The organism is Stenotrophomonas sp. 1L-E-5-B-C3 (assembly GCF_057292075.1).
In genome coordinates this window covers 111331-168289 of sequence record NZ_JBXAWS010000005.1, presented here as the reverse complement: position 1 = coordinate 168289, position 56959 = coordinate 111331, and the positions used below count along the sequence as shown (strand labels likewise).

Genomic DNA, 56959 nt, shown 5'->3' with positions numbered 1-56959 from the left:
GCTCACCCCGCAGCTCCGGATCGCACCGAACCTGCACTACATCGTGCATCCGGACCAGTTCAACGAACCCGCCCGCCAGCGCGACCTGCCGAATGCGTTGATCGCCGGCATGCGGGTTGATTGGAGCCTGTAAGCAAAGCCAATGGCGGCCTTCCTGCCGAACTGCGTGGCGCGAAACGATTGGAGCAGAATCCGCTGCATCCAATCCGCGCCCCGGGCCGTAATGAGGATGCCCGCGCATTGCGGGCGCCAATCCGAGGGTCGCACCGTGAACGCTCTCCAGCGAATTTCCGCCGCAGTCAGCCTCGCCGTCCTTGTTTCAGCAGCTTCTTCCAGCTTCGCCGCCAACACCGTCATGGTTGGTGGCGCAGCGATGTATCCGACCAAGACCATCGTCGAGAACGCCATCAACTCCAAGGACCACACGACCTTGGTCGCCGCAGTCAAGGCGGCGGGCCTGGTCGACACCCTCAACGGGGCGGGTCCCTTCACCGTCTTCGCCCCTACCAATGCAGCCTTTGACAAGCTGCCTGCCGGGACTGTCGACACCTTGGTTAAACCGGAAAACAAGGCACAACTGACCAAGATTCTTACCTACCACGTGGTGCCAGGCACCTACACTTCCGCGCAGCTCGTTGCAGACGCCAGGAAGCATGGCGTGAAGGCGACGCTGAAGACCGTGCAGGGCGAACCACTTACGATCTCTCTCCACGAAGGCAAGCTGTGGGTTATCGATGCCAAGGGAGGCAAAGCGGGCATCAGCATTGCTGATGTAGGCCAGTCCAATGGCGTGATCCACGTGATCGACACTGTACTGATGCCGAAATGATGCGGCTTTGGGCAGCGGGCATCCGGAACGATGCCCGCTACCAGCACGCTGAGCTGGGGGCCCCGCCAGTGGCAGCGCACCTTCCTGCCCGTGCCACTGAAGCCAGCATTAGCGTGACGCGTCACGCGTAAATGAGGTTCAGGTTGCCGCTTTCCACCCTTTCGCCGCCGCGTCCAGTCGCAACGAGGCCAGATAGCGGCAGTACTTGCCAATGAAGAGGCCGGTGAAGTCCCCTGACAGCAGCAGGTAGGCCGCACTGGCGCCGGCATTGGCGATCAATGGCGGCGACACCGCGAATGCGACTTCGAAACCGTACTTCACCAGGAACGTGACCAGCAGCAGGGGCAACACGCTGTAGTCCGCGTTGCGCCAGAGCTTTCCGGTGGCGCCATCCAGGGTCAGCTTCACGTGGCCCAGCAGCAGCCACCCCAGTGCCGTGCCGGTGCCGATGCCGGCCAGCCACTCGCCCCAGGCGCTCCAGGACACTCCGTAGCGATGGCTGATCGACCAGGCGCCCCAGACGGTGAACAGCACAGGCACGACGGCCAGTTTCTGCAGTGACGTTTCGCCCGGCTTCATCGCGGCAATGCCGCGCGTGACCAGGAACGCCAGGAGAAGCCAGACCCAGGCGGGTGTCTGCGAGACGATCTGCTGGAGCATGTTCACGAGCGGTCCCCTTGTGATGAGTGGTAGCGAGGTGTCCTCGCCATGGCGCTCACTATTGGCAATCACGCGGCCCGCGGCCAGTGACAGCTGTCAGTCTTCGAGTGTTACGGAGCGGCGGTAGTCGGGCGCGCCCAGGACGCTCTCGATCCAGCCCACATAGCGCGATACCCGCACGTTGTGCACTACCTGGCCATAGAAGCCGGCTTCAAGGGCATGCTCGGGAACGGCGCTGATCCACGAGCCCAGCCCCACCAGCTGCCACGCGCCGTGTTCCCCGATGACCAGCGGGCCGCCACTGTCGCCGTTGCCCAATACGCCTTCCAGTGGGAGGCCCTGTGGCGGGGCATCGAATCGATACCAGAGGTAGCGATCATTACCACCGGTAATGGCGTTGTATGCGCGCCGCAGCGATGCGCGATGCGGCCCGCCCGGCACCAGTCCAATCGCCCCATTGCCAGTGGCGCCCTTTCCGATCAAGGCGGCGACCTGCGTGACCTCGGCACTGCCGCGATAGAGCGAAACGGGCTGCACATCGTTCACGGGGGCCGTGAGCCTGATCAGCGCAATGTCATCCGATCCGGCCAGGAACGCATGGATCTTCGCCGGGCTCCCCGTTGCCAGTGCTTCCTTGCCCAAGGCTTCCGGCATTCGCCTGTAGCCCGGATGCACGACCACACGTTCCACGCCGTAGTCCTTGCCGTTGATGGCGATGGTCTGCCCCATACCCTCCATCGGTGCGGCATGCGCTGCTGTCAGCACCCACTGCGGAGCGATCAGAACGCCCTGCCCTTCGCCCGGCATGTCAGCCAGGGCCGGAAACTCGGATCCATCGATCCGATAGCGGGCATCGTCCACATCGTGGCGGATGACCACGGCTCCAGCAGCGAGCGGCAGCGCGGCAAGCGCCAGAAACAGCCAGCGGATCATGGGTGCCTTCATCCTTGCGGTCAGTCGCTGCAGCCTAGCCGAACGCATCGAGCCAAGGGGAAACGTCCGATCAACCTCCCCTGTCCGACGACGAATGCCGCAGATCCGGCCCCGAAACCGGGGCGGCCACGGGCCGTTAACAGCCCGCCTCTATGCTGGGGCCTCATTGGACACCCATGAGGCATGACCATGACCAAGCTGCACACCCTGATGTTGACCGGCTGCCTGCTTGCACTGAGCCCACTGGCCTCGGCCGAAACCGTGAACCTGACCAACAGCGCCGACGGTGCCAATCGCGATGCGGGCATCGCTGCGGTCAAGAAGAAGCTGCAGGACGCGTGCACCGACCGCAAGGGCTCGCCCGATGCGGCTTCGTTCGAGGTGGTCTTCGAGAAGACCAGCGAGAACCCGAACGTACCCAAGCCGTACTACGTAGATGGCAAGATGAAGTGCGAACTGCCGGGCTGAAGGGCCCGGCCAAGCGATCATCGATAGAGCATCAAACGCTGGCGGCCGACGTGCGCCGCCGGTACCGCTCGATCCAGTCCAGTGATGGGGCAATGCCGCCGAACGGGAAGAAGTGCGGGCTGATCTGGCCGTGCCCGGCCGTCAGCCCACTCACCAACCGATCCACAAACACCTCCGGCCCCGCCGTGCCGAGCAGCCGACCGATCGAGATGCCATACCGCGCCAGCATCGATGCACTGGTACCCACGCCGCACATCGCGGCGTAGCGGGCCAACCGCGCAATGCTGGCCGGCCCCGGCACGCCCACCAGCACTGGCACCGTGATGCCACGGGCCCGCAGCGCATCCAGCCAAGCCAGCACGATGTCCGCATCGAAGCCGAACTGGGTGATGATCAGCGGTGCCATGCCCCGCGCCTCGATGGCCTGGCACTTACGCTCCAGCACGCGCCAACGGTCCTCGGCGTTCATCACCGGATGCCCTTCCGGATGCCCGCCCATGGCAACAACCTTGATGCCGCAACGTTCAAGAAGGCCAGTCTCGATGATCGAAGTACTGTCGGCATACGGACCTGCGGGCGTGGAAAGATCACCCGCGATAAGCAGGCACTTCGCTACCCCGGCTTCGCTGGCGGCACGTTCCAGGAACCGCTCAAGCGCTGCACGCGACCCGATACGGCGGGCAGAGAGATGCGGCATCGGCTCGAAGCCGAGCTCGCGCACCGTGCGAGCGGCCGCCAGCCGGGCATCGTCGTCCTCGTTCGCCAGGTAGGGAATAGAGATCGTCGTTCCGGGAGCGATGCGGCCCGCTTCCGCGCGCAGTGCCGGCATGGCCTTGGCGCTCACTTCCAGAGAGAACGCGTCGATGAAGGCGTCCGCCCGCTGCGATCCAGGTGCAGGCATCAACGGGCTCCGCCTGCATTGCCGGCAACCGGCGTGCTGTTACGCGCCAGTTCGACGAAGGCCTGCAGGTAGTCGATACTGGTATCGGCCTCGCGCGCGCCCAGGTAGATCTGCTTGGGAATGCCTTTCGCACCCAGGCGCACCGGCACCACGTCCATGCGTGCGGCATATTCCTCCACCAGCCAACGCGGCATGGCGGCCACGCCGCGACCGCTGGCCACCATCTGCATCATGATGTCGGTGGTTTCGATGGTCTTGTGGCGCCGCGGCGTAATGCCCGCCGGCAGCAGGAACTGGTTGTAGATATCCAGGCGCTCGAACGGTACCGGGTAGCTGATCAGCACTTCCTGGCCGAGCTGGCGCGGCTTTACGTGATCCACCTTGGCCAGGGCGTGATTCCTGGCCACCACCAGCACCTGCTCGTAGTCGAACACGGGAACGAACTTCAGGCCCGGCTTCAGCAGCGGGTCCGGCGTGACCAGCAGGTCGATCTCGTAGCCGAACAGTGCACCGATGCCGCCGAACTGGAACTTCTGCTTGACGTCCACATCCACGTCCGGCCACGCGGCCAGGTACGGCGAGACGATCTTCAGCAACCACTGGTAACAGGGATGGCATTCCATGCCGATGCGCAGCGCGCCTCGCTCGCCCTGGGCGAACTGGCCCAGGCGCTCCTCGGCCAGGTCCAGCTGCGGCAGCACACGGTTAGCCACCGCCAGCAGGTACTGCCCGGCCTGGGTCAGGCGCAGGCTGCGGCCTTCGCGCAGCCAGACATCGGTGCCGAGCTGCTGCTCCAGCTTCTTCATGCTGTGGCTGAGGGCTGACTGGGTCAGGTTGAGCACGCCGGCGGCAGCAGTCAGCGAGCCCTGCTGCTCGACCTGCTGCACGATGCTGAGGTGGATCCGTTCCAACATGACGATGAATACCGCTCATGGATTGGTGAAGTAATACCATTTTACGTCATGGAAGGGCATGGCTAGGATCGGGTCATACCTTCGGTTGCCTGCCAGCCCGGTCACCTCGCCGGCCTGCAGGACTGCGCCCCCGCAGATCGCCCGAAGGAGCTCCCTCCCCTGCTGAAAGCGAACAGATGACCCGCCCCCTCCGTATCGTCGCCGTTTCCGGCGGACTGCAGCGCCCCTCCAGGGCTGCAACCCTGGCCGAGCACCTGCTGGACCTCATCGGCGAGGACGTTGCCTGCGAGCCACACCTGATCGAGCTGGGCGAACTGGCGCCGCAGATGGCCGGCGCACTGTGGCGCTCGCAGTTACCCGACAGCGTGGAGCGGCAGCTGGCCGCTGTCGAGCAGGCCGACGTACTGGTGGTGGCCACGCCGGTCTACCGCGGCTCGTACACCGGCCTGTTCAAGCACTTCTTCGACTTCATCCACCAGGACGCACTGGTCGACACCCCCATCCTGCTGGCCGCCACCGGCGGCAGCGAGCGCCACGCACTGGTGATCGACCATCAGCTGCGGCCGCTCTTCAGCTTCTTCCAGGCGCGCACCCTGCCCTTGGGCGTGTACGCCACCGACCGTGATTTCGCCGATGGCCGCGTCCACGACGACGCCCTGATCCAGCGCGCACGGCTGGCAGTGCAGCGGGCGATGCCCCTGCTTGCCCTGTCCCATCGCGCAGCGCCTGCCACTGCCGAGGCCGCTGCAGTCCTTTGAATGCCGAATGCCAGCGACCTGCATTCGGATGTCATCCCCGCAACCCGGAACGCCGCCCATGACGACCGAGAACTTCACCTTCAGTATCACGCGCATCCCCTTCAACGAGGACTACCAGCCCGCTGACGGCACGCGCATCACCACCAACTTCGCCAACCTGGCTCGCGGCGAGTCCCGCCAGGAGAACCTGCGCAACACGCTGGGGATGATCAACAACCGCTTCAACGACCTGGCGCACTGGGACAACCCGAGCGCGGACCGCTACGCCGTCGAGCTGGACATCATCTCGGTGGAGATGCACATCGATGGCGGTGATGGCAGCGATCCATTCCCGCTGATCGAAGTGCTGCGCCCGACCATCGTCGACAGGCAGACCGGCGCGCGCACCGCAGGCATCGTCGGCAACAACTTCTCGTCCTACGTACGCGACTATGATTTCAGCGTGGTACTGCCGGCCAGCAACGAGGGCAAGGCCACCTTCGGCATTCCGGAAGGCTTCGGCGACCTGCACGGCAAGCTGTTCCAGCACTTCCTTGAATCGGAGGCCTACCGCGCCAATTTCAGCAAGGCGCCGGTGATCTGCATCAGTGTTTCCAGCAGCAAGACCTACCACCGCACCGAGAACCACCATCCCATCCTGGGCGTGGAGTACCGCCAGGGCGAGTTCTCCCCCACCGACCAGTACTTCGACAAGATGGGCCTGCAGGTGCGCTACTTCATGCCGCCGGGCAGCGTCGCGCCGCTGGCGTTCTACTTCCAGGGCGACCTGCTGGGCGATTACTCGAACCTGGAACTGATCGGCACCATCAGCACGATGGAGGCGTTCCAGAAGATCTATCGCCCGGAGATCTACAACGCCAACTCCGTGGCCGGCAAGGTCTACCAGCCCAGCCTGAAGCACCAGGACTACTCCTCCACCCGCATCGTCTACGACCGCGAAGAGCGCAGCCAGTTGGCGGTCAAGCAGGGCAAGTTCACCGAAGAGCACTTCATCAAGCCGTACCGCGCCGTGCTTGAGCAGTGGGCTGCCCGCTGATCCATCGATTCCCCATTCGCCCCAGGACACAGAACGCAATGTCGACGAAGAAACTGCTCCCCACCTCCACCGCCGGCAGCCTGCCCAAGCCCTCCTGGCTGGCGGAGCCCGAAAAGCTCTGGTCGCCCTGGAAGCTGCAGGATGAAGGACTGACCGAAGGCAAGCAGGATGCCCTGCGCCTGTCCCTGCAGGAACAGCAGCACGCCGGCATCGATATCGTCAGCGACGGTGAGCAGACCCGGCAACACTTCGTCACGACCTTCATCGAACACCTCAACGGCGTCGATTTCGAGAAGCGCGAAACCGTGCGCATCCGCAACCGCTACGACGCCAGCGTGCCGACCGTGGTCGGTGCCGTGAGCCGCCCGAAGCCGGTGTTCGTGGAGGATGCGAAGTTCCTGCGCCGGCAGACCACGCAGCCGATCAAATGGGCACTGCCCGGGCCGATGACCATGATCGACACCCTGTACGACGCACACTACAAGAGCCGTGAGAAGCTGGCCTGGGAATTCGCGAAGATCCTCAACGAGGAAGCGAAGGAGCTGGAAGCCGCCGGCGTGGACATCATCCAGTTCGATGAGCCCGCCTTCAACGTGTTCTTCGACGAAGTGAACGACTGGGGCGTGGCCGCGCTGGAACGTGCGATCGAAGGGCTGAAGTGCGAGACCGCTGTGCACATCTGTTATGGCTACGGCATCAAGGCCAACACCGACTGGAAGCAGACGCTGGGATCGGAATGGCGCCAGTACGAAGAGTCGTTCCCGAAGCTGCAGACCTCCAGCCTCGACATCATCTCGCTGGAATGCCACAACTCGCACGTGCCGATCGATCTGATCGAGCTGGTCCGCGGCAAGAAGGTGATGGTCGGCGCCATCGATGTGGCTTCCAGCACGGTGGAGACGGCTGAAGACGTGGCCAACACCCTGCGCAAGGCGCTGCAGTTCGTGGATGCCGACAAGCTCTACCCGAGCACCAACTGCGGCATGGCGCCACTGGCCCGTGAAGTGGCACGGGGCAAGCTGCGTGCGCTCAGCGAAGGGGCCAGGATCGTGCGTGAGGAGCTCTCGGCGTAGTCGCTGAAAGAGATCAGCGTCCGGACCTCTATGCGGGGTCCGGACGCATCGGCACTCAGCGCTTGCGCGCGCGTCGCTCGGGGCACTCCTTCGGATCGAACAGATCGTAGGTCTGCTTGATGGCCAGATTGCGGATCGCCCTGCGATTTCCCTGCGCTGCAGCCTCACAAGTCCAGTAGATGTCCTCATCCTGGTCCTTGGGCACCCCATGCCCGATGGAGTACAGGTATCCCAGCTCGGCCTGTGCAGGCGCGTAGCCCGCCATAGCCGCCTTGCGATAGAGGTCGGCGGATCGTGCCTCATCCTTCTGTACGCTGATACCCTTGGCATACATCAGGGCGAGCCTGGTCTGCGCCTCCACATCACCGCCATCGGCAGCCGCTGTGAGTGCTTCAACCGGGCCAAATGCGCCGGGCGTGTCCATCTCGGCACACCACACCTCGTTCTCCTTGCGATTCAGGCACAGCTCCAGACGGGCCTCCTTGACTCCCGCTAGGCCGAGCTCCTGCACGGCTGCCCTGGCATACCACTGCATGGCCTGGGCCTCGTCTTTCGTGAGGCCGGCGCGTCCCTTCTGATAGAGATTGGCAAGGCTGTACTGCCCGGCTGGCGAGCCGAGCTCAGCGGCTCGGCGGAGCCACAGGACAGCCTGGGCATCATCCTGCTGCGGGCCCAGGCCCTGCAGGTACATGATCCCGAGATCGGACTGTGCGTCCGCATTGCCCTGATCGGCAGCCTTGCGTACCCAGTGCAGGGCCTGAGCGGGATCCTTCGGCACGCCATTGCCTCGCAGATACAGCACACCCAGCATGGACTGTGCCGGCGCATAGCCCTGATCGGCCGCCTTGCGGTACCAGTCCGCTGCCTTCGCTGCGTCCCTGTCGACGCCTGCGCCGCGCAGATACCTGTCTCCAAGTTCATTCTGGGCTTCCGCGTTGCCGGCCTTCGCCGCAGCCATCACGCGATCCCGCTCGGCCGCGTTGTCATTGCCAAGTGCCGGAGTGCTGCAGGCCAGGGCAGCCAGCCCCGCACAGAGTGCAACGCGCCGCAGGGCGCCAATCCATTCTTCCGTGAACGTCTGCATTCTTGATCAACTCCAGATGGATGCCGCAGGTAGACCCGGCAGGTGCCTCGATCAGCAAGTGATCGAGGCTGGGGGCGGCATTATAGGTGCGCGCAGGACCACGTGGCCGAGGTTCTATCTGGGTAGCGGGCGTGCCTGCTCCTGCGCTCGCGACATCGCAGGGGTCCGTCTCAGCGCCAGCGCCTCCTTGATCCGGCCCATCTCACGCGACCCGGCCTCGGCTAGGCGGCGGGCCTGCTGCCGCTGCTCCCGCGTAGGCGCCGGAGGTGATAGAGCACCGGCATCTACCAGCCGCGCCACCGCATCGCGCAACCGCAACTGCGGGCAAAGCCGGGCGGCACACCAGCGCTCGGCGTAGCGCTTGGCCTGGCGAGCATTCACGGCGGCCACGACCTTGGGCTGGGGTGATTTCCGCGCGGCGAGGAACAGGCGGACGCCGAGCACGGCATGCGGCACGACGTTGGCCACACAGCGGCCGTTCCACCACAGGTCCCAGCGGTCACCGCTCTGCACCCAGCCGGAGGGCCGGGTAGCGGTCATGAAATCGGGAGGGCTGGAGGGTGAATGCATGGCCCGAAGAATACGGTCGGCCGTCGCATGGAATGAGATTGCGGAGTTGCGCTGGCGACCTCTCAACGCTTCTGCCGTAGCGAAGCCCTCTCACCACTCTGGGCCGAGCAGCTTCTCCACCTCGGTTTCGAGCTTCTTTGCGGCTTCGGCCTGCGAGGCTACCTTGATGCACAGCCCGGACTGCGCGGGCCCCGGAGTCAACTGGTAGCGGTTGATGGTGCCGCCGCCGTCGCCATCCAGCTCCACCCGGGCCACCAGGGTTCGGCCGTTGGAATTGAAGATCCAGTCCCGGTATTCGGACATCGTTGATTCCATGCGTGACACTTTGAGTGGCCTTCACTCTAAGCGGAGCGACGGTGAAGAGCGCCCGAAGAAAACGTTCGCGGAGCGTGGGTGCCGGGGGTACGCGGCAAGCAGACAAGCATGGGCTGGGCTCCACAGCTCGGGCGCGGCTCACGGAGTATGATGCCGCCTTCCCCGAACTGCCGTGATTGCAGCGGGCGCGCTCCTGCGAGGTACGCGTCGGCGCCGCTGAGACACCCCGCCCGATGCTCGTTTCCTACTCCTCTTTCCTCATCTGGGCGGCCGTGGCCGTTGCCACCGCAGGCCTGCTGTTCCGGCCATTCCGCATTCCGGAGTACGTGTGGGCACTGGGGGCTGCCCTTCTGCTTCCACTGCTGGGAGCGATGTCGTTCGGCGCGACCTTGCACGCGGTGGCCGAGGGCCGCGATGTCTATCTGTTCCTTGTCGGCATGATGGTACTGGCCGAGCTGGCCCGGCGCGAAGGCCTGTTCGACTGGCTGGCGTTGTACGCGGTCCGTCATGCGGGAGGCTCGGGACGACGCCTGTTCGACCTGGTGTTCCTGGTCGGCACGCTGGTGACCGTGTTCCTTTCCAACGATGCCACGGCGGTGGTGCTGACCCCGGCGGTCTACGCCGCCTGCAAGGCCGCCCGCGCCAACCCCCTGCCCTATCTGTTCGTCTGCGCCTTCATCGCCAATGCGGCCAGCTTCGTGCTGCCCATTTCCAACCCGGCCAACCTGGTGGTGTACGGCCAGCACATGCCGCCCTTGATGCAGTGGCTGGCACAGTTCGCGTTGCCGTCACTGGCCGCGATCGGCGCCACCTATCTGGTGCTGCGCTGGGTGCATCGGCGCGAGATCGCGCAGCCGCTGGTGGCGGCACCGGCGCATCGCCCGCTGACCGAAGGTGGTCGGCTCAGCGCGCTGGGCGTGTTGTTCACCGGCACCGTGCTGCTGGTGACGTCCGCACTGAATGGCCCGCTCGGCCTGGCTACGTTCTGCGCAGGCACGCTGAGCGTGGCAGTGGTGGCGATCCGTGAGCGCTGTAGCCCGTTGCCGCTGCTGCGCCATGTGTCCTGGGGCGTGCTGCCATTGGTGGCCGGTCTGTTCGTGCTGGTGGAAGCAGTGGCCCAGACCGGCACCATCCAGTCTGCAGCCAGCGCGCTGCAGGCCGTGGCGCAGGCTTCCCCGCTCCAGGCCAGCTGGCTGGCCGGTGCCGCGGCCGCGCTGCTGAGCAACGTGGCCAACAATCTGCCGGTCGGCCTCGCCGCAGGCTCGCTGGGCCAGATGGCCGACCTGCCGGCACAGACCCGCGCCGCATTGCTGGTCGGCGTGGACCTGGGCCCCAACCTGTCGGTGACCGGCTCGTTGGCCACGATGCTGTGGCTGGTGGCGCTGCGCCGCGAGGGCGAGCATGTCAGCGCGCTCGACTTCCTGCGCGTCGGCGCGCTGGTGATGCCGCCTGCGCTGATCGGGGCACTGTTGCTGCTCTAGTCGGGCGCTGCCGGGCGCCACCCGGACTATGGGGTCTCGCTTGCAGCAATCTTCCCGACCAGGGCATCGATCGCCGCTTCCATGGCATGCGCGGTCTGGTCGCCACTCTGGTTGGTGATCACGAAGATGCCCAGATCGTGCTCCGGCATGATGTAGATGTAGCACTGTGAGCGCGGTACGCCACCGTGGTGGGCATAGTAGACGCCCTTCTGGCGATCGCCGGCGACGATGTTCCAGAAGTAGCCGATGCTGAACTCGTCGTCGAATCTGGCCAGGGCGCGATGCGATTCCTTTACCACCGGCCCATTGGCCAGTTGGAACTGAAGGTACTTCACCATGTCCGGGACGGTTGCTTTGACGTTTCCGGAAGCGCCCCATGGCAACTGCGGCATCGGCGTGGTCGGTACGGGATTGTCGCTGTGATAGCCGGCCGCCAACCGCGGCGCTTCGGCATCATCCAGCCTGATCCGGAGGCCGGTCATCGCCGCGGAGTCGCTGAAGAAGCCACGCAGCAGTGACGCGTAGTCGGTCTTGTAGGCCACCTCCAGAACATGCGCCGCCAGCTCGGTCCCTGCGCTGGAGTAGGCGTACTCCTTCCCTGGCATCCGCGGGATCTGTACGGCGTGCAGGTCCCGGAGGAAATCCGTCTTGCCGTAGTGCGCGTAGAGCGCATTGAGTTCGCCCGGCGTGCGGTGATCGGTAAAGTCCTCCAGTACCGTGTTCGCGCGCTCCGGCAGCATGTTCGGCAGGCCACTGGTGTGCGACAGCAGGTGGCGGACGCGGATGGGTTGGCCCTGGTACTGCAGGTTGGGATAGTCGCCCTGCAGGTACGTGCGAACGTCATCCTCCAGGCCCACCCTGCCTTCCAGCACCGCATTGGCCATCAAGGTGCCGGCCAGCGTCTTGCTCAGTGAGCCGATCTCATAAAGCGTGGCATCGGTCGGCGCGCCGGCTGTACCGGCCACCATATCGCCGCGATGGCGGATGAAGGTCCTGCCCCGATACACCACGCCAATGGAGGCCGAGTGCAGCAAGGGCTGCTCGATCAGGGTCTGCGCAACCTCGTCGATCTCTGCCCCCGGTTCCTTCGATGGCGCCTTCCCGCCCGTGCATCCGGCACCAAGGAGTACGACGGACACGACGAAGGCATGAAACCAACGTCTGTTTCGAACGGTCATCGAAGTGGCTTCCATGCGTTGGCGCTTGAAGGGCGATCAGGAAAGAGCGCCCACGATAGCCGATTGTGGAGGCGAACACGCTGGCTGCGGAGCGCCTCCTGGCCCTAAGCATCGCCCCTGAGATCAATCACCCGATCAGTCGGGCTCACGATACCGCGCCGATGGGTGATGGCCACCACGGTTACATCGTTCGCCAGTGCGCGGATGTGGTCCATGATCTCGCGCTCGGTGGCTTCATCCAGCGCAGAGCTTGCCTCGTCCAGGAACAGGATCGCTGGCTCGCCATACAGTGCACGGGCTATCGCGATGCGCTGGCGCTCACCGCCGGACAACTTCAGGCCACGCTCGCCCACCGTCGTTTCAAGGCCCTCGGGCAGCGCCTCGATCAACGGCAGGATCGAGGCCTTGCGTGCGGCATGCCGTAACCGATCATCATCGCGCGCGCGCCCCAGCAGGATGTTGTCGGCCAGGCTTTCGTTGAGCAGGATGACATCCTGCGGAACCACTGCGACGGCGGCATGCCACGCCGCACGGTCGATCCGGGACAGGTCAACACCATCGACCAGGATCCGGCCACACTGGGGATCGATCGACTTCAGGGCAAGCTTGAACAGGGTCGACTTCCCTGCCCCGGTTGGCCCGATCAGGAAATTGATGCCGCCACGTTCGGCCTCGAAGGACACATCACTTACCCCGCGACCGTTGCCATAGCGGTGGCTGACGCGCTCGAACGCCAGCCGGCCGCTTTCACCCGCAAAGCGCTGGGCGTCGGTTGCCTGTCGCTCCTCGGGCGCCGCCCACAAGGTGGAAAGCGGAGCCAGCATGCTCCACGAGCGCGCGACGTCATCGATCGAACGGGCAATCATCTCGAACGGCATGTTGAGCTGGAGCAGCAGCAAGTTGAACAGGACGATGTCGCCGACGCTCAGGCCGCCGCTCTGGTAGCGCGGCAGCAACAGGTGGAAGGTAACGATGAACTCGACCGCCAGGCCGATGCCCAGCAGTGCAATGAAGCCGATCCGCTGCAGTACGTAGGCGCGCCAGCTGTCGCGCACCTCCTGGGCCTTCTGCTCGAAGCGCTGCACCATCCAGGCGCTGCCGCCGAACTGGCGCAGCGTCTCCATGGCATTCATGGCATTGCCGACGAAGCGCGCGTTCTGCTGCCCGGCCTCGACCGCCGCTTCGCGATGGATGCGTGCACGCCGGGTAGCGATGGCGGAAAGCGTGACGGCTACCGTGCCGTAGGCCAGCACGATGGCCACCACCTGCAGGTTGATCAACGCACCCAACGTTATCAGCGTCAACAGGATCTGCAGCGCACTGGGAATGAAGGCCACCAGCCCCAGCTGCACCACGATCTTCAGCGCGCCACGGCCTTTCTCCCCTGCCACCTGCAGCTCGGCGGCGTTGTAGTCCAGGAAGAAGCTGTTGGTCTTCTTCAGCAGACGGGCGAAGTAGCGGGTACTGGTGATGAAGCCGAGGTTCTCGCCGCTGAGGAACGACAGGTACTGCACCGTGTTCTGCAGGGCACTGCCCGCGCCCAGGATGAAGGCGTAGAGCAGGAATCCCCCCGCCAGGGCACTGGCCCCGTCGATGGGCAACCGGTCGATCAGGCGCGAGAAAAGGTACGGCGCAGCAACGCTGGCCAGGCTGGACAACAGGACACTGCCGGCGATGAGCAGCAGCAGCCTGCGGTCAGCCTTCCAGTACGCGCCCAGGATTTCAGCGACGGGCGGCGGAACAGCAGTCTTCTTCATCGGCCTTGTTCCGGCGTGGACTACACCCTTGAATGATATGCTATAACATATCCATTCAGGAGCGACGTCGCCACGTCGCAGGCCACTTTCGGATGGGATTGATGGACCGGGGAATGACGAACGTATCCGCTGCCATGCCACGCGCGCTCATGGCCCTCAGCATTGCCGCTGCACTGCTGCCCAGCCTGCCCGCACTGGCCCAGAACTCCGGCAATGACCGCGGTTCGAAAGCGGCTGGCGCAGCGCCCCAGGCACCGACTGCGACCCTGGATCAGGTACTGGTGGTCGGCAGCAACATCCGCGATGCCATTGGCGGCGGCGCATCCCCGATCATCGTGATCGACAAGGAGGCCATCGACCGCACCGGCGTGGCTACCGTGCAGCAGCTGTTCGAGAAACTGCCACAGAACTTCGGCGGAGGTGCCAATGGTGCGAACGTCGCCAACCTTGGCGTCGACCGCGATACCGGCAACAACTTCGGCCAGGGCACCGCGATCAACCTGCGTGGCCTGGGAACCGGCACCACGTTGACCCTGATCAACGGCCATCGCGTGACCTCGTCGAACCGCTACCAGTACGTAGACGTCTCGCTGATACCGCTGAGTGCGGTGGAACGCGTTGAGATCCTCACCGATGGTGCCTCGGCCATCTACGGCACCGACGCCGTCGGTGGTGTGGTCAACATCATCCTGCGCCGCGACTTCACCGGGTATGAGACCGCTGTGCGCTACGGCACCGTCACCGCCGGTGGCATGGAGGAGTACCAGGCATCGCAGTCGGCAGGCTGGTCGTGGGATGGCGGCCATGTGCTGGCCAGCTACGAGTTCCTGAAGCAGAGCAACCTGCCGGCGGTGGACAAGGACTTCTCGAAGAATGTGCGGGTCAAACCGTACGACCTTTACCCCGGTTCGAAGCGCCACAGCCTGTATGTGGACGGCGTCCAGCAGCTCAGCGATGTGCTGACCCTGAACGTGACCGGCTCGTTCGCCAAGCGCGAGATGGATACCACCATTTCCGGCACCGCCGACGAAACCCGGCTGTTCCCGCACACGCGGCAGTTCGACCTGTTCGCCGGACTCACGCTGGATCTTCCGCGCCAGTGGCAGGCGCGCCTGAATTCCGGGTTCGGCAGGAGTGACGTTTCCTATCAGCGCACCACCATCACCGGCAGTTCGGCCAGTACGGCGCCACCGACCGATACGAACTCCGAATCCCGCTACCTTGATGTGGTCGCCGACGGCGAGTTGTTCAGCCTGCCCGCCGGGCCGATACGCGCGGCGTTCGGCGCGGGCTACCGCCGCGATGGCTATGAGCTGATCGATCATCGCGGCCTGGAAAAGCCACTCGACCTGCATCGAACGATCAGGTCCGCCTTCGGCGAGCTCAACATCCCGCTGCTGAAGGACATGCCGGGCGTGCGCAGCCTGTCCTTCACTGCGGCAGCGCGCTATGACGATTACAGCGATTTCGGTTCCACGCTGAACCCCAAGCTCGGCCTGCTGTGGGAGGCGACCCAGGGGCTTTCGTTCCGTACCAGCTATGGTCGTTCCTACCGGGCGCCGGTGTACCAGGACATGCAGTTGAACAACACCGTGGTGGTGGCGAACGTGCCCAATCCGAGCGCAGCCAACGGCAACACCATCCTGATGATGCTCTCCAATGGCAATCCCGACCTGGGCCCCGAACGGGCCAAGACCTGGACCGGCGGTTTCTCATTCGCGCCGCCGTCGCTGCCGGGGCTCAAGATCGATGCGAACTACTACCACATCGAATACGCCGACCGGATCGGCAGTGGCTTCGGCGGCAGCTTCCCGTCGCTGTTCCTGCAGTCCACGGCACCCTACGCGGACATCCTGACCAGCAATCCGACCCAGCAGCAGATCCAGCAGGCGCGCCAGCTGGGCATCTCGGGGCTGGGCCTGTTCGTCTCGCGCGTGGGGCCGTATGCGCTGCCACCGGGAACGGACGAAACCAACAGCCGGGTGATCCTGGACAACCGCTTCCGCAACAACGCCTTCACCCAGCAGCGCGGTGTCGATTTCAGCGCCGGCTATGACGTTGATGCCGGCCAGACCCGCATCGCGATGAGCCTGGCCGGGCAGTACATCATCGAATCAAAGCGTCGTGTGACCAGTACGTCACCCGAGGTGGATGCGGTGAATTCGGTGTACTACCCGGTGGACCTCAAGATGCGCGGTGGCATTGCGCTGAGCCGGCAACAGGCCGCGGCGGGCATCTTCGTGAACTACGTGGACAGTTATCGCGACCCCGCCAATGTCGCCCGGCCCCACGTCAGCTCCTGGACGACGGTCGATCTGAACCTCGCCTACCACTTCGGTGCGTCAGCGGACCCGCAGCGTGGCACCTCGCTTGCGTTCAACGTGCAGAACCTGTTCGACCGGGATCCGCCGTTCATCGTCAACAGCATCAACACCGGCTACGACCCCACCAATGCGACAGCGCTGGGCCGCTTCCTGTCCATGTCGCTGACCCACCGCTGGTAGGCCTTCGCATGCGCGCCGGCTTCCCTGCCCTGTCCAGGCCCGCGATGGCGATCCAGCAGACGCTGGGTGTCGCCGCGACCCAGCTCACGCTGATGTGGCGCGAGCGACGCGTGCTGTGGCTCGCTCTTGCCCTGCTGCTGCTCGCGGGTGCATCGGTAGCCAGCGGCGCCGCGCGCCTGTCGATGCAGGCGCACGAGCGCCAGGCGGTGAGTGAAGAAGAAGCGCGGCTCTGGGACAGCCAGGGCACCATCGATCCGCATGCCGCCGCCCATGTGGGCCGAGCCATCCCCGCACCAGTGCGGCCACTGGCGGCGCTGGATCCGGGGCTCACGGATTTCCTGGGGACCTCGGTGTTCATCGAGGGCCACGCGCAGAACCCGGCCCGGCACCGCGCGACGGAGGCTGGCACTGCGCTCAGCCGCTTCGATGGCTTCTCCGCCGCCTGGGCGCTGCAGGTCGTGGCGCCACTGCTGATCATCCTGGCCGGGTTCGCGATGCTGTCCGGCGACGTCGCCCGCGAGACGCTGCGCCAGGAGCTCGGCACCGGTGCCTCGGCCGGCGTGCTGATCGGCGGGCGCTTGATCGCCCTGGCAACCACATCGCTGCTGCTGGTGCTGGCCATGCTGGTGTTCAGTCTTCCCGGCATGGCAGGCCTGCACGGCGGCATGGCGGACCTTGCAGCCCTGTTTGCCATGGCCGCTGCCTACGCTGTGTATCTGCTGGTGTTCTGCGCGCTCACGGTCGGGGTATCGGCACTTGCCAGTTCGGCACGGACGTCGCTGGTAATTCTGCTGGGGTTCTGGGTGGTGTCCACCCTGCTGGTGCCACGGGTGGCGCCGGCGGTGGCCGAGTCGTTGCACCCCACTCCGTCCGCACCCTCGTTCCGGGCCACCGTCACCGAAGAAGCGGAGAACGGCGTGGATGGCCATGATCCGGCAGACCAGCGCCTGGATGCCCTGCGCGCGGCGTTGATGGCCCGCTACCAGGTCGAGAAGGTGGACGACCTGCCGGTGAACTTCCGCGGCGTCGCCCTGGAGTTTGCCGAGGCGAATTCCACGCAGACCTACAACCGCCACTTTGATCGCCTGCATGCCAGCTACCAGCAGCAGGACGCAACGCAGCGCCTGTTCGCCGTCCTTTCCCCAACCCTGGCCCTGCAGTCGTGGTCGCGCGCATTCGCGCGCACGGATTTCTCCGCGCATCTGGCGTTCCTGCGCGGCGTGGAGGACTACCGCTACCGATTGATCCAGGCACTCAACCAGGACGTGAAGCGGCACAAGGCACCGCCGGGCGGGAAACATGTTGCCGATATCGCGACCATCACCCGTTCGGTGCCCTACCGCCCCCAGCAGCAGCGCCTGGCTGACATCTTCGCGGCGCAGGCGGTGAGCTTCGCCATTCTGCTTGCCTGGGTGCTGCTGGCATGCGGCGTGGTCGTGGTGTCGGCGCGGCGCCTGGGAACACGCCCATGAGCGCCTTGTCGATTGCCGGCCATGAGATCCGCCGCCTGCTGCGAGATCGAGCGCTGCCGATCCTGCTGGTGCTGTTGCTGGCGCTGGGTGCCTATGCGGCATGGAATGGCCGGGTGTGGGTCGACCAGCGCGAAACCGCCATCGGCCTGATCAAGGTGGAGGAGCAGCAGACCAGGGACCGCAGCCGGGTCTTCGTCGGCAAGGCGCCCTCGGTGCTGCCTCGTGCGCAGCCGGTGCTGCCGCCCACGGCCATGGCGCCGCTGTCGATCGGCCAGGCGGATGCCTATCCCTATACCGCCGATGTGGTCGCACTGGGCGATCCGACCCAGCTGCTCAAGCATGTGTGGGCCGACATCGGCAATCCCGCGGCACGCGCTGCGGGCCGGTTCGATCTGGCCTTCGTCATCGTCTTCCTGTTGCCGCTGGTCGTCCTGGTGGCCACCTATGACCTGTGGTCCCGCGAGCGCGAGCGCGGCATCGCGGCGCTGGTGCTGTCGCAGCCGGTTGCGGTGGCGCAGCTGCTTGTGGTCAAGGTGCTGGCCCGTGGTGTCGTCGTACTGCTGCCGGCGCTGGCCATCATCCTCGTGGTGGCGGCCTGGTCCGGTGCCCGGAGCGCTGCAGGCCTGGCCATGCTGGCCCTGACCGTGCTCGCCTATGGTGGCTTCTGGCTGGCGCTGGCGCTGCTGATCGGGTGCTTCGCCCGCCGCACCACCGAGGCCGCCATCTCTGCCGGTGCGCTGTGGCTGCTGATCGTGGTCATGGCGCCGTCGATGACCCTGGCCGCGGTGAACCTGATCGCACCACCACCGTCACAGATGCGGTTCGCCACCGAAGTGAAGGCGACGCTTGCCGATATCAGCAAGCGTCAGCAGCGCGAGCACCTCGCTCATCCCGCGCCGCTGCGTTCGCCACCTCCGGTCATCCCCGACGCAGCGCGGCAGGCCTACGCCGACCGGGTCGCCGCCGACCGTGAGCTGGCGCCCCTGATCGCGTCGCATGCACAGGCCGAAGCGGCACGCCGTCGCCTGCTCGACAGGGTGCGGCTGCTGCTGCCGTCTGTGGCGGCACAGGACGCGCTTGATCGCATCGCCGGATCCGACGCCGACCGCGCACTCGCCTTCCAGCAGCAGGTCGACGCGTTCTGGCAGGCACGCCGGCTGTTGCATCAAGGCTATCTGGACCGCGACGCGCCACAGACCCTCGATGAGTACGAGGCACTGCCCCACTTCCAGTTCCACGAAGCAGCCGGCGTCGCCCAGCGCGGTGTCCCCGCCGATCTCGCCGCACTGATCATCGCCACCCTGATTGTCCTGGTTGCGGCCGGTGCGCTGTGTGGCCGGCTGGCAACGCCCTGAGGAGCCTCCCCCATGCTGTCTGCAAAAAACCTGGTCAAGCAACACGGTGCGCATCGGGCGCTGGATGACGTCAGCTTCGAGGTGCGGCCCGGCGAGATCTTCTGCCTGCTGGGCGCCAACGGTGCCGGCAAGTCGACCACCATCAAGCTGTTCCTTGGCTTCCTGAAACCCACCTCCGGCGCAGCCGAGGTGGACGGACTCAGCGTGCACCAGCAACCACAGGAGGTACGCCGCCGGCTGTTGTACATCCCCGAGACCGTGGCGCTGTACGACGAGCTGACTGGCTACGAGAATCTGGACTACTTCGCGCGCCTGGCCGGTGTCGAGGAACGCTCGCCTGCGCGGTTGAAGGACGCACTCAGGTCCGCCGGGCTGGCAACCGACGCATTCGGGCGACGCGTGGGTCTCTATTCCAAGGGCATGCGGCAGAAGGTCGGTATCGCACTGGCCATCGTCAAGGAAGCCAGGGCACTGCTGCTCGATGAACCCACCTCGGGCCTGGATCCTACGGCGTCAGCCGAGTTCCACGAGCTGATCGTGCGGCAGCGTGATCGCGGCACGGCGATCCTGATGGCCACCCACGATCTGTTCCGCGCCCGGGAAGTGGCTACCACGATCGGTCTGATGCGGGCCGGCCGCCTGCGCAGGACGCTGGATGCCAGCACGATCACCGCGAACGATCTTGAGAGCCTGTACCTGGAAGAGATGAGCCGCAGCACCTAGGCCACCGCGGCCGCCTGCGGGCCATGCCCGCCTGACCAGCGCCGCAGCCACGCCTCGATGTTGATCTGCGGGCCGAAGATGCCCAGCACCTGCGACGAGTGGTCCGGGCTGACCTGCTGGATGCCCGCATCGGCCAGCGCGCTGTCGAGATAGCCGCGCTTGGCCAGCATGCCGTCAACCAGCAGATTCCTTATGAACTGCTGGTGCCCCTGGGTGACCGCCACGGAGTGATCATCCAGATAGGATTTCACCTTCCGCGACAGCAGCGCATCCGGTAACAGTCCCTTCATGGCACGCCGCGCGATGGTGCGGTCTTCTGCGTCTGCGATGAGCAGGTTCAGCGGAATGCGCGCGAACAGTTCAACAAGCGGCTGCGCACTGATCGGCGATACACCATGCCAGTGGCCGGCGCCTTCGAACGGATCAAGGACGCTGGTCGGGAACACCATCCGGCCGATATGGGCCAGCTTGTAGGGTGATACGCGATGGCCCTGCGCCTGCGCATGCCGCAACCAGGCCGGCTGCAGACCGTCCTGTTCGGACAGGTCCACCCGCACCCATGGGCAGGGCTTGCCCCAACGGCCATTGATGCTGCCCGGTCGCTTCAGCAGGCCATGCACGGCCGCGTCCTTCAGTACACCGTACAGAGAATCGCCAGACTGCGCGGTTTCGAACGCCACGCGAAAGAACGTCCGGTCGATGCCACGTCGCCAGGCGTAGTCGATCGCAGCGGCATTGCCCTTGAAACGCAGGAACACCGCATCACCACCGACGCCGGTGAACTGCACGGTGTTGCCGTCGAAGTCCACGTCATGGCGATGGAGCAGATAGCCGGAGCAATGCGCCGGCCGAGCCGTGCGCGGGAAGGCCATGATCTCTTCCAGCGCGCAGTGTGGCTGCCGCCGGTACTCGATGAATTCGCAGCGCCTGCCCGAGGATTCAGCAGCCCCCTGCACCGCCATCCGCGCGAACATCCGTTCGTCGGCGCCAATGCCGTCATCGTAGTGATGGATGCATGTCACCTCCGGTGCTGACGGTGCATGCAGCAAGCCGGCCAGGATGATCGACGAATCCAGTCCACCCGACAGCTGCAGCTGGATGCGTCGGTGCTGGCTGGCCAGTGCGGCGATGCACCCCAGCAGCGTGGTACGGGCCAGCGACACGGCCTCTTCCAGATCCTCGATCGGTTGGTCGCGGGCAAGCCGCACCACGTCCCACGGGCAGTACCGGCCCACCGGCTCACCATCACGGATTGAAACCGCCTCGCCCGCTTCGACCGCCGTGACCTCCTGGAAGCCGGTCTGCAGGCCATCACGAAACGGGTACAGCAGCGAGTACGACAGGAAGGACCAGTCGACGCTGAAATCGCGCAGGCCCAGCATCAGGCAGTCTTCCATGTTGGAGAAGACCAACGTCAGCTGACCCACTGTGGTCATGTAGCACGGGATCTCCGCAGCGGGATCGCGCAGGACGAACCAGCTCGAAGTTTCCTGCTGGAAGCCCAGCGCCACGTAGCGGCCCCAGCACCGTTCGACGATGCTGCGCCCCTGGCTGCTGCAGGCGTCGTCCGCTGTTTCGGCATCCAGGTTAACGCACCCAGGCACGGCGCCTGCGCCGAAATCCTTGTGGAACAGCTTGCCGAGTACTACCAGGGAGTTCGCACGGCGGCATTCGAAGTAGCCGTGGTTGTCACTCTGCGCATGGATCGCTGCGCCATTGCCATTCATCACGCAGGCGATGCCGGGCAGCCTGGCGCCGATCCTTTCCACGATCCGTTCCGCCTGCGCCGTCGCGGATTCCGAGTGGGTGTTCCAAAGCACGGCGATGTATCGGTACATGGCAGGTTTCGTTACAGCACCAGAATGGGAACCATCCGGCGCAGGTTGAAGGGAATGTCGGTCAGCACCTGATCGCCATGCTGCAGCCAGCAATGCGCGGCGAACGGCTGGGTTCTGACCGCGAACACCCAGCGCGGCACGATGCCGTACTTCGACAGGAACTCGCGCATCGCCAGGCAGTAGAGAAAGCACTCATCAGTTTTCCTGAAGGCCAGGGGTCGTAGCCAGTCGAACACCCGGACCCGCGACGCCAGTTCTTCGATGCTCACATGCGTGCCGTGGTGGTGATCCGCTCGACGGCGCTCGGCAGACACCGTGGCACTGAAAGGAAGGAATGTTCTGCTGCAGGCGGCATGGGCACACGAGACAATGAAACGACGCAGGTCCCGCGCCATGATCGGTGGACGGCCGCGAGGTGCGCCCTCGCGCACCCAGTGCCGTGGCAGCGTAATGGCAGGGCTGGCGGCGGATTTGCCCTGCAGCGGGTCCGCCGTGATCAAGCGGCGGTCGATCAGGGCCTGCAGAAGCGTGGGTATGCTTGCGCCATCGGGCCGCAGCGGCCAATCGAGAATGAGGTGGCCAAGGCCCGCGGCGCCGCGTCTTTCAAGGGAAAGATACTTACCCGTGGCCTGGTCCAGGATCACCATGGCATCGCCGGTGACACAGACGTGCGCGTGCTTTGACAGGAAGTACGGGGCGGCTGCCTGCTCCATCATGCGCTCCTGCGCCGGAACCGGAGAAGCGGTGCATGCAGAGCATGCACCGCAGATGCGACGTTGTGCGGAAGATCAGGGCGACGTGGTCGGGAACACGCCATCCCACAACGTGCCATGGTTGTGCGCCTTCGTTTCCGAAACCACCGAGCCCAGCTCGACCAGTTCGCCACCCGCACCCTGATCCTCAGGGTTCTGCTGTCCTGCCACTACACCCAGCTCAATCAGCTCGTTCATGAACATCTCCTCTAGTCAGTGGATGTATCCATGCGTTGCGTTGGATCGCGTTGCATTGGATACGGAGCAGCCAAGCCACCATCGCCGCCACATTGCGGGGCGATTGCCGCCAAGGCATCGGAATGTTACGATATAACATATTATTTTGGCGTGACGAACGACGCCAACGGCCCGCTGTCGATGCGACCCATGAAAGGCAAGAGGGATGAACACCGAAATCAGTGCTGACGGGCTGGATCCCACGCTTCTGCTGAAGGGGATGTTTCCCCTGCCGAAGTTCATCCGCTTTGTACGGGAGCGTTGCCCACCGGGACGCTTCGACGAGGCTGCGCTGGTGGAGGACTGGCGGACGGCTCGTGCCGAGGTGCTGCGGCTGCAGCGGGAGGAAGCCGGTGAGGCCGACGCCATCAATGTCCATGCGTTGGCGGATGAGATGCTGCCGCTGGCTGAGCAGACGCTGCGACAACCCTCGATGCACCGGATGACGAGTGTTCTGCCACGCAGTTGGCAGATGGTCGAGATCGATCGACTGGTGATCTTCCAGGAGTGCATCAACCTGCGTCACATCGATCAGTTGGCGGCATCCCTGACCGCCTCGCCCACCGCGCAGGAGGTCATGCAGCTTGTCGCCCGCAGCGGCAGCCATGCACATCCGGAAGTGCGGTTCACCCAGTCCGATGGCAGCTACACGTTCGCGTCCACCTCGAACGACCTGCGCTTCCTCGACGTGGCGACCCTCGATCCGGCTGCCATCGCCAACTATGAACCATTCGGCGCAGCCAGCCACGCCGTCGTCATCTATCTGGGTTTCAGTGACAACCTGATCAGTGCCACCCGGTTCGGCAACCGCACGGTCCTGACCAACGGCTCCCACCGCCTGTACCTGCTGCGCAAGCTCGGCTTCCGCCATGCACCCTGCATCGTGACCGATGCCACCGACAGCGATCTCAGCGAGGTTCTGCTGCCGGCGGCGGTCAAGCAGGATCGCGGGTTCTACCTGTCTTCCCCGCGTCCGCCGCTGTTCAAGGACTATGTCGATCCTCGCCTGACCTGCGTCGTGCCGGTCACCCGCAAGCACTACGCTCTGAGGGCCAAGCTCGACCTGCAGAGGATCACGGTTCCGGCGCTGTAATCCTGGGCCGAACCCTCCCTTCCCTGGGGCCACGTCGACAGAGATGGCCGGATTGGTGAATCACCTGGCGGAACTGTCGAATGACGCCTGCGGGCTTGCCGCATACGCTTCCCATCCTCAACAAGAGAGGATGTCAGCGTGATTGAACAGCCACGGACCACCGAAACCACAGGAAAGGACGCGCCGATCGTCCATGTCCTGATGGGACTGATCTGTATCTGGCACAGGCGCGAAGCGGTGTCGGCACGCGATGACGAGTAAGCGCCGCCGTACTGCCCGGCGTAGCTCTGAGTCGTAGGTCCGGCGTGGAGATTTCGATTGCGGGGCTGAGCGAGGTTGGGCCCGACTATCCGGACCGTGTCGATCTTCCGGTGATGGTGCTTGGGCTGGACCCCATTCCAGATGCCTGGCAGATGCCCTTCCATGCGCACCGGAAGGCACAGCTGCTGGTTGCCACGCGCGGCTTGATCATGCTGGAGACTGCAGCCGGCCTGTGGGTGGTTCCCCCACAGGGTGCGATCTGGATTCCCGGTGGCCTGTCCCATCGGGCCAGCAGCAGTGGGCGGCCGCACGGGTTCGTGGTGTTCGTGGAACCCGGTGTCGTGCCGGGGCTGCCGACGCACTGCGCTGCAATGGCGATCACCCCGTTCATGCAGGCCCTGCTGGAGCGGGCGTCCGCCCTTCCCGGGCACTACGAGCCCGGCAGCGCGCAGGACCGCCTGATGGCCGTGTTCCTGGATGAGCTGATCGCCGCGCCACCGGAGTGGCTCCATCTGCCCATGCCATCCGATGCAAGGTTGCGCCGGCTTGCCAACGCAATGCTGGACACGCCAGCCGAACGGGCAACGCTTGAAGTCTGGGCGAGCCGGATTGGAATGAGCGAGCGCAACATGTCGCGCCTGTTCTCTGGAGAAACCGGTTTAAGCGTAAGGCGCTGGCGCAGGCAGCTGCATGTTGTGGTCGCGCTGCCGCTGCTGGCCAAAGGCAGGACAGTACAGGCCGTTGCGGACCACCTGGGCTATGACAGTGCCGGAGCGTTCGTGACCATGTTCCGCAAGACCGTGGGTGCGCCGCCCAAGCGTTTCCTGGCGGAGCGAGGCACTCGGCAGCGGGCATCGGACGCCGACGATCAGCGGCCGCAGGAGCCACGTTGACGGATGCGGGAGCGCGTGGCTCCCGCAACGGCAAGGATTGTCCTTCCCCTCAGCGCTGGTAGTCCTTCAGGAACAACCAGGTGATCAGCGTGGCATCCGGTCCCTTCGGGTCGGTGAACGGCAGGCCGGACTGGCTGCCGCTCCAGGCATGCCCCATGCCCTGCACCACGTAGTGCTGCACCAGCGTCCTGCCACCATAGGCATAGGTGTCCACGGTGTACGCGCGCCCACCCGGTACCTGCCCCTGGTAGGTGCTGGTCGGCAGGTACTTCACCGAATCGTTGTCCAGGCCATCGTCGGCCAGGTCATTGGTCTGCAGGAACTGGCGCACGGCCTGCTGCCCGTTCACCGGATTGACGGTGAGATCGGCGCTGCCATGGAACACCAGCACCGGGATCGGACGCGGCGATGGCGAGCCCGAACACTGCCAGGCCAGCCGGCCATTGCTGTCAGGCGAATAGATGCTGCCGGCCAGCAACGCATAGGCGCTACCGGAAATCGTGGTTGCGCCCTTGAACATGCCGCCGGAATGGATGGCACCAGCGGCGAACACATCCGAATAGCAGGCCAGCATGATCGAGGTCATCGCGCCGCCCGCGGAAATGCCGGTGACATAGACACGGTGCGGATCCACGCTGTAGCCCGCTTTCACCTTGTCCACGATGCCGGCCAGGATCGAGGCTTCGCCGCTGTCGCGGGCCTGGTTGATCGGCAGCTGCCAGTTCCAGCAGCGGGCCGGATTGGAGGTGACGTTCTGCCGGGGGTAGACCACGATGAACCCCTCCGTGTCGGCCACATCATTGAAGCCTGACGCCTCGCCCATCAGGTTCGGCCCGGTCACACAGCCATGCAGCACCAGCAGCAGCGGCAGCGGCTGGCTGTCGTCATAGCCGGCCGGCACCCATACCTGGTACTCGCGGGCGCCGAACAGATTGCCGTAAAGGCCGATATCCCAATGACCGGCCGGGCCAGCGGCAACCGCGCTGCCCGCCATCGCCAGCCAGCTGCACAACACCAGCAGTACCGCCTTGATCGAATCGATTCCGGATTTCATGGCCAGATCCTCGTGCGTGAGTCGTGGATGAAGGAGTACCGGGGACCGCTTCCGGTTGGGGGCGCGCCCAGTATCCGCATCCACGGGCCGCTGCCGACTGGACCTAGGTCCACTCGCTGCTTGCCCATGACACCGCTAGCCTTGGCTGCAGGGGTGGCAATGGGCCATCCGCACGCTCATGCCTGGGGGAGGACCGAATGAAACGGAATTGTTTGAGTCTCATGATCGGCGCGCTGCTGGCCACGGGGCCGGTACTGGCACAGGAGGCGCCACAGCCGGCGCCAGCGGCAGGCAGGACGGCTTCACCCACCAATCTGGACAGCATCAAGGTCACCGCACGCAAGCGCGAGGAAACCCTGCAGGAAGTACCGGTGGCGGTCACCGCGTTTACCTCCGAAGCGCTGGACAGGATGAACGTCCAGGATCTCAGCGACCTCGATGCGCAGGTGCCCAACCTGACCATCTACGCCGCACGCGGCGCCAGCAGCACCGTTACCGCCTACATCCGTGGCGTCGGCCAGTCCGATCCCACCTGGGGCGCGGACCCGGGCGTCGGCATCTATCTGGACGATGTCTACATCGCACGTCCGCAGGGCGCGCTGCTCGATGTGTTCGACGTCTCGCGCATCGAGGTCCTGCGCGGCCCGCAGGGCACGCTCTACGGCAAGAACACCATCGGCGGCGCGATCAAGTACATCTCGCGCGGCCTGCCCACCCAGACCGAGGGCTTCGCCCAGATCACCGTGGGCAACTACAGCCAGCTGGATGCGAAGGCGGCCATCGGCGGCCCGATTGGCGGCGCCGACAGTGGCCTGCGCGCCCGTGTGGCGGTGGCCAGCATGAACCACGACGGGTTTGGCGAGAACACCTTCAACGGCCAGCCGGTCAGCGACAAGCAGATCAATGCCGCACGACTGAACGTCGGCGCGTACGCGGGCGATGACTTCGACGTGCAGTTCGCACTGGACTGGATCGATGACCAGTCCGGCATGCGCGGTTCGAAGATGCTGGCGCCCAATCCGTTCCTGCGCGCATACCCGCCGATGGACAGCCGCTATGACATCCGCTCGGGCATGCGCAACCTCAACAACGTGGAGAGCAAGGGTGCCTCGGCCACGGTGAACTGGCGGCCGAACGACGACATTGCACTGAAGTACGTGGTCGCCAAGCGTGAATCGGACAGCGAGGCCAACATCGACTTCGATACCGCGCCGGTCAAGCTGGCCGACGTGGGTGGCACCTATCACGACGACCAGGTCAGCAACGAAGTGCAATTGAACTACGATGCCGGCGGCCGGGTGCGCGGTGTGGTCGGCCTGTACCAGTTCAGTGGCGAGGCGGGCGGCCAGATCCAGAACAACTACTTCAGTGCGCAGTTCGCCGACAACCAGGGCAAGGTGTTGACCGACAGCATCGCGCTGTACGCGGACTGGACCTTCGACCTGACCAGCAAACTCAAGCTGGATGTGGGCGCCCGTTACACCGACGAGAACAAGCGCGCGATCGTGCTGAACCGCCTGTACGCCGACCCGGGTTTCAGCCGGCCGGTGGCGGTGACCGCGGACTTCGACAAGAAGACCAACTTCAAGAACGTCTCGCCCAAGGTCTCGCTGGACTACCAGATCACTCCGGACATCATGGTCTACGGCCTGGCCACGCGTGGCTTCAAGTCCGGTGGCTACAACATCCGCGCCAACGCTGTGGCCGTGCCACGCTCGGCCGAGCCGTTCGACGACGAGACCGTGGACAGCTACGAGGTCGGCAGCAAGATGGCCTTCCTCGACCAGCGCCTGTTCCTCAATCTGTCGGCCTTCTACAACAAGTACAAGGACATCCAGTTGTCGGTGTTCACCGGCCTGGATACCAATGGCGATGGCGTCGATGACTCCTTCTTCGGTGATTTCACCAATGCCGGCGCAGGTACGGTCAAAGGCCTGGAAGTCGAGTACCAGTACCTGCCCAGCCAGCACTGGCTGATTTCCGGCAACCTGGCGTGGCTGGATACCAAGTACGACGAGTACATGGATCGTGGCGTCAATGTGGCCAAGCAGATGAAGTTCACCAATGCACCGGAATTCTCCGGTGCGTTCAACGTGGAGTACCGCACCGAGCTGGCCAATGGCAGCAACCTGTCGGCACGGGTGAGCTACAGCTACCAGAGCGAAGTGTGGCCGACCACTGATCTCAGCCCGGTGATCCGCCAGCAGGGTTACGGGCTGGTCAATGCCGGCGTCATCTGGCGCCTGGATGATGCGTGGACCTTCTCGCTGCAGGGCACCAACCTGGCCGACAAGGAATACCGCACCACCGGCTACAACATCCCGGCGGTCGGCACGCTGATTGGCTTCTATGGTCCGCCACGCCAATATAGCCTCAGCGTCCGTTACGATTTCTAGCGCATCCGTTACGATCTCCAGGAAGCTTCTGCATGACGCAGTCTTACGACGACCTGTACTGGAACAGCAATGATGGGTTGCGCCTGCACGCGCGCGACCATGCACCCGATGCGGGGCAGGCAGCGCGTGGCACGGTGGTCTGCATTCCCGGGCTGACCCGCAATGGCGCCGATTTCGATGCGCTTGCCGATGTGCTCACCGCCGAGGGCTGGCGCGTGATCGCGGTCGACCTGCGCGGTCGCGCAGGGTCGGAACGCGCATATGACCCGTCCAGCTACAACCCGCGTGCCTATGCGGATGACATGGTTGCGCTGCTGCGCTCGCAGAACATCGCCAAGGCGGTATTCGTCGGCACCTCGCTGGGCGTGCTGGTGACCATCACCCTTGCCTCGCGCGCGCCCGAGCGGATCGCGGCCGCGGTGCTCAACGATGCCGGCCCCAAGGTGCCGCGTGAGGCGCTGGCACGGATCGGCAAGTACGCCGGCAAGCCGGTGCCGCCGATGGACCTGGTGCAGGCCACCGCTTACGTGGAATCCATCGGCAAGGCCGCGTTCCCTCGCTTCAGTACCGACGACTGGCGGCAGATGGCGGTGCGCACCTTCCGCCCGCGCAGCGATGGGCTGCTGGAGCTGGATTACGATCCGGCCGTGATCCGAACGACACGTCCCTGGCTGCTGTGGTTGCTGCGGCCGGTGCTGTGGCGTGCGGTTCGTGGGCTGACCGCACGGGTGCCGGTACTGGTGGTGCGCGGTGCGCTGTCCGACATCCTGCCGGCCGATGTCGCGCGGCAGATGGCGGCCACCTCGGAAAGTGCCCGCCTGGTGGAAGTGCCGGATGTGGGACACGCTCCGATGCTGTCCGAGCCAGAGGCACGTGACGCGATCCTGACCTTGCTGGAGCGTGTGGCGTGAGTGCGGAGAGCAACCTGCCTCCCGCGCTGCAGGCGTTGCAGCAGTGGGCGGCCAGCGAGCGGGTGAGTGGCGTGACCCACGTGGACCAGGCGCGCATCGATGCCTTTGCCGACGCCACCGGCGACCACAACTGGATCCACGTCGATCCAGGCCGCGCGCAGACGCAGCTGCCGGGCGGGCAGACCATCGCGCACGGCTTCCTGCTGCTCTCGCTCACCGTGCAGGACGATGTGGCCGCCCTCACCGGCTTCCCCGGCATCGCCCATGTGCTCAACTACGGCCTCAACAAGGTCCGCTTCCTGGCGCCGGTACCCAGCGGGTCCGGGGTGCGGGTACGCTCGCAGCTGCTGTCACTGGACGCGCGCCAGCCGGGCCAGTGGCTGCTGACCCAGCGCAAGGCCGTCGAGCGGGTTGCCGATGGCGAGCTGGCACTGGTCGCTGAGCAGCTGTCACTGATCGTGGTCGCTCCCTAGCACCACCCTGCCCGGTTCTCTCCCTACACTGGAGCGATGTTGACGCCCTCCATCGTCCTCTTCGCCTGCATTGCATGGACCGCACTGCTGTTTGGCGTGGCGCTGTGGGGTGAGCGTCGGGGGCACCGGCTTTCGAAGGCATGGCCGCTCATCTATGCGCTGTCGCTGGCCGTGCACTGCACCGCCTGGACCTACTACGGCGCGGCCTCGCAGGGACTGCAATGGGGCTTCCCGATTCCACCCACCCTGGCCGGCATGGCGTTGATCTTTGCGTTCGGCCTGCCCTTCCTGCTCCGCCTGGGGCGGCTGGCCAAGCAGCACAACAGTGCCACCATCGCTGATCTGGTCGTCGCACGACTGCGTGCCGATCGCGGCCTCGGTTTCACCATCACCCTGGTGGCACTGTTCGGCATCATTCCCTACATCGCCCTGCAGTTGAAGGCTGTCAGTCAGGGCCTGGGCGCGCTGCTGGGCGATCGTTTCGCGCCTGCTGCCGCGCAGCTGGACATGTCGTTCTGGTTCGCCCTGACAATGGCGGCGTTCACCCTGCTGTTCGGTGCACGCAAGGCATCGGCCACCGAGCCCAATCGTGGCATCGTGGTCGCCCTGGGGCTGGAGTCGGTATTGAAGCTGGTGGCGCTGCTCGCCATTGGCCTCTATGCGGCGCTGTCGGTGCGCCAGGCGGACACGCCGCTGCTGGAAAAGATGGCGCAGCTGCCGCCACCGGCCATCATGCCGGACTATCTGACCATGGTCGCGCTGGGGGCGATCTCCGCGTTTACCCTGCCGCACCAGTTCCATGTCGGCGTGGTCGAGCTGCGCCAGACCTCGGACCTGAAGACGGCGCGCTGGCTGTTCCCGGTCTACCTGCTGCTGATCGGGCTGCCGTCGGTGCCGATGGCGCTGGCCGGTACCGCGCAGCTGCCCGCATCGGTGTCGCCCGACCTGTACGTGCTGGCGCTGCCGCAGGCCGGTGGCCACCACCTGCTGGCCTTGCTGGCTTACCTGGGCAGCCTGAGCGCCGCCACCGGCATGATGATCCTGTCCGGGCTGACCCTGTCGATCATGCTCGGCAACCATGGTTTGGGTTCGAGGCTGCTGGAAGGCATTGCCGGTGGCGCGGCGGCAGCTGACCTGCGTCCACGCGTGCTCGCCTTCCGCCGTGCCGGGATCCTGGCCGTGTTCCTGATGTCGTGGCTGTACAGCCGCGCGATGAGCGACACCGAGGCGCTCAGCGATTTCGGCCTGATGTCATTCACTGCCCTCTCGCAACTGGCACCGGCGGTGCTGCTTGCGGTATATCGCCCACGCACGCCCTCCCCGGCCATCATTGCCGGCATCGTGCTGGGTTCGCTGGCCTGGTTGTGGCTGGTGCTGTTGCCGATGGTGATCCCCGCCGCGCCGGCGTCGACCGCCCCCGACGGACTGCATTGGTTGGCCGTGGTCTCGCTGCGCCCGCAGCCGGGCCATATCGCCATCAGCATGGGCGCCAGCCTGGCGGTGAACCTGCTGACGGTTGCGCTGGTGTCGCGCGCGGTGCGCCCTTCGTTGCCGCGACGACGGGATGCGGTGGCGGCCGCCTCGCTGCGCAAGACGGCCGGGCGCTTCCTCGGCCAGGAACGTGCCCGGCAACTGATGGACGGGCATGCCGGGCAATTGCTGGATGACGACCGGGTCATCACCATCGAACGCGAACTGACCGCTGTGGTCGGCGCGGGCATGGCGAGGCTGCTGGTGGAGGCCGCTCGCGACGGCGGTACTGCACCACTGGATGCGGTGACCCGTGCCGTGGGCGAAGCCACCCAGGTGCTGCGCTTCAACCAGCGCCTGCTGGAAGCTGCGTTGGAGAACATGAGCCAGGGCATCAGCGTGGTCGATGCACAGCTGCAGTTGGTGGCTTGGAACAGTCAGTACGCTGCGTTGTTCAAGTTTCCACCCGAGCTGCTACAGGTAGGTCAGCCGGTGGTCAACCTGACGGCATGGGCGCTGGACGAGCTGAAGATCGGCGACGGCCCCGGCGACTCCCGCGACAAGGCCTTGCAGCGCCGCGTGGCACACATGCGGCGCGGCACGCCGCATCTATCCGAACGGATCTTTCCCGACAACACCATCGTCGAGATCCGTGGCAATCCGATGCCCGGCGGCGGCTACGTGGCCACCTTCACCGACGTTACCGCCTTCCGGCGTGCCGAGGAAGCGCTCAAGCGCAGCAACGAAACCCTGGAGCGCCGCGTGCAGGACCGCACCGCACGGCTGGAACAGGCGGTGCACGCCGCCGAACGCGCGAATGTTGCGAAAACCCGCTTCCTGACTGCGGTCGGTCACGACCTGATCCAACCGCTGCATGCGGCACAGCTGTTGACCGATGCGATGTCACAGCACATCGAATCGGAGTTCCTCGACAGCTTCCTGCGCCAGATCCGTGGTGCGCTGGACTCCACCGATGACCTGCTGTCCGGGCTGCTGGATATTTCCCGGCTGGAAGCCGGTGGTCTGGTCGCCGATCCACGCCCGTTCGCGCTGTCGACCGTGCTCGATCCGCTCGCGCAGGAGTTTGCGGTGCTGGCGGCGGCGCGCGGGCTGCAGTTCCGCTACCTGCGGACCCGTGCCTGGGTCCACAGCGATCCGCTGCTGCTGCGCAGGGTGCTGCAGAACTTCCTGGCCAACGCCATCCGCTACACCCGCCATGGCGGCGTTCTGCTGGGCGTGCGCCGCCATGGCCAGGCACTGCTGGTTGGCGTGCATGACAGCGGCCCCGGCATCGCGCCTGAGCAGCAGGCGATCGTGTTCGAGGAATTCCATCGCGGCGACCGCAGCAACGGCCAGGGGCTGGGGCTGGGCCTGACCATCGCGCAGCGCATCGCCGAGCTGCTGCATGCGCCGCTGCAGTTGCGCAGCGTGCTCGATCACGGCTCGGCGTTCTCGATCAGCGTGGTGCGGGCAGCACCGCCGGCAGCCCCGCGCACGGAGCCCACCGCAGCGGGCACCAGCACCATCAAGGGCATCCGCGTGCTGGTGGTCGACAATGACGCGGACGCGCTGGAGGCGATGCGGCAGATGCTGCTGGCCTGGGGCTGCGAAGTGATCGCGGTGCGTGCGGCAAGCGAGATCGGCGCGTCGGCTCATGCGGCCGCGTTATGGTTGTTCGACTATCACCTGGATGATGGCGATACCGGCGTGGCGCTCTGGCAGCGGCTGCAAGCCGAGCATGGGCAGCGGCCGACAGTGATTCTCAGCGCCGATACCGGCAGCGATACGCGCGAGGCGGTGCGTGCGGCAGGGCTTTCACTGTTGAACAAGCCCTTCAAGCCACTGGCGCTGCGCTGGGCGATCAACCATCTGCTGGCAGCACCTGGCACAGCAACATCCTGAGAGATCAGGTGTCCTGGGTACCTTCAATCTGCCGGGACGGATCGGCCAAACCCATTTCGTGCAGCACGCGGATCGCCTGTGCACGGTTGCGCACTCCCAGCCGCTCCATGATGCGGGTCATGTGCGCCTTGACGGTGCGCAGCTGTACACCCAACCGGTCGGCGATCTGCTTGTTGAGCAGCCCTTCGGCTACCAGGCTCAGCACCTTGTACTGATGTGCGGACAGGCTGGACAGGCGCGCAGCGAGGTCGGCATCCTTGCTGAACGACGCAACCCGCGCCACTGGCTCACGCAGCAGTGCAGGAATCCAGCGTTCGCCCTCCAGTACCGACTGCAGCGCGGACTGCAGCTCGTTCAGTCCAGAGCTCTTGGGCAGGTAGCCGGCCGCGCCCAGGTCGACCGCACGACGGATCACCTGCGGCTCTTCATTGGCCGAGACGATGATGATCGCCAGCCCCGGCTGCAATGCACGGATGGTCGCAAGGCCGGCAAGCCCATGATTGCCGGGCATGTGCAGGTCCAGCAGCATCAGGTCGATCTGCTGGTGTTCCAGGACTTCGAGCACGCTGTCCAGCGAGTCGGCCTCGCTGATCTGCAGATCGGCCACTGCCTCTTCGGCCGCACGATGCAGTGCCGCGCGGAACAAGGGATGGTCATCGGCGATGAGCAGGGTCGGCATGTCCAGGCGAGAGTAGCAAATCGTCCGCGGTTGGACAGGGGTACCTAGGTACGCTGGCGCGCTCAGGCGGGATTGCTAGTGTGGACGAATGAAGACCGGCCACTGACAGGCCACCCACGAGGTCACCCCATGTCATTCGCTCCCGATGCCTCTGCCTATCCGCTGCTGATCAAGCAACTGCTGCACACGCCGCTTGCGGTGAATCCTGACCAGGAGATCGTCTACGGCGATTCGGTCCGCTTCGACTACCGCACCCTGCAGGCGCGCATCTGCCAGTTGGCCGGACTGCTGACTTCGTTGGGGGTGAAGCACGGCGATACGGTTGCGGTGATGGACTGGGACAGCAACCGCTATCTGGAAGCGTACTTCGCCGTGCCGATGATCGGCGCGGTGCTGATGATGGTGAACGTGCGCCTGGCGCCCGAGCAGATCGCCTATACGCTGAACCACAGCGGTGCACGGGTGATCCTCGCCAACCGTGAGTTCCTGCCGATACTGGAAGGCATCGACGGACAGTTGCCAGACCTGCGCACGCGCATCCTGCTGGACGATGCCGGCGGCCCGTTGCCAGACGGTTTCGTGACCGAGTACGAAGCCGGTCTGCGGGCTGCCACTGCGACCACCGATTTCCCGGACTTCGACGAGAACACCCGCGCAACGGTGTTCTACACCACCGGCACCACCGGCCTGCCCAAAGGCGTCTACTTCAGCCATCGGCAACTGGTCCTGCATTCGCTGGCAGGGATGGCGGCGCTGGGCAGCGCGGCCAGCCAGGGGCGCCTGCACCGCGGTGATGTCTACATGCCGATCACCCCCATGTTCCATGTGCACGCCTGGGGCCTGCCGTATGTGGCGACACTGCTGGGCATCAAGCAGGTCTACCCCGGCCGCTATCTGCCAGCCAGCCTGCTGGCATTGATCGCCCGCGAGAAAGTGACCTTCTCGCACTGCGTGCCGACCATCCTGCATATGCTGCTGGAGCACCCGCTCGCGGCGGAGACGGACCTGGGCAACTGGAAGGTGATCATCGGCGGCGCGGCCCTACCGCGGGCATTGGCGCAGCGGGCACTGGCACGCGGCATCGACATCTTCGGTGGCTACGGCATGTCCGAGACCTGCCCGCTGCTGACCCTGGCGCAGATCGATGCGGATGCCGTGACCGATACGGATGAGGTTCTTTCGCTGCGCACCAAAGCCGGCATTCCGGTACCGCTGGTTGACCTGCGCATTGTCGATCCAGACATGAAGGATGTGGCACACGATGGCATGGCTACCGGCGAGGTCGTGGTGCGGGCGCCCTGGCTCACCCGGGGTTACCTGCACAATCCGGAAGCATCGGCGGCATTGTGGGCAGGCGGCTACCTGCACACCGGGGACATCGGCAACATCGACAGCGGCGGCTACCTGCGCGTGACCGACCGCATCAAGGATGTGATCAAGACCGGTGGCGAGTGGATCTCATCGCTTGCGCTGGAGGACATCATCGCGCTGCATCCGGCGGTCAGCGAGGTCGCGGTGATCGGTATCAGCGACACGAAATGGGGCGAGCGCCCATTGCCGCTGGTGGTCAGGCAGCCGGGCAGTGAAGTAAGCGAGGCAGAGATCATCGAACTGATCGCAGCCCGTAGCCGCGCCGGGGATATCTCACGTTATGCGATTCCGGAGCGGGTCAGTTTCGTGGATTCGATCGAGCGCACCAGCGTGGGCAAGATCAACAAGAAGAAGCTGCGGGGGTTACATGATGCGGGGTCAGGCCTGGGCCGCGACTGAGGGGCTTGAGCCTACCTGGCAGCTTGCCTCGGCTCGCAAACGGCGGGAACATTGGTTGTATTGAATGAAGCAAGGAAGCAGCATGGCAAGTCTACTGAAGCTCTACCTGCAGCCACTCAATCTCCCGAAGTGGCCCTTGAGTTACGCCCATGAAGACGTGGCGTTCGCGTTCGCCCAGCCGGTCGTTTCGCCGCTGCCACATCCGCACTCTGTCGACACTCTGCTCGCAGCACTCGACTGTGGCTATGGGAGAATACTCACATTCCTTGGGCTGCCGCCCGGTGCCGTTCCCGCGCCCGGATTTACCAATATGAATCTGACGACCAAAGCTGAGTGGGAACAGCTGGGAACATACATCTACGGCAAGGTCGAATTGTTGGGCGATATCTTTGGCACCCCCGTCCCGCCTGGGCCAGCTTGCGTCAACACGCATTCATTTGTTCGGCAGCTCGAGAAGAACGAGAAGGGCAGCTTCAGCTACTTCCTCGGCATGGTCTATGCCCGGCATGCATTGGAGCAGGCGGTCGTTGCAGCGCCGGTAGTCCCGGGATTCGTGAGTCGCATCCTTCACTTCCACACCGCTCAGGGCGGCCCCATCCAGATCCAGGGCTTGCCATTCCCCCTGGTTGGGGCAGCTACAGATGCCCCCGATTTTCTGGTGCAGTTGGGTAATGGTACATGGGGTTTGATCGAGGCCAAGGGGTCGCTGGGTAAACGGGAAAACAGCACGCTTGCAAAGGCACAGCAACAGGTCGTGCAATACCCGATGGTGAATTTCTCCGTAGGAGGCGGCGCACCTGCGCTTCTTGCCATCAGTTTCTGCGCCATCAGCTACGCCTACGTTGAGAACGGGAATCTGCAGGTCGAGTACATCGATCCCGAGCCGGATCATGACCCTCTGGAAAGGGTGAGACGGGGTGAAGCGTTGGCAAATCCAATTTTCATGCCCGCTGCAGACTGCCTCAGGTTCCTGCAGGCCTGCGGACACTTTGCCAGCCAAGCAGAAGATGGCGGCAAAGCCGAGCGGTACATGCACTGGACGCGCTTCAAGGATGCTCTCTGGTTGGGGTTGCCCAAGGAGATGTGGAGCAGATTCGACAAACTTGTCGCCCTGATGACGCTGTTCGAGGCAGTCTTTGGCAAGAGGTGCGTGAACAACTGCACCCCCTTGATCGCGGGGAGCTCCGTCGACTTCGAAGTTACGTTCACCAAGAGGGCGATCGACCGCCTACACCGCTTGGCCGGTGACGAAGCCTTCCCCTTCCATCAGCACGCATCCGGGGTGCTTGCCAGAGTCGGCGCCTCACGGCGCTCCAATGAGGCGATCAGGCTGGGAGCATTCGCACAGGATGTTGCTGATCCGAAGAACGCCAGCGGGATGATTGCGAATCTCAACGAGCTGCTGCACTCCCTCCGTAGATACTCCTACCTGAAGTTTGGGGATGAGTCTGATCGTCATACCAGATTCCTGTCGAACGGACTGTGCATCGCTGACGACGCAGGGCGACTGTTCCTGGACTCCAATCCACTTCCCGACATCAGAAGGTTCTAGGGCCAACGCGCCCCTAGATCTCGTGCAATTGCCGGCCAGTGACCTGCACTACCGGCTCGCAAGCGCAGTGAAACGCGCGCTCAGGACAGTCGTTCAGATCCGCGTCGTCGCCATGAACCGCTCGCGGTCCTGCTGCGTGCGCCGGCGGATCTCTTCCAGCGCCTGGCTCTCGGTCGCTTCCAGCATCGCTTCGAACAGGCGCTGGAAGTGATGGCGCATCGCATTGCGTGCCGCCACCGGATCACGGGCGCGCAGCGCTTCGAAGATGGCCATGTGCTCGTCGGCTCGGCTGGCGCCATCGTCATGGCAGACCCGCGAATAGACCTCGGTGACGCGCGGCAGTTCGCTGCGCATGCGCCAGATCTGCTGCACGAAGTACTCCACCACCGGATTGCCTGACAGGCGGGCAATGGTCAGATGGAAACGGCGATCGTACTCGCCGGCTTCCTCGTCACTCAGGTCGCGACGGCACAGCGCTTCGGCCAGCACCTGCAGTTCGGCGATGCCGGCATCATCCAGGTTGCTGGCGGCCAGCGCGGCAGCCTCGGCCTCGAACACCGCGCGGGCAGCGGTGAGGTCGAAGGCACTGACATCCGGCAACCCACCCGGAACCTGCGTCGGCCGTGGCTTCACATGCACGCCCGAGCCGATGCGGATGGCGATCCAACCCTGTGCTTCCAGTGCGATCTCGGCCTCGCGGATGGTCACCCGGCTGACGCCGAACCGTTCGGCCAGCTCACGTTCGCCCGGCAGGCGCGAGCCCGGCGGAAATTCGCCGTCCTCGATCAGCTTGCGAAGCTTGGCGGCGATGGTCTGGTAAAGGCGGTTGGCGGACATGCGGCTGACCCTTGGCGATTCCCTCCGGGTCCCTGCCCTGCCACCGCGGCCGGCAAGGGTCCGGTTGGAGCGACGGCGCGACCACTGGCCGCGCCGCCCTGTTCAGAACTTGTATCGTACACCGAAATACGCACGCCGCCCGTAGGTCACCACTTCGCGGAAGTTCCCATAAAGCGGCTGGTAGGCCACGCGCGGCTCGTTGGTCAGGTTCATCAGTTCCAGCGACAGCGACAACTGCTTGCTTACCCGGTAGCGCAGGCGCAGGTCGACGCTGGTGTTGTCGTCGTAGTAGCGGTTCTGCTGAGCGGTATTGCCAGTGAAGTCCTGGTAATAGTGCGAGCGGAATTTGCCGATGGCCTGGATATTGAAGCGCCCAACGTCCCAGTAGATCGAACCGGACAGCACGTGCCGCGAGAAGCCGCTCAGACCCGCCGGTGGCACGATGGCCGGAATGATCGTGCCATCACTGGCCAGCTGCTCGCCCAGCCGCGAATCCTGGGTCTGGTAGTCGGCATCGGCGTAGTTGTAGCTGACCTTGAAGCCCAGCCCGTCGAACGGCTTGGGCAGGTACGACAGTCGATGGGTAGCGCTCAGTTCGAAGCCGGTCAGCGTGCTGTCCTCGTCGGTGGTCACCTGCTGCCGCACCGGCACGGTCACGCTCTGGCCATCGATGGTGTAGGTCTCCGGTACCAGCGCCGTGGCGGTGCCGCCGTTGAACTGTTTCCAGTACACCGCACCGGCCAGCAGAGTGTCCGGGTTCGGGTACCACTCCAGCGACAGGTCACCGTTCCAGGACATCAGCGGCTGTGCCGCGGGGTTACCGCTGGCGCTGATGTCGTCCAGCGCATCGGCCAGATTGCCATAGGTGGCATCGCTGCTGACGTTGATGGTGCGCCCTGCGCCCAGCGCGGCGATATCCGGCCGCGACATCGCGCGGTAGGCGCCGACCCGCAGCAACAGGTCCGGCCGCAGTTCGAAAGCCGCGTTCAGGCTGGGCAGCAGCTTGTCGTTGCCAGCCTTGAACACCTGGGTGCTGTAGTCGCCGGTGGGCTGCAGACGGATCGTACCGTCTCCGTTGTCTTCAATGCGCAGGCCGGTACGCACCCCTTCGGAACGCACATCGGTCTTCACCCAGCGCAGGCCAAGGTTGCCGGTCACCGGCAGCCCAAACAGCGTGCTGCTGAACTCGCCCATCAGGTAGAGCGCGCGGGTCTTCTCGGTGATATCGACATTGTTCGGATCCCGGAAACCCGGATCCAGCCCGCTGTCGAGGCTGCCGCGGAACGACTGGTACAGGCAGTTCGGATCGAAGTACGCCCACGAGGAGATCGTGTTGCCGCTGGCGGCATCCATGAAGTCATCCTGCGGGAAGGGTGCACGGCAGGCCTGGTTGGCGGCGATGATCTTCGCTTTGTCGGCCGCCACGCGCTGGTCGTAGTCGGTTACCAGGGTGTTGTCGCGCAGGCGGTAGTCGGCCTGGCTGGCGCGCACGCCGCCCTTGATGCGGGTGAAGAAACCGGACTCCGGCATGAAGCTGGCATCGAAGCGGCCGGCCTTGATCTTGTGGTCATTCTCGGTGGCGCTGGAGGTCACCCGGGCCGCCCCCGTGTAGGCGTCCCAGTTGTTGGGGTCGAAGTTCGGCGCCAGGCCAACACTGGGCACTTCGCCGTGCCAGTCCCAGTCATAGTCCACGTAGCCGGTGGCACCACTGCTGATACCGGGCACGACGGCATTGTTGACGTCGCGCTGGTTGGCGCGCAGGCGGGTCATGCGCTCGCTGTCGAGACGATTGGTGTGCGAGTAGGAAAGATCGGTAGACAGCTCCCAGGCCGGGGTCGGGCGCAGGATCAGGTTCAGGCCACCCCCGGTGTATTCCTCGCCACGCCAGTAGCGGTTGGAGGTGGAATCAATCGAGGTGCTGCCGTGCAGGTGGCGCACGATACCGTCTTCGTCAACCTCGCGCTGGGTGATGCCGCGTCGTGCGTTGGACAGGCTCAGATCGCTGCGGTTCTCATACCAGTTGCGCTCGGTGTGCTCGAAATCGAGGTTCACTTCAACCACATCATTTGGCCGCCACTGCAGTGCGGCGAACTCGCTCTGTCGGTCGTTGCGCTCCTGCTTGAGCCGGTAGATGCGGCTGCTCGGCACCAGGTAGTACGGCGCGCCGTTGGCGATGGCCTGGGCGGACACTTCGTTGCAGTTGGCATTGCCCACGTTCTGCGTGCCATCGCAGGCATACCAGGTGGAACCGCTGGTAATGCTCTCTTCCGGATCGGTGCCGTCCAGGCGCTGGAAGCCCAGCGAGATGCCCAGCTTCTGCCCGTTGCCGAACTCGAACTGATCGATGTAGCTGGCGGTGCCGCGATAGCCGATGCCGTCCTTGTCACGGTACTTGCTGTCGTACTCCGCCCAGCTGCCGCGAAGGTCCAGCTGCGCTGCACGCTTGCCGTACTCCAGTGGGCGCACTGTTTCCAGGCCGATGGTGCCGGCCACGCCGCCTTCGATGATGTCGGCGCGCTGGGTCTTGTAGATGGCCACCGTGTTGATCAGCTCGGCCGGGAACATGTTGAAGTTCACCGAGCGGTCGCCGCTGCCGTTGGTGATCTCGCGGCCATTGAAGTTGGTGCTGCTGAGGAAGGCGCCCAGGCCCCGGATGGAGATCTCCGAGGCGCCGGTCTTGTCGCGGGTCGAGGCGGCGCCGGTCAAGGTCTCGATCGCATCGGCCAGCGACGGTGCCGGCAGGTCGCCGATGTCATCGGCCGAGAGCACGTCGGCGATGACCGTGTCGTCGCGCTTCTTGTTGATCGAACTCTGCATTGATTCGCGGATGCCGGTGACCTGCACCTGGTCCAGCGTGGTCGGATCCTGCCCTGACGCGTCCTTGCTGGACTGCGCCTGGGCCGCGGGCATGCCCGCCAGCACGGCAAGCAGCGCCACGATCAGGGGTGTGGGGGACAACGAGATGCTGTGCACTGCTCCGGCGGGTCGCCGCATGGTTTCCTCCTCCCAAAGGATCGCCTGCATGCCAGGCGTGGGATGCAGCTTCGGCACGACGACATGAAAATGTCAACCAATTGGTATGCAATTTCTCAAATGCCTTTTATCTATACCACTTGGCCGCCATTTAATGTGCTTTTGCAGCATGACTTTGCGCCAACTCTGGCTTACAAAGGACCCCGAAGTGGTATGCAAGTCCACCCTGAAACGACGGCACGGCCGCCTCTGGAAGGAATTCATGCGCATTCGCTCGACTCACCAACCAGGATCCAGTTATTTCATCGCGACGTGCCTGACCACTGGTCTGGCACTCTGCCTGACCACTCAGCCAGCGTCTGCGGCAAGCTGGCTGGTTCACGACATGGCCGAATTTGCGACGGCTTCGGCATCCCTGCAGCCAGGGGATGAAATCGTGCTGGCGGATGGCACCTGGACCGACGCCCGCCTCCTGCTGAAAGGCCAAGGAACGGACGCAGCACCGATCGTGCTGCGTGCGCAGACTCCGGGCAACGTGATCCTCAGCGGGCGCTCCGACCTGCGCTTGGCCGGCCGCTACCTGCAGGTGTTCAATCTGGTGTTCCGCAACGGCTACGCACCCGGCGATGCGGTGGTAGCGTTCCGCGAGTCGAGCAAGGCCGTCGCCAGCAACAGTCGCGTCACCGGCCTGGTGATCGACGACTACACCAACCCCGATGCCAGCGACCAGGACTACTGGGTTTCCTTCTATGGCAGCCACAACCGCCTCGACCACAGCCAGCTGCGCGGCAAGACCAATGCCGGGCCGACCGTGGTGGTGGTGCGCGATGCCACCCAGGGCCTGGACAACCAGCACCGTATCGACCACAACTGGTTCGGGCCGCGCCCGGCGCTGGGCGTCAACGGTGGCGAAACGATCCGCGTTGGCACCAGCGATACCTCACTGAGCGACTCCAACAGCACCGTAGAGAACAACTGGTTCGAAGGCTGCGACGGCGAGACCGAGATCATCAGCAACAAGTCCGGCGGCAATACCTACCGCGGCAACGTGTTCTACCGCTCGGCTGGCGCGCTCACGCTGCGCCATGGCAACGGCAACCGCGTGATCGACAATGTCTTCCTCGGCGATGACAAGGCCGGCACCGGTGGCGTGCGCATCATCAATGCCGACCAGACCGTCAGCAACAACTACTTCGAACGACTGGCCGGCTCCAGCAACCGTTCCGCGCTGGCGGTGATGGACGCGCAGGCCGATCCGCCGCTGTCCGGCTACGCGCCGGTGGTGAATGCCACGATCAGCCGCAATACCTTCGTGGATGTGGCGAAGATCAGTTTCGGCGTGGGCCATGACGAGGCCAAGGGCATCGTGGTGGCCGCGAGCAACAGTCGCTTCACCGGCAACCTGATCGTCAACCGCACCAGCAGGAACCCGCCCAACGCCGCCAGTTCGCTGGCCGGCATCAGCTTCAGCGGCAACGTGCAGTCACCGCAGGCCAGCCCGGTGTTTCCCGGCGGTGTCGAAGGCCGCACGATCACCCTGCAGCAGTCCGCCAACGACTTATGGGTACCCGCGCCCGCCCTGCCCACTGCCGGCGCCGATCCCGGCCTCGCGATGACCGCGCGCGAGGCGACCGGCGTGGACTGGTATCCCAAGGTGGGCGAGGTTGCCCTGTCACGCACCAGCACCGGAGTTGATCGATGAGGTTGCAACCGTTGTCCGTTTCCCTGGTCCTGGCCCTGGCCGTTCCGTTCGTCCTGCTGCCTGCTGCACCGCTGCTGGCCGCTCCGGCCACTGCCGCGCGCCAGGCGGACGCGGCACCAGTGCTGGTGACCGCAGCGCAGTGGCAGCGGATGGCCAGCGAAGGCGGCCGCTACCCGTGGTTCGCCAAGGAACAGGCGCGCACGGAAAAATCGCTGAAGAAGATGATGAAGGCCGGCATCGACGTGCCGGTACCGAAGGACAAGGGCGGCGGCCGCACCCATGAACAGCACAAGCGCAACTACCAGGCCCTGATGGCGGCCGGCACCCTGTACCGGCTGACCGGCGACAAGGTCTATGTCGACTACGCGCGCGACATGCTGCTGCAGTACGCCAGGCTCTACCCCACCCTGGGCCCGCACCCCGAAGGCCGCGGACAGATTCCAGGCCGCGTGTTCTGGCAGGTGCTCAACGATTCGGTGTGGCTGGTCAACGCCATCCAGGGCTACGACGCGATCCGCGACGCGCTGTCCGCCGAGGACCGCGACACCATCGAATCGAAGGTGTTCCGGCCGATGGCTGAGTTCCTCGTCAGCGAGCCGAAGAACTACGACCAGATCCACAACCACGCCACCTGGGCGGTGGCCGCCACTGGCATGACCGGCTACGTGCTGCGCGACCCTGAGCTGGTGGAGAAATCGTTGCGCGGCAGCCAGAAGAACGATCAGTTCGGCTTCCTTCGCCAGATCGACCTGCTGTTCTCGCCCGATGGCTATTACGAGGAAGGCCCGTACTACCAGCGCTACGCACTGGCACCGTTCCTGCTGTTCGCCAACGCCATCGAACGCAACGAGCCGCAGCGCAGGATCTTCGCGCGCCGCGACGGCGTGCTGCTGAAGGCCGTGGATGTGCTGGTGCAGTCCAGCTATGACGGCCTGTTCTTCCCGATCAACGATGCCATCCTGGACAAGGGCATCGATACCGAGGAACTGGTGGCCGGTATCGGCATTGCCTATGCGCGCACCGGTGACGACCGCCTGTTGTCGGTGGCCCAGCAGCAGAAACGCCTGCTGTTGTCCCCCGAGGGACTACAGGTGGCGCAAGCACTGGCCGCCAACAAGGCCAAGCCCTTCGATTACCGTCCGATGCTGCTGCGCGATGGCCCGGACGGCGACCGCGGTGGCCTGGCGATCCTGCGCATGAACGGCGAACGTGGCCAGGCGCTGGTGCAGAAGGACACGATGCAGGGCATGGGCCATGGCCACTTCGACAAACTCAACTGGCTGTTCTACGACAACGGCAATCCGGTGGTGACTGACTACGGCGCTGCCCGCTTCCTCAACGTGGAAGCCAAGCGGGGTGGCATCTACCTGGCCGAGAACCGCAGCTGGGCCAAGCAGACCGTGGCCCACAACACCCTGGTAGTGGACGAGCAGAGCCATTTCAAGGGCGACTGGAAGCGCGGCGAGGAACATGCCCCGCAGGTGCGTTTCTTCCAGGCCGACACCGATACCCAGATCGCCTCGGCAACGATGCGCGACGCCTACCCTGGCGTAGTGTTCACCCGCACCCAGGCACTGCTGCGCCACCCCGGGCTGGGCCTGCCGGTGGTACTGGATCTGCTGCAGGTACACGGCGACAAGACTGCGCGCTACGACCTGCCGCTGCATTTCAACGGCCACATCGTCACCACCGGTTTCGAAGCCGAGCACTTCAGCAGCCAGCGCCCGGTGCTGGGCAAGGACAACGGCTACCAGCACCTGTGGCTGGATGCACGCAGCTCGCCCGGCAGCGAACCGCGTTCCCTGGCGTGGCTGCTGGATGGGCGCTTCTACACCTACCGCTTCGGCAGCAGTGCGCCTGCGCAGGCGCTGCTGGTGGAAAGCGGTGCCAACGATCCGGAATTCAACCTGCGCCGTGAACCGGCCCTGCTGCAACGCGTGGACGGCCAGAAGGACGTCACGTTCTTCAGCGTGCTGGAGCCGCATGGCGAGTACAACGGCACCGCCGAGTACGTGCACGGTGCGGACAGCCGCATCAAGGACATCGTGCGCAGCCGGGGCAGCGATGCAGAGGTGATCGAACTGCGCCTGGCCAGCGGTGCACGCATCGCCCTCGGCGTGGCCGACGACAGCAGCGCCAAGGGCGAACACAGCGTGACCGTGGACGGCCATGCCTACCGCTGGAGCGGCAGCCATGCACGCATGGACCGCAGCAAGGGTGACGGAAAATGAACGGCCCTGCCGTGGTGGCCAACCTGCGCAAGGTGCCGGTGCGTTCAGCAGTGCGCTGGTTGATCGTGGGCCTGATCGCCGTCGCTACGGTCATCAACTACATCGACCGCAATGCACTGGCGGTGATGTGGCCGGAAATCGCCAGGGAAGTAGGCGCGACCAAGGACGACTATGCCCTGCTGGTAACGGTGTTCATGCTGTTCTACGCCGCCGGCCAGTTCCTGTTCGGCCGCCTGTTCGACATGATCGGCACGCGCCTGGGGTTCGCCCTGTCGATCAGCGTGTGGTCGATCTCGATCGCGCTGCACTCGATCACCCATTCGATGCTCTCCTTCAGCCTGGTAAGGGCGATGCTCGGCATCAGCGAAGCGGGTGCGTGGCCCGGCGCGGTCAAGGCCAATGCCGAGTGGTTCCCTGCGCGCGAACGCGCGTTGGCGCAGGGCGTGTTCAACGCGGGTGCGTCGATCGGCGCGATCGTCTCCGCACCCGCCATCGCCGGCCTCTATCTGTGGCTGGGCTGGCGCGGCACCTTCGTGCTGGTCGGTGCGATCGGCTTCCTGTGGCTGCTGCCGTGGCTGTTTGTCTACCGCGCCGGGCCGGACAAGCATCCGTGGGTGAGCGATGCCGAGCGCCGGCTGATCCAGCAAGACCAGGCCGGGCAGCAGACAGAGGCGGCGCCCAAAGCCAGCGTGCGCGAGCTGCTGGCCCATCGCCAGAGCTGGGGCATGCTCGCCTGCCGCTTCCTGCTGGATCCTATCTGGTGGCTGTTCGTGTCCTGGCTGCCGATCTATCTCGCTGAAACCTTCGGCTTCGACATCAAGCAGATCGGCCTGTTCGCCTGGGTACCCTTCGTCGGCGCGATGCTGGGCAGCCTCAGTGGCGGCTGGCTGTCGGGTCGCATGATCCGCGCCGGACACAGCGTGGACCGCGCCCGCAAGCTGGCCATCACCCTGGGGTGCGTGATCATGGCCCCTGCCCTGCTGGGTGCTGTGCTGGCCAACCAGCCGCTGCTGGCGGTGCTGGCGATCGCTGCGGTGCTGTTCGGCTTCCAGGTAGCCATCGGCAACATCCAGACCCTGCCCGGCGACCTGTTCGACGGCCGTTCGGTGGGCACGCTGGCAGGCCTGGGTGGCCTGGCGGCGGTCGCCGGCACCTTGATCACCACCTGGCTGGTGCCGGTGCTGACCCGCCACTCCTACGCCCCGATCTTCATCCTCGTTGCCGCGCTGGTGCCGCTGTCGCTGGCTGCGCTGTGGTGGTGGACCGGACCTATCCAGAAGCTCGACCGTCGCGGCGGCTGAGCCTGGGTCTCCTTCTTTTCCAAGTACATCCATTCCCCCGCAAACCAAGGAGTTTTCCGCATGTCGTTCCAGGACAAGGTGGCCATTGTCACCGGTGGTGGCCGCGATATCGGCCGCGCCGTTTCGATCAAACTGGCTGCCGCCGGTGCACGCGTCTGCATCAACTACGCCCATGATGAAGCCAGTGCCCAGGAAACGCTGGCACAGATCCAGGCGGCCGGTGGCCAGGCCATCGTGCATCGCGCCGACGTCACCGATGCCGCCGCCGTGGCCGGCCTGGTCGCTGCGGTACAGGCCGCGTTCGGCGAGCGTATCGACCTGCTGGTGAACGTGGCCGGTGGCATGGTGCAGCGTCGGCCGCTGGCCGACATCGACCCGGCGTTCTTCCACGCCGTGATGGACCTGAATCTGACCTCGACCTACCTGACCACGCACGCGGTGGTGCCACACATGCGCGACGGCGCAGCCATCGTCAACTTCGCCTCGCAGGCAGGTCGTGATGGCGGCGGCCCGGGCGCATCGATCTACGCCACCGCCAAGGCGGCAGTAATGACCTTCACCCGTGCCATGGCCAAGGAGCTGGGGCCGAAGGGCATCCGCGTGAATGCATTGTGCTGCGGCATGATCGCCACCCGTTTCCATGACGAGTTCACCAAGCCGGAAGTACGCACGGCCGTTGCTGGCGCTACCCCGCTGCGCCGCCAAGGGGCACCGGACGAAGCCGCCGACGCTGCCGTATTCCTGGCCTCGGATGCGGCGGCGTTCATCACCGGTGCGAATCTGGACGTCAACGGCGGCACCTACTTCTCCTGACACCTGACCGGACTCCTGCCCATGCAGCGCTGGACACTTCTGTTTTCATTGACGCTCTGCTCCGCCATGACGGCGCCCGCTGTGTGGGCCGCACCCGTGTGGGTCACTGCCTGGACGGCCGCGCCCGCGCCCGACCGCAAGGACGGAACGTCCGATGCGCCGGTACAGTTCGCCGCACAGACCGTGCGCCAGGACATGCGTATCGGCAGCCGTGGCGATGCGCTGCGGCTGCGCATCAGCAACGAGCTCGGCACGGCGCCCTTGCGGGTCGAGGACCTGCGCGTGGGAGTGAAGAACGGCAAGGCCGCACCGCTGCCGGTAACGGTAGATGGCCGCGCGGTCATCGAGGTGCCGGTCGGAGCCGCGCTGCTGAGCGACCCGGTGCGGATGCCGGTGGCGGCGCTGCAGGAGATCAGCGTAACGGCCTACTTCCCGCAGCCTACCCATCCCGCCGTGCGCCGCACCGAAGTGCGGGTAGCGGACGGCAGGCAGACATCGGTTGCCGACAGCGTGCGGCTGAGCTACCAGCAGAACGTGTTCTCGGCCGTGATGGTGCAGCGCGCTGATCGTCCCCAGGTGATCGTGGCACTCGGCGATTCCATCACGGAAGGCGCCACCGCACGCCGCGGCACCTTCAACCAGTGGCCGGAGCGGTTGGCGCAGCGCCTGCAGCAGGCCTGCCCGAACCGGTTCGTGGTACTCAACCAGGGCATCAGCGGCAACAAGCTGCTTGACCATGGCCGCAGCCACAGTGCGCTGTCACGATTGGATCGCGATGTGATCGCGGTGGCCGATGCCGATCAGGTCATCCTGTTCGAGGGCATCAATGACATCCGCCACGGTGGTGACACGCAGCCGCTGCCTGGACGCAGTGCGGCGGACATGCTGCTGGGCTATCAGCAGGTTGCAGCGCGACTGCATGCGCACGGCATCCGCGCCTGGCTGGGTACGTTGACCCCATTCGGTGGTTCCGAGCGCTACGAGCCCGTGTCCGCAGCGACCCGCACCTCGATCAACCAGTGGGCACGCGGTGGGAAGACCGGGTTCGATGGCATCATCGATTTCGATGCCGCGCTGCGTGACCCGAAGGCCGTGGAATCGTTGCCCAACGACATCACCCGCGACCACCTGCACCCCAATGACGAAGGCTACCGGCGCATGGCCGATGCCATCGATCTGCGCATGCTGGGCTGCACCCCCACCGAATGAGAGAGAACCGATGAGCCGCGTCGTTTGTTTCGGTGAACTGCTGCTGCGCCTTGGCGCACCCGGTCGTGAACTGCTGCTGCAGACACCGCAGCTGCAGGTCCACGTGGGGGGCGCCGAGGCCAATGTGGCGGTCTCACTGGCCTGTTTCGGCCACGATGTGCAGATGGTCAGTACGGTGCCCGGCAACGCGCTGGGCCGGCATGCCGTGGCCGAGCTGCGGCGGCATGGTGTGGGCGTGGCAGGTCTGCGTGAAGTCGACCGAGACCGCATGGGCCTGTATTTCCTGGCCACCGGCGCGCTGCAGCGCGCCAGTGAAGTGGTGTATGACCGGGCAGGTTCGGCATTCGCCAACACTGCACTTGCCGACCATGACTGGCCAACGCTGTTGCGTGATGCGCAGTGGCTGCACCTTTCCGGCGTCAGTCCGGCGCTGGGCGCCAATGTGGCCGAATCCGTCTTGAGCGCTGCACGGGCCGCACGCAGGTCAGGCGTGCGTGTGTCCTTCGACGGCAACTACCGACCTTCGCTCTGGCAGCGTTGGGGCGGCAACGCCGCCGCCATCCTGCGGGAGCTGTTCGCCGAAGCGGATATCGTCTTTGCCGATCATCGCGATATTGAACTGGTGCTGGGACTGCGCTTCGCTCAGGACACCCCCATCGCGCGCACGTCGGCCGCTGCAGCGGCCGCGTTTGCCGCGTTCCCGCAGCTGCAGTGGCTGGCCTGCACCCAGCGCGAGCTGGTCAGTGCCGACCATCACGTACTGGGCGCACTGCTGCTGGGGCGCGACGGCACCCGCGCACAGGCACCCTCGCGACCACTGCCCGGCATCGTTGACAGGATTGGTGGCGGCGATGCATTTGCGGCCGGCATCCTGCATGGCCTGGTGTCTGGGTTCGATGCAGAGAGCACCGTCCGTTTCGGTCTGGCCGCAGGCGCATTGAAGCACTCCATTCCCGGGGACTTCAGTCCCGTGCGCGAGGCCGAGGTCCGGGCGCTGCTGGAGAGCGAGCAGTTCGACGTCCGGCGCTGATCGGACCGGTAGCCCGATTACTCTGCAGTCCGCGCCGCAGTGCCCTGATTGAGCCGAAGGTAGACGCTGCCGGTGCGGGTATCGAGCAGGAGATTGAACTGCTGCAGCGCCTCGCTGCCAAGAATTCCTTCACCGCCGGAGCCATCGTCATCAAGGGTGATCGAGGCCTTGGCATCTTTCAGCTGCAGGCTTGAAATGGTCGCCACAGGCACGCGCACGTCCACCGCCCTGATCCTGCGGCCCGCGCTGCCGCTGAACTGTGATGTTCCCAACCGCTCCGGGAACGCCGCCTGCAGATCATGGGTAGCACCGAATGCATAGGCCAGATCGATGCTGCCATTGCTGCCCGTGTCCAGTGCAAGCCAAGGCATGAAGGTACGACTGCCGTTGCTGAGCGCTACCTGGATGGCCGGGGTATTGTCGATCCAGCGCACGTTGGCCCTGACATACCCGACGAGTTCGGGAAGATCGTCATGCACGCGCAGCACGCTGCGGTCGGAGTCGATCTCCAGAACCCTTCCCAGGAAGAAGGTCCAGCCCAGCACCGCATCGAAGGGTCTCCCCTGGTAGTCGATCACTACGGCTCCCATCGGTCGTCGCATGGCGCCGACCTGGACGGAGTTATGCGTGCTGTAGTCGAGAAACGTCACTCCGTCGGAGCCGGTATTCTCGCTCTGGTCGTCAATGACCAGCTTTGCATCCTGTTGAACGTGCTTGGCAACCGCCAGCGCCGATGCGCCGGTATCGATGAGGAAGCGAAGCGGGCGCGAACCGTTGATTGAGCCTTCAACGTAGATCCGATGGTCTTTGTCCAGTTCGAAGGGAATCTCGGTGACCGCAGCGCTGGCCGTGAGCGGCCCCAGCAGGATCAGCACCATGCATCGGAATGCTGCGCGAGGAATTGCATGCATTGAGAGGCTCCTTCCCAAAGCGTGGCGCAGCGGGCGCTGTGCCCATCGCAGCTTGGATGCAGATGCCGATGAAAAGGTTTAACGCTCCTGTGCAGTTGATTACCGAGCCGTCAGGCCCGGATCATTTGCCCGATATCCATGCTTCCAGTGCCGCAGTGTCTCTCATGTCGCCCTCATACCGGCGATGGGGAACGTGCGGTTGATTCGAACCACGCACCCGTCCCCGAAAAACCTTCATCGGCACCGAGATCCTGGCCAGCCCGCTGGGCAGCCGTTCCGGCCGTACATCCATGTAAAGGCTGTCGGCCGAGGTCTCCACGCCTACCTGCTCCGCACCCAGCTGCTTCCACAGGTCCAGTGCATCCAGGCAGGCCGAGCCACACGAGGCATCGGCCAGTACCACTACCCTGCCGCTGCGCGTTGATCCGGCACGGACCGGCTTCGATGCCTCACCTGCCGGGATGCTGGAAGGGTCGTGCCACAGCGCCTCCCCTCTCTCAGCTGCCTGCACCATTCCCGACGTCACGGTTTCCAGCATGCGCAGCAGCTCGGGCGATGCGTCGGGCGCCTGCTTCAACTTCTGCAGGAACCCGCGCAGCTGCGCGATGTTGGCATCGGAGGTCCGCCATTCGACCCAGCTGTGGTCAGGCAGCGCATCCACGGCATCGCGGCCCCAGATCAACCGCGCCAGCTCGATGCTCCAATGCGAAGCACCGCCACTGTTGCCACGTACGTCGAGCACCACCAGCGGCGCCTGCTGCAGTGCTTCGGCTTTCAGCGAAAGCTGTTCAAGCAGGCCGGTCAGTTGCCTGAAATTCTGCTCGGTCGGGTCGGCGTTGAAGCTGCTGGTAATGATCCAGTAGCCGCCATCGGGCATCGTATGCCAGCCGTTGGCCGGGCGGAAACTGCGGCGGGTGTCGGCCAGGCGCTCCTTGCGCTGTGCTGCCTGCAGCGGCTGCCACCGCAGCGCATAGGCCTTCTCATGCCCACCCACTCCGAACATGCAGGTGTGCAGCGTAGTCACGAACGGATTGCCCTGGTCCAGCATCACTTCGCCACCGGTCAGGATGCGGCTGGCCTGCAGGTTCCAGCGCCCGCTGAAGTCACCCACCCGGCGTGCAGCCAGTGTTTGTGCATCACTGCCATCACACGACAGCAACCGTGCCCCCAGCGGCGGATGGCCCGGGCCACCGTCCACGGTCATGACCACCTGCCTGTCGCCGTCGAAGCCGGTCAGGAAGCCGGGCCAACGCGTTGGCAGCTCGGGCGCGCCGGCAAGTGCATTCAGGCTGACATGGCCATCATTGAACGCCGCCGCATAGCCCTTCATCGCCCACCAGTACCCGGCGAAACTGCCGACCTTGCCGGTGCGTGAGCGTGCAAGCGCCAACGCATCGTCCAGCTGCGCAACGAAACCGGGATTCTGCCGGTCAACCATGCCTGGATGACTGCCGCGCATGGCCGCGTCGGCGGCATCCAGATCCTTCATCAGCGTGGCCGACCAGTCGGTCGGCGCATCCTGCGCGCTCGGTGCAGCAAGCAGCGCACCGATCAGCAGCCCTGCGATGGTCATCGATTCAACCCTACCCTGGATCAATCTGCAGTCTGGCAGCTTTCCCGCATGCTGTGCCGCGCCCGCCGCAACGGGCGCGGCACCCCATCAATGCAGCGGCACCTTCAGTACCGAAGGTGCGTTGGCGGGCGAACTGAAGGTCACCGCACCACCCAGCTGGCTGATGCCGGCATAGCGCAGATCCACCGTATCGACCACCAGGGTCAGGCGGCTGCCGGCCGGAATGTTCCAGCTGCTTGCTTCGAGGCGCAGGTCGAGCGTCTTCGGCTGGCCCGGCGTGGCACCACGCAGCGTGTAGGGCTTGTGGCTGATCAGCTGGCCATTGCCCAGCACATCTTCCGCATACAGGTAGGCATACAGCGTGGTGTTGGCGCGGCTGGGGGTGACGGTCACGCGCACTTCGGGGGCACCATCCAGGCGCCGGGCGCTCCAGTAGATCGGCCCCTGCCAGACACCGGCGGCATTGCGTCCCACGAACGGCACATAGGCCCCCGGTGGCAGATTGATCATCTGCAGCGCGCCAGACGCCATCGCGATGCCGGAGTTGGCCGCCGTCAGCAGGCCACTGCCGATGCGATAGTTCCAGCCCGTGGTACGCCCGTTCTCTGCCAGGCCACCAGTGGGCAGCAGCAACCCGCCCGGTGCGGTCAGCCCGTAGCTGACGGCGCCACTGTTGGTGGCCTGCCAGTCCGGATAGCGGCCCCAGCTGCCCTTCTGCGACTTCAACTGCACTGCCGCCTGGCGCTCGATCCCATTGGGCGTGCCTTTCAGGTAGTGATCGAACCACGCCCCCACCTGGTCATAGACCTCATTGGGAATTCCCAGCGCACCGAAGGCCTCGTTGAGTGCGTGGTCGCCGTGGCGCAGCTGCAGCTGCTTGGGGCCCTTCAGGCGATTGAAGAAATCCACCAGCTGGCCCGGCGGGAACAGGCTGTCGTTGAACGCGTTGGCCAGGAAAACGGCTGGCTGGTTGGCGTTGATCTCGTCGATGCTGGCGCCGGGGCTGCGCTGGGCCGCAACCGGCAACAGCGAATCCACCGCACCCTGGTAGTTGCCCAGCAGCACGCTGCGGTTGATGGTGGCCAGCTCCGCACCTGGGCGCCCCGTGGCCAGCCCGGCTGCCACCAGCAGGGCGATGCCCTGTGCGCTGGGGGTGTCGTTGCTGTACAGCGACGCCTGCAGGTCGGCCCAACCGCTCAGGGCCGCCACGGCCTTGATGCGCGGATCGCGCGCCGCCGCCAGCAGGCTGGTGCCGGCGCCGTAGGAGATGCCGGAGACGCCGATCCGCGCCGGATCAGCCCGGGTGTTGTCCAGCGCCCAGTCGATCAGGGCGCTGACATCTTCGACAGTGGCCGGCCCGGCAATGTCGATGGCGCCGCCCGATTCCCAGAATCCGCGCGAACTGTAGCTGATGACCACGTAGCCACGTCGCGCCAATGACTGTGCCACGCCCACATATTCGACGCTCGGAACTGCCCAGCTGCTGGGCATCACCAGCAGCGGATAGCGACCGCTGCCTGCGTCCTGCGGTTCGATGACGAAGGCCCCGAGAGGGGTTCCATCCCAGCTGGGAATGGTGCGGTGGGTGGTCTTGACCGTGGCCGCCCAGGCGGTGGGCGCCAGCCCGGTCAGCAGGATCAACAGCAGCAATACCTTGCGCATCGTCGTCTGTCCCCGTCGGTTGTGATGCAACGGGTTGGACCGTACCAGTGCGAATGGTGGGTGGCACCTTGCGACGCAACATGACGCATCGCGGCTTCACGCGGATCGAGACTGTGACGCTCCTTCTCACTTAAGGATGGATGGACGTCAACATGCCTCATTCCCCATCAGTGGGGGTGAGACACGGCGGCGCAACGGCGACTTTCAACAGGCCCTTCCAGCTGAGTGAACGCAGCGCATGCCAACATCAGAAGACAGAGCAATTGACCTTGTGTTCCACCGCTGAAGTTTCCAGACCGGACGCATCCTTGAGCGAGCTCTGCAGAATGGCGGTAATGGGTGGGCTATCCCACCAGAGTCCTTCGATGAGCGCACAGGACCAGGCGTACACAAATGGCGTCTGGGTCTTCTCAGGGAAGTCGAAGGACCACGTTCCGCATGGCTGCGACGGAAGGCAGTTGACAGAGGTGATGGAGAGCGTCAGCGGAAACTTGGGTTTACCCCGAAAGTCGATCTCCACGGGAATGTTCGATGCATAGCGCCCTGACACTTCGTCGATTTTCTCGATATCGAACGATTCGGTGAGTACCGTCAGACCCAGGGACGAGATGCGCTCGATGGGCATGTAGAACAGATCATTCCTGTAAGCCGTTCCCGGGTCGCCGCGCCCGTGGATGATGCCGACCGCTGCGTTCCCTACGAACACCGGGCCACCGCTGTCGCCTCCTACTGACATCGCATCGCCTGTCGTGCTAGTGGCGCGGATGTAATTTCCGATCGCATTATTATGGTTCGAGTGCGAATTCTTGTCGATGATCGTGCCGCACATGTAGCTGCCGGCATATCCGCTCTTGCAGACTGACGCGCCCACTGGAAGAGAAGTGGATGGCAGGGTGCTGGTAATGTCCAGTGTCGGAGTCGGCCCGGCAACCAGTTCGATCTGATTCTTCTGGGCATGGCGTGCGCCCGAACTCGGCTCTTTGTGCCACTGTACATCGTAGTCCCCTTGATTGTTCTCGGACTGGAATACAAGTGGTGAAGAAAGGCCAACGTAGGTTGCCACGTTGTCGCAGTGACCGGCAGTTGTAATGCCAAGATCGTTATCGGCATCGAAGACGTTGAAGCCAGTGGTGCAGCGTTGGGGAGACCCATTGATCCGGTGCCCTCCGGAAATGGTGGTGGTCTCCACAAAGCCGGTGGTGGGCAATAGCTCGACGAAGTCAACTGCGCGCAGTAGACGCCACATTGCACGGGTTGCTCTGTCAACATCCTTGACGTGGAATGTGACCATGGATCGCTTGATGTCGATGCCCGACATAAACTCGATGCCTGCGGAGCGCAACTGTGCGTCTCCTTCGTCTTGCACCGCGTGCATCATCTCCATTGATTGAGGGGCGATCACAGCTGTATAGCGTGAATCCGTCGTGAAACTTCGCAGGGTCTGTATCGGCGTGGAAGTGAGTTTCACCACTACGCGGAAGTCAGGCACATGCTCGATGTAAAGACCCGCAAACGTCTCAGGATGCAGGGCCTGTAACTGTCTTTCGAGCTGCCCCGCCCTCATCGTAGCCGTTTGTCGCTGGGCCGCTTCCCTTTCTGTCACGCCATAGGCGCGCGAATAGGAGTAGATCGTTGGATCGATATCGCCGGGTTTGGCAGACACCGAAAAGCCCAGTGTCGTCAGAAGCAATCCCACCAGCCCACGCATCTTCCTCCAGCGTTGCTTGTGCATCGTCCGCTCCTCTTTTCTCGAAACGTGGAACATCATCATCGCGCCCGTGCTGTTGGGCCGAAGTTCACGCAATGAAGGTGATTGGATATGTCAACGCGACTCGTCGACCAACACGACGCGGATGAGTGCATTTGCACTCATGGACAATTGCGAAGATAGGGTTGTGCAGGTTGTCCAATGAGCGGATTCGCATCGTCGACAGAGGCTCAATGGAGCTCGACCCGACGATGTTATCGGCCGGATGGGACCGAGCACTCGGCCTGATGCCGCCCTTGGGTGAGAGACGCTGAAGGGGATCAGGCCAAAGCCACCCAAGATGGCGGCCACCGGCGCTGCGTACGACGCGGCCTTCGAACTGCGCATATGTCCAAGCTCCTTCCCTGTATGCACCTGGCCCGCTTTGCGCGGCCCATCGGTGCTGGCAGCCCGACTTCCCCAGCCGCAGCTTAGCCTGGCCACCTGAATAGAAATGCGACCTTAATCCCAGATTGGTGATGGCTCAAATCTGGCGGGGGAAGGGCACAGCCTGCACGTTGCGAGGCGCGTCTGCAGTAGCATGCGCTCGTTTCAGTCTCCGCCTCCTGATCTGACACATCTCCAGTGCTTGCGGGCGGTCACAGCTTCGCCTTTTCGTCGTTGACCGAAAGGCGACAGCTTGTGACGCTTACGACACCGCAGGGCCTGCACGGCCCGACCCGTGCGGCCAGGTCCTACCGCAATCCGCAGCACCCGACTCCGCAACGTCTCCACATGACCTCGCCCCGGCATGGTCGTGGCGGACGGCTGCGCCCTGAACTTCTGCTGGAGAACCGCAATGCGCCTTGCAAGCTTCTTCTTCGCGTTCGTCCTCAGCGCCTTCGCTGGCGCTGCCCAGGCCCAGGTCGTTACCCTCAACAAGGGCGGCTTCGTGCTCACCTACGACTGCAGCATCCACAGTGCCACCCGCTACGAGTACACGCTCACCGCCGACACCGGCTCCGCCGCGCGCCCGTCCAGCTTCTACAAAGACCCGGACCTGCCGGCCGGCTGCCTCGGCCAGAACAGCACCGCGTCGTATGCCAGCATCCGCAGCGGCTATGACCGCGGTCATCTGGTGACCTCCAACCACATGGACTACAACGCGACCTACATCCGTCGCGCCAACTACATGACCAACATCGTTCCGCAGGTGTCCAGCTTCAACCAGGGCATCTGGGTGAAGGCCGAAAACGTGGCCGAGTGCTACCGCGACATCGCGCCGGTGGATGTCTACGGCGGCGTAGTCTATGGCGATGCCTCCAACGATTACTTCCTGGCCAGCCACGGTATTCCCACGCCGGAGTTCTTCTGGAAAACGATCATCACCCGAGACCCCAATACCGGCACCGCCAAGGCAATCAGCTGGATCATCCCCAATGAAGCCAACCTCGGCAGCCTGGACAACTATCTGGTGACCATCGCCGACCTGGAAGAGCTGCTCGGTACCAGCTACGTGGCGATCAACGCACCGGCTTCGCTCAAGAACATGCTGCCGGCCACCACCTGGCCGCAGCCGGCTGGCTGCGATCTCGGCTGAGCATCCTGATGCAGGGGTGCGGGGCGCCCGGCATGGCCACGGGTGCCCCGCTTGCGCGGCTGTGGGAAAATGACGGGTGATTGCCCCGCCGCATTGCCCCAGGAGCTGTAGATGTCCCGTTTCCCCTTCGATGCCGTG

Annotated in this window: 47 protein-coding genes (2 of these 47 running past the window's edge); 27 read left to right on the top strand and 20 right to left on the bottom strand. The window is 64.8% G+C overall.

Translation table 11 applies throughout. From position 1 onward, the window contains the following. Positions 1–133, top strand: partial view of a carbohydrate porin gene (locus AC0Z6F_RS08675; RefSeq protein WP_485617061.1) — the 3' end only. 1121 nt of this gene lie to the left of the window's left edge; the window shows 133 of its 1254 coding nt (coding positions 1122–1254); its start codon lies beyond the left edge, outside the window; its stop codon occupies positions 131–133. Between the two features lie 96 nt (positions 134–229). Further along, positions 230–829, top strand: coding sequence for a fasciclin domain-containing protein (locus tag AC0Z6F_RS08670; protein WP_485617121.1), 600 nt, complete (start codon positions 230–232; stop codon positions 827–829). Positions 830–967: 138 nt separating this feature from the next. Here AC0Z6F_RS08670 and AC0Z6F_RS08665 read toward each other — a convergent pair whose 3' ends face one another. Then, entirely contained in the window at positions 968–1489 is a 522-nt protein-coding gene (locus tag AC0Z6F_RS08665) for a DUF6622 family protein (RefSeq protein ID WP_012511096.1), read from the bottom strand. A 96-nt stretch (positions 1490–1585) separates the two neighbouring features. Beyond that, positions 1586–2422, bottom strand: a complete 837-nt coding sequence (locus AC0Z6F_RS08660; RefSeq protein WP_485617060.1) for a S1 family peptidase — start codon at positions 2420–2422, stop codon at positions 1586–1588. Positions 2423–2611: 189 nt separating this feature from the next. Here AC0Z6F_RS08660 and AC0Z6F_RS08655 point away from each other — a divergent pair, with 189 nt between their 5' ends. Beyond that, positions 2612–2890 (top strand): hypothetical protein, encoded by a 279-nt coding sequence (locus AC0Z6F_RS08655; RefSeq protein WP_012511098.1) that lies wholly within the window; start codon positions 2612–2614, stop codon positions 2888–2890. Positions 2891–2921: 31 nt separating this feature from the next. Here AC0Z6F_RS08655 and AC0Z6F_RS08650 read toward each other — a convergent pair whose 3' ends face one another. Beyond that, a complete protein-coding gene (locus AC0Z6F_RS08650; RefSeq protein ID WP_485617059.1) occupies positions 2922–3791 on the bottom strand; it encodes a methylenetetrahydrofolate reductase in 870 nt (289 codons plus the stop codon). Continuing rightward, positions 3791–4705: a LysR family transcriptional regulator gene (locus AC0Z6F_RS08645; protein WP_065723315.1), complete on the bottom strand. Its 915-nt coding sequence runs from the start codon at positions 4703–4705 to the stop codon at positions 3791–3793. The genes AC0Z6F_RS08650 and AC0Z6F_RS08645 overlap by 1 nt, the downstream gene beginning before the upstream one ends. A 176-nt stretch (positions 4706–4881) precedes the next feature. Here AC0Z6F_RS08645 and msuE point away from each other — a divergent pair, with 176 nt between their 5' ends. The 3 genes from msuE to AC0Z6F_RS08630 are packed head-to-tail and all read left to right on the top strand — an operon-like array spanning position 4882 to position 7572. Then, complete coding sequence (gene msuE, locus AC0Z6F_RS08640; RefSeq protein WP_485617058.1) at positions 4882–5463, top strand: FMN reductase; 582 nt, start codon at positions 4882–4884, stop codon at positions 5461–5463. 58 nt (positions 5464–5521) lie between these two features. Further along, positions 5522–6499 (top strand): DUF1852 domain-containing protein, encoded by a 978-nt coding sequence (locus AC0Z6F_RS08635; RefSeq protein ID WP_485617057.1) that lies wholly within the window; start codon positions 5522–5524, stop codon positions 6497–6499. 38 nt (positions 6500–6537) lie between these two features. After that, positions 6538–7572, top strand: coding sequence for a methionine synthase (locus AC0Z6F_RS08630; protein ID WP_485617056.1), 1035 nt, complete (start codon positions 6538–6540; stop codon positions 7570–7572). Between the two features lie 55 nt (positions 7573–7627). Here AC0Z6F_RS08630 and AC0Z6F_RS08625 read toward each other — a convergent pair whose 3' ends face one another. From AC0Z6F_RS08625 to AC0Z6F_RS08615, 3 genes are all read right to left on the bottom strand, one after another. Further along, positions 7628–8656: a tetratricopeptide repeat protein gene (locus tag AC0Z6F_RS08625; RefSeq protein WP_050509752.1), complete on the bottom strand. Its 1029-nt coding sequence runs from the start codon at positions 8654–8656 to the stop codon at positions 7628–7630. A gap of 114 nt (positions 8657–8770) precedes the next feature. After that, a complete protein-coding gene (locus AC0Z6F_RS08620; RefSeq protein WP_485617055.1) occupies positions 8771–9292 on the bottom strand; it encodes a hypothetical protein in 522 nt (173 codons plus the stop codon). Between the two features lie 24 nt (positions 9293–9316). Then, on the bottom strand, positions 9317–9529 hold the full coding sequence (locus AC0Z6F_RS08615; protein ID WP_485617054.1) for a hypothetical protein: 213 nt from the start codon (positions 9527–9529) through the stop codon (positions 9317–9319). Between the two features lie 245 nt (positions 9530–9774). Between AC0Z6F_RS08615 and AC0Z6F_RS08610 the strand changes: the two genes are divergently transcribed. Beyond that, the gene (locus tag AC0Z6F_RS08610) at positions 9775–11022 is read left to right on the top strand and encodes an arsenic transporter (RefSeq protein ID WP_485617053.1); all 1248 of its coding nucleotides are present in this window, start codon (positions 9775–9777) and stop codon (positions 11020–11022) included. Between the two features lie 26 nt (positions 11023–11048). Here AC0Z6F_RS08610 and AC0Z6F_RS08605 read toward each other — a convergent pair whose 3' ends face one another. After that, positions 11049–12200: a serine hydrolase domain-containing protein gene (locus AC0Z6F_RS08605; RefSeq protein WP_485617051.1), complete on the bottom strand. Its 1152-nt coding sequence runs from the start codon at positions 12198–12200 to the stop codon at positions 11049–11051. 104 nt (positions 12201–12304) lie between these two features. Continuing rightward, entirely contained in the window at positions 12305–13957 is a 1653-nt protein-coding gene (locus AC0Z6F_RS08600; RefSeq protein WP_448122988.1) for an ABC transporter ATP-binding protein, read from the bottom strand. Between the two features lie 113 nt (positions 13958–14070). Between AC0Z6F_RS08600 and AC0Z6F_RS08595 the strand changes: the two genes are divergently transcribed. The 4 genes from AC0Z6F_RS08595 to AC0Z6F_RS08580 are packed head-to-tail and all read left to right on the top strand — an operon-like array spanning position 14071 to position 20011. Beyond that, positions 14071–16461 carry a TonB-dependent receptor plug domain-containing protein gene (locus AC0Z6F_RS08595; RefSeq protein ID WP_232273966.1) on the top strand — a complete coding sequence of 797 codons (2391 nt, stop codon included), beginning with the start codon at positions 14071–14073 and terminating at the stop codon, positions 16459–16461. Positions 16462–16469: 8 nt separating this feature from the next. Continuing rightward, positions 16470–17933, top strand: a complete 1464-nt coding sequence (locus AC0Z6F_RS08590) for a DUF3526 domain-containing protein (protein WP_485617050.1) — start codon at positions 16470–16472, stop codon at positions 17931–17933. Next, the gene (locus tag AC0Z6F_RS08585) at positions 17930–19288 is read left to right on the top strand and encodes an ABC transporter permease subunit (protein WP_485617048.1); all 1359 of its coding nucleotides are present in this window, start codon (positions 17930–17932) and stop codon (positions 19286–19288) included. The genes AC0Z6F_RS08590 and AC0Z6F_RS08585 overlap by 4 nt, the downstream gene beginning before the upstream one ends. A gap of 12 nt (positions 19289–19300) precedes the next feature. After that, a complete protein-coding gene (locus tag AC0Z6F_RS08580; protein ID WP_012511111.1) occupies positions 19301–20011 on the top strand; it encodes an ABC transporter ATP-binding protein in 711 nt (236 codons plus the stop codon). On the opposite strand, the gene AC0Z6F_RS08575 is transcribed toward AC0Z6F_RS08580, so the two are convergent. The 3 genes from AC0Z6F_RS08575 to AC0Z6F_RS08565 all read right to left on the bottom strand — a co-directional run bounded on the left by AC0Z6F_RS08575 (position 20008) and on the right by AC0Z6F_RS08565 (position 22799). Next, positions 20008–21849, bottom strand: a complete 1842-nt coding sequence (locus AC0Z6F_RS08575; protein ID WP_485617046.1) for an asparagine synthase-related protein — start codon at positions 21847–21849, stop codon at positions 20008–20010. The genes AC0Z6F_RS08580 and AC0Z6F_RS08575 overlap by 4 nt on opposite strands. 11 nt (positions 21850–21860) lie before the next feature. Next, complete coding sequence (locus AC0Z6F_RS08570; RefSeq protein ID WP_485617045.1) at positions 21861–22562, bottom strand: lasso peptide biosynthesis B2 protein; 702 nt, start codon at positions 22560–22562, stop codon at positions 21861–21863. A 75-nt stretch (positions 22563–22637) separates the two neighbouring features. Further along, on the bottom strand, positions 22638–22799 hold the full coding sequence (locus AC0Z6F_RS08565; RefSeq protein WP_175392811.1) for a hypothetical protein: 162 nt from the start codon (positions 22797–22799) through the stop codon (positions 22638–22640). 205 nt (positions 22800–23004) lie between these two features. Here AC0Z6F_RS08565 and AC0Z6F_RS08560 point away from each other — a divergent pair, with 205 nt between their 5' ends. Together AC0Z6F_RS08560 and AC0Z6F_RS08555 are read left to right on the top strand one after the other, a co-directional pair. Then, complete coding sequence (locus tag AC0Z6F_RS08560; protein WP_153675667.1) at positions 23005–23931, top strand: hypothetical protein; 927 nt, start codon at positions 23005–23007, stop codon at positions 23929–23931. Between the two features lie 632 nt (positions 23932–24563). Further along, on the top strand, positions 24564–25085 hold the full coding sequence (locus AC0Z6F_RS08555) for a helix-turn-helix domain-containing protein (RefSeq protein ID WP_478467697.1): 522 nt from the start codon (positions 24564–24566) through the stop codon (positions 25083–25085). A 49-nt stretch (positions 25086–25134) separates the two neighbouring features. Here AC0Z6F_RS08555 and AC0Z6F_RS08550 read toward each other — a convergent pair whose 3' ends face one another. Continuing rightward, positions 25135–26139, bottom strand: coding sequence for an extracellular catalytic domain type 1 short-chain-length polyhydroxyalkanoate depolymerase (locus tag AC0Z6F_RS08550; protein ID WP_485617044.1), 1005 nt, complete (start codon positions 26137–26139; stop codon positions 25135–25137). Positions 26140–26360: 221 nt separating this feature from the next. On the opposite strand from AC0Z6F_RS08550, the gene AC0Z6F_RS08545 reads away from it, so the two are divergent. Genes AC0Z6F_RS08545 through AC0Z6F_RS08530 form a run of 4 tightly spaced genes read left to right on the top strand, consistent with a single transcriptional unit; the run spans position 26361 to position 33291 of the window. Next, positions 26361–28535, top strand: coding sequence for a TonB-dependent receptor (locus AC0Z6F_RS08545; protein ID WP_485617120.1), 2175 nt, complete (start codon positions 26361–26363; stop codon positions 28533–28535). A gap of 32 nt (positions 28536–28567) precedes the next feature. Next, complete coding sequence (locus AC0Z6F_RS08540; RefSeq protein ID WP_100434676.1) at positions 28568–29446, top strand: alpha/beta fold hydrolase; 879 nt, start codon at positions 28568–28570, stop codon at positions 29444–29446. Next, on the top strand, positions 29443–29919 hold the full coding sequence (locus AC0Z6F_RS08535) for a MaoC family dehydratase (protein WP_032127252.1): 477 nt from the start codon (positions 29443–29445) through the stop codon (positions 29917–29919). The genes AC0Z6F_RS08540 and AC0Z6F_RS08535 overlap by 4 nt, the downstream gene beginning before the upstream one ends. Before the next feature lie 36 nt (positions 29920–29955). Next, positions 29956–33291 carry a hybrid sensor histidine kinase/response regulator gene (locus tag AC0Z6F_RS08530; protein ID WP_448122999.1) on the top strand — a complete coding sequence of 1112 codons (3336 nt, stop codon included), beginning with the start codon at positions 29956–29958 and terminating at the stop codon, positions 33289–33291. A 4-nt stretch (positions 33292–33295) separates the two neighbouring features. Here the strand turns inward: AC0Z6F_RS08530 and AC0Z6F_RS08525 are convergent, their stop codons facing one another. After that, entirely contained in the window at positions 33296–33970 is a 675-nt protein-coding gene (locus AC0Z6F_RS08525) for a response regulator transcription factor (protein WP_100434678.1), read from the bottom strand. 129 nt (positions 33971–34099) lie between these two features. Between AC0Z6F_RS08525 and AC0Z6F_RS08520 the strand changes: the two genes are divergently transcribed. Continuing rightward, the gene (locus tag AC0Z6F_RS08520) at positions 34100–35740 is read left to right on the top strand and encodes a fatty acid--CoA ligase (RefSeq protein WP_448123000.1); all 1641 of its coding nucleotides are present in this window, start codon (positions 34100–34102) and stop codon (positions 35738–35740) included. An 82-nt stretch (positions 35741–35822) separates the two neighbouring features. Next, complete coding sequence (locus tag AC0Z6F_RS08515; protein WP_485617043.1) at positions 35823–37292, top strand: hypothetical protein; 1470 nt, start codon at positions 35823–35825, stop codon at positions 37290–37292. Positions 37293–37385: 93 nt separating this feature from the next. Here AC0Z6F_RS08515 and AC0Z6F_RS08510 read toward each other — a convergent pair whose 3' ends face one another. Continuing rightward, the gene (locus AC0Z6F_RS08510; RefSeq protein ID WP_485617042.1) at positions 37386–38129 is read right to left on the bottom strand and encodes a FadR/GntR family transcriptional regulator; all 744 of its coding nucleotides are present in this window, start codon (positions 38127–38129) and stop codon (positions 37386–37388) included. A 102-nt stretch (positions 38130–38231) separates the two neighbouring features. Continuing rightward, positions 38232–41123 (bottom strand): TonB-dependent receptor, encoded by a 2892-nt coding sequence (locus tag AC0Z6F_RS08505; protein ID WP_485617041.1) that lies wholly within the window; start codon positions 41121–41123, stop codon positions 38232–38234. Between the two features lie 364 nt (positions 41124–41487). Between AC0Z6F_RS08505 and AC0Z6F_RS08500 the strand changes: the two genes are divergently transcribed. The 6 genes from AC0Z6F_RS08500 to AC0Z6F_RS08475 are packed head-to-tail and all read left to right on the top strand — an operon-like array spanning position 41488 to position 49388. Further along, positions 41488–42804 (top strand): polysaccharide lyase 6 family protein, encoded by a 1317-nt coding sequence (locus AC0Z6F_RS08500; RefSeq protein WP_448123002.1) that lies wholly within the window; start codon positions 41488–41490, stop codon positions 42802–42804. Further along, positions 42801–45035, top strand: a complete 2235-nt coding sequence (locus AC0Z6F_RS08495) for an oligoalginate lyase (RefSeq protein ID WP_448123003.1) — start codon at positions 42801–42803, stop codon at positions 45033–45035. The genes AC0Z6F_RS08500 and AC0Z6F_RS08495 overlap by 4 nt, the downstream gene beginning before the upstream one ends. Then, positions 45032–46336, top strand: a complete 1305-nt coding sequence (locus tag AC0Z6F_RS08490; protein WP_049461096.1) for an MFS transporter — start codon at positions 45032–45034, stop codon at positions 46334–46336. The genes AC0Z6F_RS08495 and AC0Z6F_RS08490 overlap by 4 nt, the downstream gene beginning before the upstream one ends. A 60-nt stretch (positions 46337–46396) precedes the next feature. Further along, positions 46397–47149 carry an SDR family NAD(P)-dependent oxidoreductase gene (locus tag AC0Z6F_RS08485; RefSeq protein WP_049461094.1) on the top strand — a complete coding sequence of 251 codons (753 nt, stop codon included), beginning with the start codon at positions 46397–46399 and terminating at the stop codon, positions 47147–47149. A gap of 21 nt (positions 47150–47170) precedes the next feature. Then, complete coding sequence (locus AC0Z6F_RS08480; RefSeq protein ID WP_485617040.1) at positions 47171–48358, top strand: GDSL-type esterase/lipase family protein; 1188 nt, start codon at positions 47171–47173, stop codon at positions 48356–48358. Between the two features lie 10 nt (positions 48359–48368). Further along, a complete protein-coding gene (locus AC0Z6F_RS08475; protein WP_012511132.1) occupies positions 48369–49388 on the top strand; it encodes a sugar kinase in 1020 nt (339 codons plus the stop codon). Between the two features lie 17 nt (positions 49389–49405). Here the strand turns inward: AC0Z6F_RS08475 and AC0Z6F_RS08470 are convergent, their stop codons facing one another. The 4 genes from AC0Z6F_RS08470 to AC0Z6F_RS08455 all read right to left on the bottom strand — a co-directional run bounded on the left by AC0Z6F_RS08470 (position 49406) and on the right by AC0Z6F_RS08455 (position 55266). Next, positions 49406–50266: a retropepsin-like aspartic protease gene (locus AC0Z6F_RS08470; protein WP_448123005.1), complete on the bottom strand. Its 861-nt coding sequence runs from the start codon at positions 50264–50266 to the stop codon at positions 49406–49408. 154 nt (positions 50267–50420) lie between these two features. Next, the gene (locus tag AC0Z6F_RS08465; RefSeq protein ID WP_485617039.1) at positions 50421–51872 is read right to left on the bottom strand and encodes a S41 family peptidase; all 1452 of its coding nucleotides are present in this window, start codon (positions 51870–51872) and stop codon (positions 50421–50423) included. Between the two features lie 87 nt (positions 51873–51959). Beyond that, a complete protein-coding gene (locus AC0Z6F_RS08460; RefSeq protein WP_153675691.1) occupies positions 51960–53534 on the bottom strand; it encodes a S15 peptidase family protein in 1575 nt (524 codons plus the stop codon). 247 nt (positions 53535–53781) lie between these two features. Continuing rightward, the gene (locus AC0Z6F_RS08455; protein ID WP_012511136.1) at positions 53782–55266 is read right to left on the bottom strand and encodes a S1 family peptidase; all 1485 of its coding nucleotides are present in this window, start codon (positions 55264–55266) and stop codon (positions 53782–53784) included. A gap of 814 nt (positions 55267–56080) precedes the next feature. On the opposite strand from AC0Z6F_RS08455, the gene AC0Z6F_RS08450 reads away from it, so the two are divergent. Together AC0Z6F_RS08450 and AC0Z6F_RS08445 are read left to right on the top strand one after the other, a co-directional pair. Next, positions 56081–56821, top strand: a complete 741-nt coding sequence (locus AC0Z6F_RS08450; RefSeq protein ID WP_448123008.1) for a DNA/RNA non-specific endonuclease — start codon at positions 56081–56083, stop codon at positions 56819–56821. A gap of 111 nt (positions 56822–56932) precedes the next feature. Next, positions 56933–56959, top strand: partial view of an HAD family hydrolase gene (locus AC0Z6F_RS08445; protein ID WP_153675695.1) — the 5' portion only. The gene runs 669 nt beyond the window's last position; only the first 27 of its 696 coding nucleotides appear in the window; the start codon lies at positions 56933–56935; its stop codon lies off the right edge, out of view.

What these genes read in the sequence shown, in the direction of transcription:
- AC0Z6F_RS08530 (WP_448122999.1), top strand. Translation starts at nt 29,956, where the DNA reads ATGTTGACGCCCTCCATCGTCCTCTTCGCCTGCATTGCATGGACCGCA.
- AC0Z6F_RS08540 (WP_100434676.1), top strand. Translation starts at nt 28,568, where the DNA reads ATGACGCAGTCTTACGACGACCTGTACTGGAACAGCAATGATGGGTTG.
- AC0Z6F_RS08595 (WP_232273966.1), top strand. Translation starts at nt 14,071, where the DNA reads ATGACGAACGTATCCGCTGCCATGCCACGCGCGCTCATGGCCCTCAGC.
- AC0Z6F_RS08605 (WP_485617051.1), bottom strand. Translation starts at nt 12,200, where the DNA reads ATGACCGTTCGAAACAGACGTTGGTTTCATGCCTTCGTCGTGTCCGTC.
- AC0Z6F_RS08520 (WP_448123000.1), top strand. Translation starts at nt 34,100, where the DNA reads ATGTCATTCGCTCCCGATGCCTCTGCCTATCCGCTGCTGATCAAGCAA.
- AC0Z6F_RS08670 (WP_485617121.1), top strand. Translation starts at nt 230, where the DNA reads ATGCCCGCGCATTGCGGGCGCCAATCCGAGGGTCGCACCGTGAACGCT.
- AC0Z6F_RS08590 (WP_485617050.1), top strand. Translation starts at nt 16,470, where the DNA reads ATGCGCGCCGGCTTCCCTGCCCTGTCCAGGCCCGCGATGGCGATCCAG.
- AC0Z6F_RS08460 (WP_153675691.1), bottom strand. Translation starts at nt 53,534, where the DNA reads ATGCGCAAGGTATTGCTGCTGTTGATCCTGCTGACCGGGCTGGCGCCC.
- AC0Z6F_RS08555 (WP_478467697.1), top strand. Translation starts at nt 24,564, where the DNA reads ATGGCGATCACCCCGTTCATGCAGGCCCTGCTGGAGCGGGCGTCCGCC.
- AC0Z6F_RS08450 (WP_448123008.1), top strand. Translation starts at nt 56,081, where the DNA reads ATGCGCCTTGCAAGCTTCTTCTTCGCGTTCGTCCTCAGCGCCTTCGCT.
- AC0Z6F_RS08650 (WP_485617059.1), bottom strand. Translation starts at nt 3,791, where the DNA reads ATGCCTGCACCTGGATCGCAGCGGGCGGACGCCTTCATCGACGCGTTC.
- AC0Z6F_RS08545 (WP_485617120.1), top strand. Translation starts at nt 26,361, where the DNA reads ATGATCGGCGCGCTGCTGGCCACGGGGCCGGTACTGGCACAGGAGGCG.
- AC0Z6F_RS08585 (WP_485617048.1), top strand. Translation starts at nt 17,930, where the DNA reads ATGAGCGCCTTGTCGATTGCCGGCCATGAGATCCGCCGCCTGCTGCGA.
- AC0Z6F_RS08505 (WP_485617041.1), bottom strand. Translation starts at nt 41,123, where the DNA reads ATGCGGCGACCCGCCGGAGCAGTGCACAGCATCTCGTTGTCCCCCACA.
- AC0Z6F_RS08625 (WP_050509752.1), bottom strand. Translation starts at nt 8,656, where the DNA reads ATGCAGACGTTCACGGAAGAATGGATTGGCGCCCTGCGGCGCGTTGCA.
- AC0Z6F_RS08575 (WP_485617046.1), bottom strand. Translation starts at nt 21,849, where the DNA reads ATGTACCGATACATCGCCGTGCTTTGGAACACCCACTCGGAATCCGCG.
- AC0Z6F_RS08645 (WP_065723315.1), bottom strand. Translation starts at nt 4,705, where the DNA reads ATGTTGGAACGGATCCACCTCAGCATCGTGCAGCAGGTCGAGCAGCAG.
- AC0Z6F_RS08570 (WP_485617045.1), bottom strand. Translation starts at nt 22,562, where the DNA reads ATGGAGCAGGCAGCCGCCCCGTACTTCCTGTCAAAGCACGCGCACGTC.
- AC0Z6F_RS08600 (WP_448122988.1), bottom strand. Translation starts at nt 13,957, where the DNA reads ATGAAGAAGACTGCTGTTCCGCCGCCCGTCGCTGAAATCCTGGGCGCG.
- AC0Z6F_RS08665 (WP_012511096.1), bottom strand. Translation starts at nt 1,489, where the DNA reads ATGCTCCAGCAGATCGTCTCGCAGACACCCGCCTGGGTCTGGCTTCTC.
- AC0Z6F_RS08510 (WP_485617042.1), bottom strand. Translation starts at nt 38,129, where the DNA reads ATGTCCGCCAACCGCCTTTACCAGACCATCGCCGCCAAGCTTCGCAAG.
- msuE (WP_485617058.1), top strand. Translation starts at nt 4,882, where the DNA reads ATGACCCGCCCCCTCCGTATCGTCGCCGTTTCCGGCGGACTGCAGCGC.
- AC0Z6F_RS08515 (WP_485617043.1), top strand. Translation starts at nt 35,823, where the DNA reads ATGGCAAGTCTACTGAAGCTCTACCTGCAGCCACTCAATCTCCCGAAG.
- AC0Z6F_RS08495 (WP_448123003.1), top strand. Translation starts at nt 42,801, where the DNA reads ATGAGGTTGCAACCGTTGTCCGTTTCCCTGGTCCTGGCCCTGGCCGTT.
- AC0Z6F_RS08485 (WP_049461094.1), top strand. Translation starts at nt 46,397, where the DNA reads ATGTCGTTCCAGGACAAGGTGGCCATTGTCACCGGTGGTGGCCGCGAT.
- AC0Z6F_RS08500 (WP_448123002.1), top strand. Translation starts at nt 41,488, where the DNA reads ATGGCCGAATTTGCGACGGCTTCGGCATCCCTGCAGCCAGGGGATGAA.
- AC0Z6F_RS08560 (WP_153675667.1), top strand. Translation starts at nt 23,005, where the DNA reads ATGAACACCGAAATCAGTGCTGACGGGCTGGATCCCACGCTTCTGCTG.
- AC0Z6F_RS08465 (WP_485617039.1), bottom strand. Translation starts at nt 51,872, where the DNA reads ATGACCATCGCAGGGCTGCTGATCGGTGCGCTGCTTGCTGCACCGAGC.
- AC0Z6F_RS08550 (WP_485617044.1), bottom strand. Translation starts at nt 26,139, where the DNA reads ATGAAATCCGGAATCGATTCGATCAAGGCGGTACTGCTGGTGTTGTGC.
- AC0Z6F_RS08475 (WP_012511132.1), top strand. Translation starts at nt 48,369, where the DNA reads ATGAGCCGCGTCGTTTGTTTCGGTGAACTGCTGCTGCGCCTTGGCGCA.
- AC0Z6F_RS08470 (WP_448123005.1), bottom strand. Translation starts at nt 50,266, where the DNA reads ATGGTGCTGATCCTGCTGGGGCCGCTCACGGCCAGCGCTGCGGTCACC.
- AC0Z6F_RS08615 (WP_485617054.1), bottom strand. Translation starts at nt 9,529, where the DNA reads ATGTCCGAATACCGGGACTGGATCTTCAATTCCAACGGCCGAACCCTG.
- AC0Z6F_RS08630 (WP_485617056.1), top strand. Translation starts at nt 6,538, where the DNA reads ATGTCGACGAAGAAACTGCTCCCCACCTCCACCGCCGGCAGCCTGCCC.
- AC0Z6F_RS08580 (WP_012511111.1), top strand. Translation starts at nt 19,301, where the DNA reads ATGCTGTCTGCAAAAAACCTGGTCAAGCAACACGGTGCGCATCGGGCG.
- AC0Z6F_RS08455 (WP_012511136.1), bottom strand. Translation starts at nt 55,266, where the DNA reads ATGCACAAGCAACGCTGGAGGAAGATGCGTGGGCTGGTGGGATTGCTT.
- AC0Z6F_RS08565 (WP_175392811.1), bottom strand. Translation starts at nt 22,799, where the DNA reads ATGAACGAGCTGATTGAGCTGGGTGTAGTGGCAGGACAGCAGAACCCT.
- AC0Z6F_RS08480 (WP_485617040.1), top strand. Translation starts at nt 47,171, where the DNA reads ATGCAGCGCTGGACACTTCTGTTTTCATTGACGCTCTGCTCCGCCATG.
- AC0Z6F_RS08655 (WP_012511098.1), top strand. Translation starts at nt 2,612, where the DNA reads ATGACCAAGCTGCACACCCTGATGTTGACCGGCTGCCTGCTTGCACTG.
- AC0Z6F_RS08610 (WP_485617053.1), top strand. Translation starts at nt 9,775, where the DNA reads ATGCTCGTTTCCTACTCCTCTTTCCTCATCTGGGCGGCCGTGGCCGTT.
- AC0Z6F_RS08490 (WP_049461096.1), top strand. Translation starts at nt 45,032, where the DNA reads ATGAACGGCCCTGCCGTGGTGGCCAACCTGCGCAAGGTGCCGGTGCGT.
- AC0Z6F_RS08525 (WP_100434678.1), bottom strand. Translation starts at nt 33,970, where the DNA reads ATGCCGACCCTGCTCATCGCCGATGACCATCCCTTGTTCCGCGCGGCA.
- AC0Z6F_RS08660 (WP_485617060.1), bottom strand. Translation starts at nt 2,422, where the DNA reads ATGATCCGCTGGCTGTTTCTGGCGCTTGCCGCGCTGCCGCTCGCTGCT.
- AC0Z6F_RS08635 (WP_485617057.1), top strand. Translation starts at nt 5,522, where the DNA reads ATGACGACCGAGAACTTCACCTTCAGTATCACGCGCATCCCCTTCAAC.